A 57,237-nucleotide genomic window follows, 5' to 3' on the forward strand; every position below is an offset into this window, starting at 1 on the left:
CCCGTGAGCCGGATCGGACGATCCGCGTCCGCCGAGGACTCGTGACGACGCGATCGGTGTCGATCTCCGAGGACCGCCTGCGCGGCGTGGAGATCCGCGAGCCTTTGATGCTGCGGTGGGGCCGGGGCGCGAGAACGGCGGCGGTGACGACGGGCCTGGGCACCAAGGGCGCGAGCGACCTCCTGCTCCCCCCGGCACCGGCTCCCGAAGCCCACCGCGTCGCAGCGGAAGTGCTGAGGGCGGAGCGGTCGCCGACCGAAGCACCCCTGAGCCCACACCCCACCGCCGCACTGCGACGTCGGATGGTCCGCGCCCTCGTGCCACCGGTGATCCTGACCGGCGTCCTGGCCTGGTCGGCACCTTCGTGGACCTGGCAGGCGGCACTCGCGCTCACCGCCTTCTGCGCCTACCTGGGCTGGGACCGCTACCGCGCACTCGGACACGCACTGTCCGACGGATACCTGGTCACCCGCTCCGGTTCGCTGCTGCGGGAAACGGCCGCCCTGCACCAGAGCGGCGTCATCGGCTGGCGGATCAGACGCTCGTACTTCCAACGACGAGCGGGCCTGGCAACGATTTCCGCGACCACGGCAGCCGGAGACGGCGAGTACCACGTGGTGGACGTGGCGGAACGAGACGGCTTGACCTTCGCCGCCACAGCGGTCCCGGACCTCCTGCGCCCGTTCCTGATCGAGGACGACCAGAACGACCAGGCCACGCCCGAATAGCCGGACCCAAGACCACCCACCCAAGACACCCCCGGATGGCCCCACCCCGAACAGCCCGACGCCCGAACGCACAACTCACGGTGCCCGAACGCACATTTCGCAGTGCCTGAACGCACAACTCGCGGTGTTTCAGGGTGTCCGAGTGGAGGACTCGCGCGTTCGCGGACGTGATGACCACCGGCAGCATGGTGGGCGACCCACGACGGAACAGGCACGGGTGGGGTCCCCGTCCCCGTAGTCCCTCTCCGGCAGCCTGCCCAGCGGCGAGCGACCGCTTGAAAGCAAGAAGACCCAAGACCAGCGAACAGCGATACATCCCACCCGGCAAAAACCGACCGACCCGATGAGGCAGGCAACCCTTCGGGCCGGTCGGTCTCCCCGGAAACCGGGAAGCTCAGTGACGCTGACGAGAACGCCGACGGGACAGGGCAGTCACACCCACCCCCGCCAACCCGACCTGAAGAGCCAACTCGATCCAGTCGACCCCGTCGGTATCGGCCACTCCGAACGCCCCCGCGAGCAACGTGCCCGCCAAAGCCGCCCCGATACCGACCAGGATCGTCATGAGGGTCGAGATGTTCTGCCTGCCGGGGACGACCAACCGCCCCAGGCCACCCACGACCAAACCGATGATCAGGGCCGAGATGAGGCTGGTGATCTCCACGGTGCGTCCTTCCCTCGCGCTGTCCGTCCTCCTCAGCATCGCCGCCCGCGCCCGCCGCCGAATCAGGTTTCCCCCTGAGCACTCCCCTGATCCGGACCCTGAACACCGAGCAGGGCCGCACCCTGCCCGGACAGCACGCGTCCCGGCACGTCCGGATCGCAGCCGACCTTGGCCAACCGGGCGCGGATGGCCGACGCCGAGCGTTCGAGGCGCTTCGCGATCTCCCGCACCAGCCCGCCCGCGGCGGCGCCCGGATCGGCGGCGAGCCACGCGGCACGCAGCTCCTCGTCCCGCTCCGCGGTCCAGGGCTGGTTGGCGTTGGCCGGGCGGCGGGTTGTCGGCGGCGCGCCCAGCCTCGTCAACGCCTCCAGGACCTGGGCCAGGACCTTGCCGACCGGGCCGCCGCCGGACGCGGGCAGGCGCAGCACGCCCTCGGCCACGCGCGCGCCCGCCCGGTCGACCCCGGTCAGCTCGACCACCACGTCGGGATCGGCGGTCGCCAGCAGGCGGTACGTCGTCGGCCCGATGTCCAGTGTGCTTTCGTACTTCGCTGTCGTCATGGTGACGACGCTACGGTGGGGGTCCGACAGTTCCGGCCGGGAGCGGGCGGGGTGCTCCGGGAGTCACTCGAAGGTGTGGCAGAGCGGGCAGGTGGGCACGGTCGGGGCGCCGCCGGTCAGGTACGGACGCAGGTGCTCGGCGATCGAGCGGGCGAGTTGGGGCGGCACGGCGTTGCCGATCTGGCGGGCGATCTCGACCTTGGTGCCGCACCAGCGGAACTCGTCGGGGAAGGACTGGAGGCGGGCGGCCTCCAGGTGGGTGATCGGCCGGTCGACGCGGTGGCCGTGTTCGCCGGGTTCCCACTGCGGGTGCAGGTAGCGGCCCTTCTCCGGCTTGTAGAACTCGGTGCGCACGGTCAGCGACGGCTGGTCCCAGCGCAGGCGGCCCATCACGTCGGTGGTGCCGGTCTTCTTCTCCCGCCAGCAGCGCGGCATCAGCTCCACCGGCAGGTCGAACCGACCGCCGCCGGGCGGGATGTGCCGGTAGCGCCGCAGCGACAGCGGCGTGGGGTTGCGGCCGATGTGCAGGTCGGCGCTCTTGTACACGCCGGGGACACGGGTGCCGAGGAAGTCGGTCCCGGTGGCGGGCAGCGCGGTCGTGGCCGGGCGTTCGGGCAGGCCGTCGAGCACGGCGCGGACGGGGTGCCAGCGGTCGTGGGTGGGCGTGGGCAGCGGGATCGGGCCGATGCGGGAACCGATGACGATCGCGCGGCGGCGGCGCTGGGGCACGCCGAAGTCGGCGGCGTGCAGGATGCCGGCGCTGAGGTGGTAGCCGTCGATCTCGTCCTTGAGCAGGGCGAACTCGGACGAGGTGAGGAAGCGGTCCACGTTCTCGATCACGAACACCGACGGGTTCGCCCTGCGGACGAAGCGGAGGTACTCGCGCCACAGGGAGTTGCGGGGGTCGTCGATGTTGCGGGAGCCCAGGTTGGAGAAGCCCTGGCACGGAGGGCCGCCGACGATCACGTCCGCTTGTGGGATGTCCTTGTCGCGGATGGTGGCGATGTCGGTGTGGCGGATGTGGTCTTCGCCGAAGTTGGCCGCGTAGGTCGCCGCGGCGTGGTGGTTCCACTCGACGGCCAGGACCGGGGTGTAGCCGGCCTTGGCGAAACCGGAGGTCATGCCGCCGCAACCGGCGAACAGGTCGATCATCGACAGCACACTCGGCATGCTAGCCGTGGGACGTGTCGCTTGACGTCGAGGTCGGGTTTCCTGCTTTCAAGCGGTCGCTCGCCGCTGGGCAGGCCGCCAGAGAGGTTCCGTCGTGGGTCGTCTGCCATGCTGCCGGTGCTGCGCACAGGGTTCCGTGCGCGCGGGTAGCGGGGCTGGTCCCGAACGCGCGAGTCGTCCACTCGGACACCGCGAGTTGTGCGTTCAGACACCCTGAAATACGCACTCAGACACCGCGAGTTGTGCGTTCAGGCACTCTCGGCGGGTGGGCCTGGGGTGTGTCGGGTGGTCGGCGGTTTGCGGCGTTCACCGACCGCGGCCAGGACGCGGATGGCGGCTTCGGCCGGGTCCTCGTGTTCCCACACCCGCACGGCCAGCCAACCGGCCTCCTCCAGGACCCGGTCGGTGTTCAGGTCGCGGGACTGGTTGGTTTCGATCTTCTTGCGCCAGAACTCGCCGTTGCGCTTGGGCCACGTCCCGTGGGTCGGGCAGCCGTGCCAGAAGCAGCCGTCGACGAACACCGCGACCTTCGCCGGGCCGAAGACCACGTCGGCCTCGCGGCGTACGGCCTTCACAGGGCGGCGGTGGACGCGGTAGCGCAAGCCCAGCCGGTGCAGTTCGCGGCGCAGGGCCACCTCGATCCCGGTGTCGCGGGAGCGTTGCCTGCTCATCCTGGCGCGGACCTCGGCCGTGGTCTCCAGTTGCGGCACGTGTCCATGATCGCTCATGACGGGTACAGCACCTTCCTCAGCCTCCGGACCGCCCGGTCCAGGCCGGCCCGGTCGGGGACGGTCACGGCGCCGATGCGGTCGTGGGCGGTGATCTTCAAGTCCCCGAAGAAGAACGGGGGCATGGCGTGCACCAGCAACGCCTCCGCACGCCGCCGGCCGCCGCGCAGGTCGAGCACCAACCGCCCCACCCACGCGTCGACCTCGAACACCAGGTCCGCCAACGGGTGCACGCGGACGTCCAAGCCGTACCCGCGCAGGACCGCGAGCACGTACATGTCGGCGAGGAACGCCGTGTAGTCGGTGAGCACGCGTCGTCGCACGGCACGTGCGACCTCACGCGACCCGCCGGCCGCCAGTTCCCGCGCGGGCTCCCACAGCAGCGACCGTGCACGGTCGTCGACCCGGCAGAACTCGCGGAACCCCGGCCAGTCGGGTAATCGGCCCAGCACCTCGACGGCCCGGTGCGCGACGACGCCGGACGGCGCGCGCCAGGCGTCGACCTCGGGCACCGGGCACGGCGGGCCGGGGTCGGGTGCGCTACGGCACGCGGCCTCCGCCGCGTCGACGGCGATCCGGTGCACGACGTGCGCCACGTGGTCCATCAGGTACGGCATCACGATCTTGTCGTCGCCGTGCCGGCCGTTGAAGCGGTAGCGGGTCTCCTGCGTCACGTTGAACAGTCGGCGGACGTCGAGGGCGGTCACGGTCGTCATGCCGGGGAGGGTACGGACGGGGTCCGACGATTCTGGTCCGACAGGGCGGGGCAACGGATTCCCATCGAATGGGTAACCCGCGCGGACCGTTCTGCTCCAAGCGGGTGAACCTGGTACTCGAAGCGGTTTTCGGATGTTTTCATTCATCTTCGGGGACGTGCTTGCCGCAGGGCATTACCGGAAGTTTTGGAGACAGCAGTTGGACAGCTCCGGGAAAGATGGCCAATTACTGGACAGACTGGCCGACCAAGTGGTCGAACTCGCCGCACTTGCCGGTGAAGTCGCAGGTCAGCTACGTTGTGCCGCTGACGCGGTCGAGTCGGGTGTAACACCGCCGGACCCGCTCGCCGATAGGCTGGACGACTACCTCGAACGCCGCCGTTCGACGTTGTCGGCGGTCGCCTTCGAGACCGGCCGTGAAGTCCCGGCGGACTTTTCCGGTGCGCACGCGGAAATAAGCTCCGAGCGCAATCGGAGAACGGACCTCGAACGCGCCGCCCGTGATTCCGCGGTCGTCCGGCTGCGGGGCGAGGTCGCCGATCTGGACCGCATGATCGGCACCGCGACGCCCGCCGTGCGCGACCACCTGCGTGCCGCCCGCGACGCCGCCCTCGACCGCCTGACCGAGTTGGGCGTGCAGACGGAGGCGAAGGCGACCACAGGCCCACTGACGGACGACGGGACCCGAGCGCCGGCGGCGACGGGTCCGACGGACGCGGCAGCTCCCGGCACCGGAGCACCGGAAGCACTACCGGCCACGGCCGGAAACCTTGACGCGGAACCGGAGGCCGAGCCGACCGCGATCCGACCCGCGGAGCCGGAACCCGTCACCCACCACGAGAACGCGGACGACCTGGCCTTCCCCTGGGAGGTGGGCGACCCGCCCGCCGTCGTCCGACTCGTCCGCACCGGCGCGTTGGCCGAGGCGTACTGGCTCACCTCGTGCTCCGGCGAACCCGACCGGCGCACGGCCGCGCTGAAGTTCGCCACCGACGCCTTCTCCCACCAGGACGGCACGGCCGTGCTGACCACCCTCGGCCTCGCCCCCGACGACCTGGTCGACGACCACGACGCCGCGACCCTCGTCCTGGTCGCCCTGCTGCGGGCCGGGCTCGTCGCGGGCTGGGGGCACCAGACGTCGGGACGGCTGCGCCCGGCCGTCACGTTGCCCGCCGCCTGGGCCGAACTGCTCGACGCCGCGGTGGACGCCACCCGACGCGGCGTCCGCGTGGACCCCGTACTGGGCATGAAAGGCGTGGCCGTGGACGGCGACGCGGTCCGCGCCGAGATCGGCGCCAAGGCCCGCACGCTGCTGGCCGAACTCCCCCGCCGCAAGACGATCTACCAGCGCGCGTCCAAGGTGCTGCGCTGGTTCCTGCGCACCGACCAGCCGCTGCACGGCGCGCTCGTGGCCGTCACGGGCTGGGCGGCGGGCGAGGTCGACGCGGCCACGCTGTCCGCCGCGCTGGCGGCGGTGGCGGACCGGGACGCGTTGATCGACGCCGCCGACCTGGCCACCCGCGCGCCCAAGCAGCGGGACGCGATCATCGCCGACGCCCGCCGCATGCTCGTGCGCAACATCGACGAGGTGGTGGCGGTCGTCACCGAGGCCCTGCTGGTGGACGACCGGCTCGGGGTCGACGGCCGGACCTCCGAGGCCGAGGCGTCGCTGTCCAAGGCGTTCCAGGCCGTGGCGGACGTGCCCGTCCCCGACGGCGTGGCCGGTGCCGCCGTGGCCCTGTTGCGCCGCTGGCTCGACCGGCCCGCCGCGGTGCCCGCCGGGCCACCCGACGCGGACGTGCTCCTGCTCCTGCCCGACCTGCCGCGCACGACCGACGGCCGGCCCGACGCCGACGACCCGCGCACGCTGCCCCTGCTGGCCACGCTCGCCGGTCCGCTCGACCACGCCGCCGCCGGCACCGCCTACTTCGAACGCGGCGACCTGCGCCGGGCGGCCCGGCTGCTCGACCTGCTCGACGCCCGGGGCGAGCGGGTCGACCACCTGCGCACCGGACTGGAGCACTGGACCGAGGTGTGGACCGGTCGGCACGCGGCGGCCGTGCGCGCCGCCGCCGACCTGCTCGCCCGCGTCCGAACGCAGAACCTCCTGGAGGCCGACGAACGGCTGGTCAACAACCGCCTGCACGGCCTGGGCACCGTGTCCGACGGCCGTTTCGACGTCGCCCGCGCCGACCTCGCCGAGCTGACCGACGAGCTGCGCCGACGGGAGCACCGCCGCACCGAGGCCCTGCGCGCCGAGGTGCGCCGGGCCGAGCTGTCCGACGCCGACCGCACCCGGATCACCGGTCTGCTCGACGAGGGCGACTGCGTCACCGCCACGGAGTTCGTCGCGTTCGCGCGCGCCGGACGCCCGCTGCCCGACCACCTGCCCGAGGCGGTCGGCGATCTCCAGAACTTCGTGTCGCTACTGGGCAAGGGCGCCGAGGAGGGCCTGCCCCGACCCGAGTCGGCCAAGACCTGGGCCCGGCTCGCGGTCGGCGACAACGGCCTGCTCACGTCGGCCGAGACCGCGCTGGACGCGTGGGATTCGCTGTCGGTGGGCCGCAACTTCAGCGCCGACCGGTTCCAGGGCTCGGTGCGCACGGTCCTGCGCCTGCTCGGCCTGGTGTGCGAGGGCGGCACGAAGGAACGCGGTCCCCGCGGCGGCGTCCGCACGGTCCGCGTGCGGGCCCACCCCAACGACGGCTCGTACGTCGCCGAACTCGGGTCCGCCGCGACCGAGTACACCGTCGTCGTGCTCACCGAGGAGTCCCGGGGCCGGTCCGTCCTGGACGGTCTGGACGCGCTCACGTCCGGCCGCGCCAACGTCGTGCTCTGCCTGCACCCGCTGGACCTCGCGGCCCGCCGCGCGCTCGCCGCACGCGCCCGGCGGGGCACGCCGCACGCCATCGTGATCGACGCGTCCGTGGTCGGCTACGTGGCCGCGACCGCGCCGGGTTCGTGGCGCACCACGCAGCGGATCACGTTGCCGTGGGCGGCTTTCAACCCGTACCAGCCGTTCGTCGCCGGTCTCGTGCCGCCCGAGGTGTTCGTGGGCCGCGAGGAGGAGCTGTCGGAGGTCGTGGACCCCAACGGCGGTCTGTTCGTCTACGGCGGCCGGCAGCTGGGCAAGTCCGCGCTGCTGCACCGGGCGCGCAAGGACTTCGACGACGGCGAGGCGCACCACGCGATCTACCTGGACCTGAAGGGCCGGGGCGTGGGCGAGTCCGAACCGGCGGCGCGCATCTGGCGGGAGCTGACCATCGAGTTGAAGGCCCGGGGCGTGCTCGGCCAGCGGGTGTCCAACGACGCCGGCGCGTCGGTCGTGGTCGACCAGGTGCGGGCGTGGCTGCGGGTGAATCCGGCCCGGCGGATCCTGCTGCTGGCCGACGAGGCGGACGCGTTCCTCACCGCCGACTCGCGTGCCACGACGCAGTCCGGCGGCATCGCGTACTTCCCGAACGTGTTGCGGCTCAAGGACCTCATGGAGTCGACCGACCGCCGGTTCAAGGTCGTCTTCGCCGGTCTGCACCAGGTGCAGCGGTTCCGCGAGCTGCCCAACGTGCCCGTGGCGCACGGCGGCCCGGACATCCCGATCGGCCCGCTGCGCCCGGCCGACGCCCGCCGGCTGGTCGTCGAGCCCATGGCCGCGCTCGGCTACCAGTTCGAACGCCCCGAGCTGGTGTGGCGGCTGCTCGCCGCGACCAACTACCAGGCGAGCCTGGTGCAGATCTTCTGCGAGGAACTGGTCCGCACGCTCCAGTCCCGCGGCCTGGCCCCGACCACGCCGCCGACCTACGTCACCGAGGCGGACGTGGACGGGGTCGCCGCGAGCGACCTGGTGCGCGGTCGGATCGCCGAACGCCTGCGGATCACGATCAACCTGGAGGACCGGTACCGGGTGCTGGCCCTGGTGATCGCGTGCCGCAGCGTCGACGACGCGTTCGCCGTGGCCTACCCGGCGGACGAGCTGCTGCGCGGCGCGCGCGAGACGTGGCCCGCGGGCTTCGACCGGATGACGGTGTCCGAGGTCGGCGTGTACCTGGACGAGATGGTCGGCCTCGGCCTGCTGATCCGCTTGACGGACCCGGTGCGCTACGCGGTCCGCAGCCCGAACGTCGTCACCATGCTGGGCACGCGCGCGGAACTCGAACGCGAGCTGGCCGAGATGGACTTCGACATGCCCTACGAGTACAACCCCCGGGCCGCGCGCCGACTGCTGGAGGAGCACCAGGGCGCCGAGCTGCGCAGCCCGCTCACCGACGGCCGGTTGGCGGCGGTGACCACCGCGCACCACCTGGCCGTGATCACGGGCACGCGGGCGTTGGGCGTCGACCGCGTGCCGCAGGCCGTGCGCGACTACGCCGAGGTGCGCGGCAGCACGGTCACGAAGGTCGCGCCGGCGGGCGTGGTGGGGGCGTTGACGACGATCTCCCGGCGCACCGAGCCCAGCGTGCTGGTCACCGACGTGACCGGGATCGACCGGGTCGAGGCCGAGCAGGTGGTGCGCCGGCTGGTCAAGCAGGTCGCCGTGCAGAACCTCGCCGTGGTCGTGCTCGCGCCGCCGGAACTGGCGACCGGGCTGGCGGAGCTCGCGGGCGCCGAGCCCGAGCACCCGCGGCGGTGGACGGTCGACACGATCCGGAGCTGGCCCGAGTGCCCGTTCGACGTGCCGCGCGCCCGCCAGGCACTGATCGACGCGACCGGCGGCTGGCCGGAGCTGGTCGAGGACGTCGTGCTGCGGGTGCGGCGTGGCGCCGCGCAGGCGCAGGCGTTGGCGCAGTGGGTGAAGCGCACCGCGCAGCCCGAGCAGGCCCGACGGCTGCTCGCGGAACGTGGTGTCGACGCCGCGCTGGTGCGCCGGCTCGGCGACTGGCACCGGTACGTCGAGCCCGGCGACCGGTTGTTCCCGGCGGACATCGCGGTCGCCGTGGGCGTCGACCTGGACACGGTCAACGCGCTCGTCGACGACCTCGACCTGATCGGCCTGCTCGACACCGGTCCGGACGGGATCGCGCTGGACCGGGTGGTGCACCGGTGCCTGCTCGCGACGTGAACCCGGCGGAACTGCCCGGCACCCGCGCGCACCTGGACCGGGTCTCGGCGGACCTGGACGCGGGCTTCACGTGCCTGTGGCTGGTGCCGGACGCGCTGGTCGCGTCCGGCACCGCCGAGGACCTGCTGTCCCGGCTCGCGGCCCGCTCCGACAGCGCCCGGGTCGACCCGCCGGGCGCCCTGGAACGCCGCGTCGTCGCCGCGCCGCCGCCCGACGCCGGCGAGCCGCCGGACTGGGCGGTCGGGCACCCGGCGTTCGAGGACCCGGTCGTCACGCCCGAACCCGTGCTGGTGCCCGCGATCCGACTGGTCGACCGGGTCTCCCGGGTGGTCGACGACGAGGGCTTCCCGCTGGCCGTCGTGTGCGCGTGGGAGGAGGACGACCCGGACGCGGTGGGCGCGCTGCTGTCCCGCATGTCGGCGGCGGGCGGCCCGGCACGGGCACTGGTCGCGGCCCGGCCGCGTGACGTCCGGTCCACCGCGCCCGACCCGCTCACCACCCGCACGCACTGGTGGTGGGGCGTGGTCGGGCGGCTGGACACGGCCGTGGCCGTCGCCGCGCACCGGCCGCCCGGTCCGGGCCTGCGCGACCTCGTGGCGCACGAGGTGCTCGTCGAGGTGGCCGGTCCGGACCTCGACCTGGCCGCGGACCTCGCGGTGGCGTGGGACGGCGAGCCGGAGTCGTTGGCGGACGTGGTCAAGGCCGTGGACGGCCCGCCCGTGCCGGACCGGCGGCGCGACGGCGCCCGACGTCCGCCCGCCGACCTGCTCGACGCGTGGGAGTGCGGCCTGGTCGACCTGTGGGAGGGCCGGGTCCGGGTCAGTCCGCGCGCGGTGGGCGACCGGCGCGAAGCCGTGCTGCGGTCGTTGGTGTGGCGGGCCCAGCACCGCGCGCTGACGCCCGTGCTCGACGTGGGCCGGGCCGAGGTCGAGGCGGTGTTCCGCACGCGGGCGTCCACCGCCGTGCTCGCCGAGGTCTCGCCCGATCCCCAGGCGGCGCTGGAACTGGGGCCCATGCACTGGGCCGCGACGACCGGCCGCCGCGTCACGCTGCCCGCCGCCGAGCGCGAACTGCTGTGCCGGCTGCGGGCCGCGCGCAACGCGCTGGCCCACCTCACCCCGTTGTCCGGCGCCGACCTCGACCGACTCGACGGGGTGTGGACGCGCTAGGCCGGTCCAGGTCCGCGCGGTCGGCCGCCGACCGGCCCGCGGACCACCCGGCCTCGCTGCGGATCGGCGTGGACCTGCTGACCGTGCGGGTGAACAGCGTGCGGTAGAGCGTGTCCACGGCGGTCTTGCGCGCGGCGAGCACGGGCAGCAGCCGGTCGTCGTCGGTCGCCGTGGCCGCCCGCAGCCTTTCGCCGACGCGGTGCGCGTAGGACAGCAGGAACGCCTTGCGGAAGTCGCCGCTGCGTTCCTCGTCGCCCTTGCGCGCGCCGTCGCCCGCCGCGACCATCGCCCGGGTCGCCTGCACGAGCAGCGACGCGGACATCAGCTCCACGATCTCCAGGTCGAGTTCCTCGCCGACCAGCGCGACGAAACCGGGGTTGCGGTAGACGACCGCACGCGACCGGTTGGCCTCCGCGACGACGTGCACGATGTGCGCCTTGCCGTCGAAGTACCGCTTGTCCAGCCACAAACGCCGGGACACCGTCGTCGGCTCCTCGGTCGGCATGCGCTCCAGGGCGTGCCGCGTGACGAGTTCCTGCGCCTTGGCCGACAACGCCTCGGCCTCGTCCGGGTACGGCGTCGACTCGGCCTTGGCCAGCAGCCCGCGCACCCGGTTGAGCACGCGCGGATCGACGCCGCGGTGGTCGAGGCCGACCAGGGGCGAGCCGGGCTTGGGCACGATCACCGGCAGCACCGGCAGGGCGCGCAGCACGCGCAGGATCGCGACGGTCGCGGCCAGGGCGTCGTCGAGGGTCTCGATGTGCCGGGACGCCCACTGGTCGACGTGCGGGCGGTCCGCGTCCCACCACACGTCGGCGCCGATGTCGGCCACCTGCCCGCGCCACACCGGGTGCAGCGCCTGGCCGGCGACGTCCCGGGCGACGGCGTCGACGAGCAGCGACCGGGCGCGCTCGTCCTCGTCGCGGCGCACCACCTCGTGCACGTCGTAGGGCAGCCAGCCGTGGTCCCACAGGTCGTGCAGGGCATCGGCGAGAACCCCGTGCACGGCGTCCTCCACTTCGGTCGCGGGCAGGTCGCCGGCGCGGGGCGGGCGTGCCTTGCGCGTGGCGGCGGCGTGCCGCAGCGCCTGGCTCAGGGGGTCCACGGTGCCCGATTCTCCCCGTTCGGGTGCACGGCGCGCGGACCGGCGTCGGACGTGCCAGCCTCGCGCGGTGAGCCGGAAGATCCAGTACCGCACACGGCGGCCGATCGCGGTCGCCGACCGTCCACAGGGGACTCCGCTGAGCCCGGCGCAGCGGCTGTTCGTCGACCGGTGCCGGGAGCTGCCGCAGCTCGCCGACCCGCTCGACGTCGAACTGACCGTGGGTGCGGCCGTGGCGGACCTGGACGTCGACGAGGAGTTCTGGGCCGGGGTCGTGGCGCACGTGGCGTCGTGGCCGAGCCGGCGCAACGTGGCGCTGCTGCGGGCGTTGGCCGTGCTGCTGACCGGTCGGCCGCGGGACTGGGCGGTCGAGGCGGCGGGACCGGTCGGGTCGACGTTGCGCGTCACCGGCGCGTGGACGTGCGACCGGTCGTTGGACGCGGGCTACCTGGTCCTGTTGTGCCGTTACGCGTTCAGCGCGCGGGAGCACGCGATGGTGTTCCTGATCGACGAGGTCGAGGGCGGGTTGGTGCGCGGCGCGTTCGTGACGCGTCAGGTCGAGGTGGCGCGCGAGCGGTTGGCCCGGCAGGCGCCGCTGGACGCGATCGGCGCCGAGGCGGCGCACTGGCTGCTGGCCAAGTCCTACGACCGGCTCGACCGCCGGCCCGACCTGCGCGTGGGAGACGACGTCCGCAGTACCCGGCTGCCGGCGAAACGACGTATCGCACTGGCTTTCGGGTGAATCCGTAATCGATTGGCCACGGACCGCAACACGGCGGTTTGCTCTACGGCACCCTGGAGTGGTCAGGGAAACAGCCGAGGGGGGCGTAATGCCGTACGGAACGGAGGCGGATACCAACGAACAGCGGTGGGGGTGACCCCGGCTTGACCGCGGTTCGAAAACCGTCGGGAGCCGCTGGGGGGACTGTGCACCGGCAACGGCGCACGTCGGCGGCGGTTGTGCGTTCCGTCACAGCAATGGGTTGAATACCGGATAAAGAAATCAGGCGGGTCACCGATTCCCGGTGACCCGCCTGATTTCCTGTGGTGCGCCGCCAGGGACTCGAACCCCGAACCCGCTGAGTAACACGTACCTCCCGGTGTCGTTGGCGAATGCTTGCCGTTAGCTGTTGCTGCCTGCGCGAATCGCGCTTGCAAACGTCCGATGGTGACTGTCGTTCGGCGTTGGTTGCCGTTGATTCGGTCGGGTTTTGGTAGGCGTCGCCTGAGGCGACCGTGGGACCACGGAACGGGCAGTCGGCGGCTTGGTTGGTCATGTCACCGACCTGCCCGGCTTGAACCCAAACAGAGGGGCTTCGCGTCATCCCGTCGACCTGGCGCAGCCCTGCCGCGCGAGCTGGGGGCCTGCGACCTTCCGTGTCAACAGCCATGTCCGGTGCCAGGCTCGCAGGTCCCCGGCTCGCGTGGTAGCCCTCGTGGAGGTCGACGGGATGACGCGTGCCCCGGTCCCCGCTGGGACGCGAGCCGCACAGCGGTTCCCGTCATCCTGTTGGCCTGCCCGTCCGGCGAGGACATGCTCTTGGTTTTGCGGCGACTGGCGGTGCCGCTGCCGCCTCCGGACGCCGGGCGGGCGTGGGTGCCGAAGGCGGGCCCCGCGCTCGACCGGGCGGCCGGAGATCGAGCGGCGAGCGGCGCCGGTAGGCGCCGCCTTGAACCAGTAGAGAAAATCCTCACCGTGGCCCGGACCATCCGCATAGGCGAGCAACGCGGGCAAGCACGGTCACTCCGGCGATCCGGTCTCGTCTAGCACCCACTGCGCGTATGCGGGGTTGCTGGCAAACACGGGTACGGCCAGGACACATGGCACGTCGTACGGGTGCTCTCGGTTGACCCGCTCGACGACAGCCGGAACGAGATCGGCTCTCGTGTGCAGTGCTACGCGGGCCTCCGTGTCCTCTTGGATCTCCCCATCCCACCGATAGACAGACCGAACGGGGGTGATGTGCTGGCCGCAAGCGACCAACCGATCCTCGACAAGCGAGCGAGTGAACCGAACAAGCCATTCGGCATCCGACGCCGTGATGATCACCTCGCAGATGTCGACGCTCATGCCTTGACCTCCCCCTGCTCCCGAAGTTCGTTGATCAGTGCAGTCGCTTCGGACTCAGACCGGGCCATCGCTGCCCAGCCGGTGACGATCGGGCCGTCGTAGCTGAGGCCGACCCACCTGCCGGTCATGCGTTGCCCGTGCTGGTGCAGGGCGAAGTACATGGTTCCCTTGGAACGCACGCCGCCCTCTGCCGCCACATACCAACCCATGAGCGCTTCGTTGTCCCAGAGTCGCATTTCGCCGCGCCACAAGTACCCACCCTTCTCGAACTCTTGGGTACCTCGCGTGGTAGCAACGATCTCTAGTTGGTCGCCGCGCTGAGTCATGTGGGCTTGATGCGGATTGATCACTTCCTGACCGTCGTTCCACGTCTGCCATACAGCCCACCAGTCGCCCGCCAGGTTCAAGCGGCGACTGTCACCACCGGCAAGTTCGTCGATCGTGATCCCGAGGGCATCTGCCACAGCCTTCGCGACGACCAGGTTCGGCTGAGCCTCGTTCGCCTCGTACCGCCGAATCTGTCGCTTGTCCACGCCTACAGCCGTCGCAAGATCAGCCTGCGACATCCCTAGTTCGGTTCGACGTTGACGGATGACCTCGAACATCTCCATACCTCTCATCTCAGCGGACCTACACGTCCGATGCAACGGACGCCGACGCCCCCGAGGGACAAATCAGTCCTTGACGGGGGACATTCACGTCCCCCATAGTAGAGGACGTCAAGGTCCTCAAGATGAGGACAAAAAGCCCGGCAGGGGGCGGCAACCCCCAACCGGGCTTAAGGGCTCGACGGGCAGTAACCCGGGAACCATGCGCAGAGCTTCGCGGCACGTGCGCTACTTCAGCGTACCGCGCATGAGGGTGCCTGTCGGGTCCCCCGACCCGAAGGGCTCGACATGACATTCGCTGAGCTTGCCGACGAACGGCCCTACCTGCGGGAGGTGGAGCCTCCGCGTTCGTTCCGGTTTTCCGACTCCAACCCGTTGACCTCGGACACCTACGCCCGGTCGGCGTTCCGGGACCTGCCCGCGTTCGTGGGCACGGTGGTGGAGAACCGCCTGGACCTGAGCGCGGACGAGTGGGACGCGCTGGTGGAGGACGGGGAGGTCTACGACTTCGTGGGCCCGGATGAGGTGTTCTGGGTGCGGCGGACCGCGTCGGGTTGGTGGTCGCGGCGCTGGCCGCATCCGGGGTGCGAGGTCGTGGACCTCGACGACCCCAGTGGGGCGGCGTGGGTCTGATGGCGGTCGTCGAGGTCGTCTGCGCGGGGTGCTCCGGGTCGGGGACGAGTGCCCGGTCGGTCACCGGTTGGTGTGGCGGGTGCGCTGGTCGTGGCCGCTACGAGGTGTTGGACCAAGCAGGCACGCGTGCCGTGGAGCGGGAGGAGACGGCGGCGTGGCTGGCGCGTCACGGGGCGGGGGTGGCGGTCTGATGGGCGTGTCCGCACTGGTCCCGCGTCTGTCCACTACAGACGAACGGTTGCGGAACTTCTTGCGTGCCAACGGGTACCGGTCGTGGCGGCGTCGGGTCGAGGCCGTGCACGGCTGCGCCAAGCCGGTGCGGCTGGCGGGGTCGACGCGGGTGGAGGACACCACGACCGGCACGGTGTTGGACGGGTTCGAGGGGTCCTTGCTGGTGCCGTGCGGCAACCGGCGGGAGTCGGTGTGCGAACCCTGCTCGGCCCGCTACGCCGCCGACACCTTCCACCTGGTCCGGTCCGGGCTGACCGGCGGCAAGGGCGTGCCCGGGACGGTGTCGGGGCACGTGCGGGTGTTCGCCACCCTCACCGCCCCGTCGTTCGGCGCGGTGCACAACCGGCCGCGTACCCGGTCGGGCAGGGCGCGGCGGTGCGGGTGCGGCGGGTTCCACCACGAGGCGGACACCCGGCTCGGGACGCCGTTGGACCCGACGGCCTACGACTACGTGGGCGCGGTGCTGTGGCAGGCGCATTCCACCGAGCTGTGGCGGCGGTTCACCATCACGGCGGCCCGGCACCTGGCCTCCGCGCTGGGACTGCGGGTCGGCGAACTGCGGAACCACCTGCGGGTGTCCTATGCCAAGGTCGCCGAGTACCAGCGGCGGGGCCTGGTCCACTTCCACGCCGTCATCCGCGTGGACGGACCCCACGGCCCCGACTCCCCGGCCCCGGCGGCGGTGACCGACGACCTGTTGTGCGCGGTGGTGCGTTCCGCGGCTGCCTCGGTCACGGTCGACACCGAGCACACCGACGACATCCCCGCGCGCACCCTGACGTGGGGGACGCAGATCGACGCCGAGCCCATCGCCGTGCACCAGGCCGGCGACCCCGCCGAACTCGTGCACGACCGGCGGGTGGCCGGCTACATCGCCAAGTACGCCACCAAGGGCACCGGGGCCACCTCCGGCGTCGACTCCCGCATCCGACGTGAGGCGGCCATCGACGACTTGGAGGTGTCCGGGCACCACAAGGCGATGATGCGCACCGCGTGGCGGCTGGGCGGGCTGGCCGCGTTCGCCTCGCTCAACCTGCGGCGGTGGGCGCACATGCTCGGCTTCCGGGGCCACTTCCTGACCAAGTCACGCCATTACTCGACCACCTTCACCGCGCTGCGGGCCGCCCGCGCCGAACACCGCCTGGCCGAACACCTCGACCGGCTCGGCGTCACCGACGGCTCGACCGTGCTGGTGGTCGGGGACTGGTCCATGACCGGCGTGGGCTACCGATCGGATGCCGAACGCGACCTGGCCGAAGGCATCGCCACCCGCAAACTCGCCCGACGAACCGGGAAGGAGGATTGATGGGCCGACCATCGCTACCGGTCGGCACGCACGGGAGGATCAAGGTCACCGCCAAGTCCAATGGCGGCTACGTGGCGCGTACGAAGTTCCGAGACTTCGACGGCGTGACGCGGCCGGTCGAGCGCACCGGGCAGACACGGACCTCTGCGACGAACGCCCTGATGGAGGCGCTTCGGGACCGGACCTCGGCTGCGGGTGGGCTGGTCACCGCCGACACCAAGTTCCGGGACGTGGCGGACCTCTGGCTGGAAGATGTCCGGTCCTCTGTGGACGCTGGCGAGATGTCGCCCAACTCGTTGGACCTGTACGAGCGCCAGTTGCGCAACTACGTCCGTCCGGCGCTGGGCGAGCTGTCGATCCGGGAGGTCAACACCCCGCGCGTTGACGCGCTGCTGCGTGGTGTGCGGAAGCGGCGGGGCGCCTCGACCACCAAGACGGTTCGTAGCGTCGTCTCCGGGATCATGGGCCTGGCCGCCCGACACGGTGCCACGTCGGTCAACCCCACCCGCGAGACCAAGCGCATCACGGCCGACCGCAAGCGGTCCGTGCGCGCCCTGACGCGCGAGGAGAGACAGCGCTGGCTGGCACAGTTGGAGTCCGACCGCCAAGCGGTCAGGAAGGACCTGCCGGACCTCACCCGGTGGATGATGGCGACCGGTGTCCGGATCGGCGAGGCACTGGCCGTGTCCTGGGACGAAACCGACCTCGACGCGGGCACGGTCGACATCGACTGGACCATCGTGCGGGTGCGCGGTGTCGGCCTGCGTCGGATGCCGCCGAAGACGGAGAGTGGCGAACGCACCTTGCGGCTACCCCCGTTCGCGGTGGCGATGCTGCGGCGGCGTAGGCGGCTGGCAGCGCTCGACCGGGAAATCGGGCCGGGTACGGCGGTGCCGGTGTTTCCCGACGCTCTTGGCGGCTGGCGTGACCCAAACAACACTCGCCGTGATCTGCGCAGCGCTCGGGGGACGGAAGGCTTTGCCTGGGTCACCTCGCACGTGTTCCGGAAGACGTGCGCGACGATTCTCGATGAGGCGAAGCTCACTCCCCGGGAGATCGCTGACCAGCTCGGCCACTCGCGGCCGTCGATGACGCAGGACGTCTACCTCGGGCGGAAGGTCGTGAACCCGGCGACTGCGGAAGCGCTCGAACGGGAGCTGGGTACGTAGTCAACCGGCATAAAGGTAGGGTTTCGGTCGGCGCCGCTCATTAACGCAAAAACCCCCAGGCCATTGACCTGGGGGGTTTGTGCGCCGCCAGGGACTCGAACCCCGAACCCGCTGATTAAGAGTCAGCTGCTCTGCCAGTTGAGCTAGCGGCGCGCGGACTGTCTTGCGCTGTCCGACGTGAAGAACATTAGCACAGCGGTCGACACGGTTCCCAATCGCCTGGTCAGCGGGGGTGACCCTGGCCCGCCCAGGGGGAACTTCGCGTGGGTAACGATCCGGCATCCAGGGCAACACCGTCAACCTTTCAGGCGTCACCTTGTCAGGGGACACCGAGAACCCCTGTAGGCAGGCACGCTCGGTGTACCGGGCGACTATGGGGAGGCAGGACATGTCGGGTCGGCGGGGGATGCGCGGTGCGTGGGGTGCCGTGGCGTTGGGACTGGTCACGGCCCTGGTCACGGCCTGTTCGTCGGGGGCGGCGGACAACGCGGGCAGCGAGCCGACGGTGGCCGGCGAGACGGCCGCCTCGCCGGAGTCCAAGCCGGTGTCGTTGAGCGTCGGCCCGGCCGACGCGGCGGTGGACGTGCAGCCCGGCATCCCGGTCGTCGCGACCGCGACCGACGGCAAGATCACGCAGGTCACGCTGACCAACGCCGACGGCAAGGCGGTCGCGGGGGCGGTCGGCCCCGACGGTCTCCAGTGGACGAACACCGAGCCGCTCGGCTACGGCAAGGCCTACACGCTCGCCGTGACCGGACAGGGCACGGACGGTAAGCAGATCACCCGGACGTCGTCCTTCACCACAGTGACGCCGCGCACGCAGACGTTCCTGTCGATGAACCCGATGGACGGCACGACCGTCGGCATCGGACAGCCGCTGGCGTTCTACTTCGACGAGCCGATCACCGACCGCGCCGCCGCCGAGGCGATGATCTCGATCAGCACCGAGCCCAAGGTCGACGGCGCGTTCTACTGGTTCGACGAGAAGGAAGTGCACTGGCGCCCGCAGAACTTCTGGGCGGCCGGCACGAAGATCACCGTCGACGCGAAGGTCTACGGCAAGCACCTGGGCAACGGCGTGTACGGCCAGGAAGACCGGCACGTCACCACGACCATCGGCGACGCCGTGGTCCACGAGGCCGACGGCCAGACCCACCAGGTCACCACGAAGATCAACGGCCAGGTCGCGCGCACGATGCCCACGTCGATGGGCAACGCCGCCAACACCACGCCGACGGGCACGTACGTGCTCATGGAGAAGCACGACCACATGGTCATGGACTCCCGCACCTACGGCCTGGCGCTGGACGCCGGTGGCTACGTCACCCCGGTCGACTGGGCGACCCGCATGTCCAACAGCGGCATCTTCTTCCACAGCGCACCGTGGTCCATCGGGGACCAGGGCAACCGCAACGTGAGCCACGGCTGCCTGAACCTGTCCCCGGAGAACGCGAAGTGGGTCTTCGACCTCTCCAAGCCCGGCGACGTGGTGATCGTGACCAACTCCGGCGGCCCGGCCCTGGAGGCGTGGGACGGCTTCGGCGACTGGCAGATCCCGTGGGACGTGTGGTCGAAGGGCAACCGCTAGAGATCCGTGACGCGGCCCGCCGCCACTTCAAGGCGGCGGGTCGTGCGCACGGCTTCCAGCATGCGGCGGTCGTGCGTCACGAGCAGCAGAGTGCCGTTGTAGGAGTCCAAAGCGGACTCCAACTGCTCGATCGCGGGCAGGTCCAGGTGGTTCGTCGGTTCGTCCAGGACGAGCAGGTTCACGCCCCGGGCCTGGAGCAGGGCCAACGCGGCACGGGTGCGCTCGCCCGGTGACAGGGACGCGGCCGGGCGCAGGACGTGGTCGGCCTTGAGGCCGAACTTCGCCAGCAGGGTGCGGACGTCGGCCGGCGCCAGGTCGGGCACGGCCGCGCAGAACGCGTCGACCAACGCCTCCCCGCCCAGGAACAGGCCGCGGGCCTGGTCGATCTCGCCGACCACCACGCCCGGCCCCAGCGACGCCGTGCCCGCCGCCGGCTCCACGCGCCCCAGCAGCGCGGCCAGCAGGGTGGACTTGCCCGAACCGTTCGCGCCGGTGATCGCGACCCGGTCCGCCCAGTCGACCTGGAGGTCGACCGGTCCGAGCGTGAACGTGCCGCGCTCCACCACCACCGACCGCAGGACCGCCACCACCGCGCCGGACCGGGGCGCGGCGGCGATCTCCATCCGCAGCTCCCACTCCTTGCGCGGCTCGTCGACGACCTCCAGGCGTTCGATCAGCCGCTCGGTCTGCCGGGCTTTGGCCGCCTGCTTCTCGGTGGACTCGGTGCGGAACTTGCGACCCACCTTGTCGTTGTCGGGCGCCTTGCGGCGGGCGTTCTTCACGCCCTTCTCCATCCACGCGCGTTGCGTACGGGCGCGGTCCTCCAACGACGACCTGGTCGACGCGTACTCCTCGTACTCCTCGCGGGCGTGCCGACGGGCCACCTCGCGCTCCTCCAGGTACGACTCGTACCCGCCGCCGTACGTGCGCACCTGGTTCTGCGCCAGGTCGAGTTCGACGACGCGGGTCACGGTGCGGGCCAGGAACTCGCGGTCGTGCGACACCACGACCGCGCCCGCGCGCAACCCGGCCACGAACCGCTCCAGCCGGGCCAGGCCGTCGAGGTCCAGGTCGTTGGTCGGCTCGTCGAGCAGGAACACGTCGTACCGGCTCAGCAGCAACGACGCCAGGCCCGCGCGGGCCGCCTGGCCGCCGGACAGCGACGTCATCGCCTGGTCGAGGTTCACCGTCAGGCCCAGGTCCGCGGCGACCTCGTCGGCCCGCTCGGTCAGGTCCGCGCCGCCCAGCGCGAGCCAGCGCTCCAACGCCTCCGAGTAGCCCTCGTCCCGCCCCTCCGCCAACAACGCGGTCGTGCGGTCCAGTTCCGCCTGCGCCGCCGCCACGCCCGTGCGCCGGGCCAGGAAGTCGCGCACGCTCTCGCCCGGTCGGCGCTCGGGTTCCTGCGGCAGGTGGCCGACGGTCGCGGTGGTCGGCGAGAGCCGGATCACACCGGATTCGGCGGGCAGCAGGCCCGCGAGCGTGCGCAGCAGCGTGGACTTCCCGGCGCCGTTCACGCCGACCAGCCCGACCACGTCGCCGGGCGCGACGACGAGGTCCAGGTCGCTGAACAGGACGCGATCGCCGTGGCCCGCGGCGAGACCCTTGGCGACGAGTGTGGCGCTCAACAGAACTCCTGTGCCAGAAAAGGAAAAACGCCCCCCGACCGGCCGGTCAGGGGGCGCTTTCCTCGGGGTGAGTGACGGGACTTGAACCCGCGACACCTGGGATCACAACCCAGTGCTCTACCGACTGAGCTACACCCACCAAGGTCGGTCGACCCGACGGGTGAAGCATACCCTGCCCTACCGCCCGGTCCGAAATCGACCCTGTTTTGCCTCGTCGGCCGCGAGCAGTTCGGCGGCGACGGCCTGGGCCTGCTCGGAGGACGGGCCGGGCTGCGCCACGAACGCCGTCCGCCGGTAGTAGGCCAGCTCCCGGATGGACTCCCGGATGTCGGCCAGCGCCCGGTGCGCCAGGCCCTTGCCCGGCTGCGCGTAGTAGATCCGCGGGTACCAGCGCCGGCACAGCTCCTTGATCGACGACACGTCGACCATCCGGTAGTGCAGGTGCGCGTCCAGCTCCGGCATGTCCCGCGCGATGAACCCGCGGTCGGTGGCGATCGAGTTGCCCGCGAGCGGCGCGGTGCGCGGTTCGGGGACCCATTCCCGGACGTACGCGAGCACCTGCGCCTCGGCTTCGGCCAGCGTCACGGTCGAGCGCCGGACCTCGTCGGTGAGCCCGGACTTGGCGTGCATCTGGACGACGACCTCGGGCATGGAGGCGAGGGCCTCGTCGTCGGCGTGGATCACCACGTCGACGCCCTCGCCGAGGATGTTCAACTCCGCGTCGGTCACCAACGCCGCGATCTCGATCAGGGCGTCCTTGCCCAGTTCCAGCCCGGTCATCTCGCAGTCGATCCACACCAAGCGATCCATCACCCGCGCGAGCCTAGTCGTCGGGTGGTCGGATGCCGTCGCCGCTTCGGGTGGCGATTTCACCGGATCACCGTCACGCCTTCGCCAGATCACCGACCACCGGGGCCTGCGCGGACCGGCGTACCACCCGCATCGACAGGAAGGCGGCGACGATGCTCAGCACCCCGGCCACGTACCAAGCGGGCGTGTAGGCGCCGAAGTGGTCACGCGTGAGACCCGCCGCCGTGGCCGCGAACGCCGCGCCGAGCTGGTGTGCCGCGAACACCCAGCCGAACACCACCGGCGCCGACAGGCCGAACACCTGGCGGCACAGCGCCACGGTGGGCGGCACGGTCGCGACCCAGTCCAGCCCGTAGAACACGATGAACACCAGCATGCTCGGGTGCACGGAGTCGTGGAACAGCTGCGGCAGCAGGAGCAGGGACACGCCGCGCAACGCGTAGTACACGGCCAGCAGCACCCGCGAGTCGACGCGGTCGGTCAGCCACCCCGACAACACCGTGCCCACGATGTCGAACACGCCCACCAGCGCGAGCAGCCCGGCGGCCGTCGTCGTCGGCATGCCGTGGTCGTGCGCGGCCGGGATGAAGTGCGTGCCGACCAGGCCGTTGGTCGTGACACCGCAGATCGCGAACCCGGCGGCCAGGTACCAGAACGGCCCGGTGCGGGCGGCCGAGGTCAACGCGGTCACGGCCCGCCGCGCGGCACCGGTCGACACCGGCCGCGGCACGACCTCGTCGCCGCCGTAGGGCGGCACGCCCAGGTCGGCCGGGTGCTCGCGGAGGAACAGCAGCACCAGCGGCACGACGGCCAGCGCGCTCGCCGACACCAGCAGGGCCGCCGACCGCCAGCCCGAGTCCTCGGCCAGCGACGTCATCACCGGCAGGAACACCAACTGCCCGGTCGCGCCGCCCGCCGTGAGCACGCCGGTCACCAGACCCCGGTGCCGCACGAACCAGCGGCCGGTGATCGTGGCCACGAACGCCAGCGCCATCGACCCGGTGCCCAGGCCGACCAGCACGCCCCACAGCAGCACGAGCTGCCAGCTCGCGGTCATGAACACGGTGAGCCCGCTGCCCACCGACACCAGGGTCAACGCGACCGACACCACCCGCCGCACGCCGAACCGCTCCATCAGCGCCGCCGCGAACGGCGCGGTGAGGCCGAACAGCAGCAGGTTCACCGACACCGCGAGCCCGATCGTGCCCGTCGACCACCCGAACTCCGCGCGCAGCGGATCGATCAACGCACCCGGCGTGGCGCGGAAGCCCGCGGCGCCGATCAGCGCCACGAAGGCGACGGCCGCGACCGCCCAAGCCCAGTTCTGCCTGTTCTTCGTCACGGCGTCAGCGTGCGGCACGGCGGCGTTCGGCGTAAGTGGCCGGACGGCCATCCTGTGCAAAAATCCGGCCATGCATGAGGTGGCCGTCATCGCCCTTGACCACGTCGTCGCCTTCGACCTGGGTACCGTTCCGCAGATCCTCAACGCCGCCCGGGTGAGCGACGAAGAACGGCTCTACCGGGTCAGGGTGTGCACGCGCGGTGGACGACCGGTGCGCAGCTCGTCGGGCATCACGGTCACCCCCGACCACGACCTCGGCCTGGTCGGCCACGCCGACACCGTCGTGGTCGCGGGCATGCACGCCAACGCGCCGCTGCTGGAGGACGGCGTGCTCGCCGACGACGTGCGCGAGGCCCTGGTGTCCGCCCACGCCCGCGGCGCCCGCGTGATGTCCATCTGCACGGGCGCGTTCGCCCTCGCCGCGGCCGGTCTGCTCGACGGGCTGCGCGCGACCACGCACTGGATGTACACCGACGCGTTCCGCCGCCTGTTCCCGCGCGTCGACCTGGACCCGGACGTGCTGTTCGTGGACGAGGGCCGGGTGCTCACCTCGGCGGGCGTCGGCGCGGGCGTCGACCTGTGCCTGCACCTGGTGCGCCGGGACCACGGCAGCGAGGCCGCGAACCGGGCCGCGCGGCGGTGCGTCGTGCCGCCGTGGCGGCCGGGCGGGCAGTCGCAGTTCATCGAACGGCCGGTGCCGCACGAGACCGACACGTCCACCGCCGTAGCCCGGGAGTGGGCGTTGGCGCACCTGGACGAGCCTGTGGACCTGCGCGAGTTGGCGTCGCGGGCGCGGATGAGCGTGCGTACGTTCACTCGGCGTTTTCGTGAGGAGACCGGGGTGAGTCCGGGGCAGTGGCTGGCCCGGCAGCGGGTCGAACGGGCCCGCCACCTGCTGGAGACGACGGATCTGGCGGTGGACCAGGTGGCTCGGCATGCCGGGTTCGGTACGGGGGCGGCGTTGCGGCAGCGGATGACCGCGAGCCTGGGCGTGTCGCCCAGCACCTACCGGACGACTTTCCGCTCTGTGGGGTAGCCGTCGCGACCCCGAACGCGCGAGTTATGCGTTCAGACACTGCGAAATGTGCACTCGGGTACCGGTTGTCGCCCGCCTATCGATTCGATCATGAACCGTGTTCACCGTCGGCGGACGTGCGCAACTACAGTCGTCGGCGTGTGGGTGCTGCACGGGGTGTGCACCGCCGGGGGGCGGTTGGGGTTCTGGGCCGAGGATTCGCGACTGCCCGCGCGGACGGGTGCGCGGCTGCCCGCACGGCCGGTGCCCCACCCTTTCGCGGTCACCGCGGCGGATCTGATCGCCGCCCGCACACGAGCCGACGACCCGGACCCGACGACTGCCGAACCCGGCGGTCCGCATCCGGACGAGGTGGTCCTGCGACTGCCGTCCGTCGGGACCGGCCCTGCGGCGTCACCGGAACTCGTCCGGGAACCTGTGGGCGGCGGCACGTCCGGCCGGGGAGCGCTCCGGTGGCGGGAGTGGGTCGTCCCCGTCGTCCCGGTCGACGGCTTTCCGCTGCCCGGCTGCCGGCTCGGCGCGTCCGGGCGGTACCTCCTCGAGATCCTGGACTTCGGGGCCGATCTCGTCCGAAGAGGACGGGTGGTGCCCGTCGTCGACCGGACCGAAGCCGCCACCCGCTGGCGTGCGGTGCTGTCCGGAGTGGACGCGGCGCGGGCCGCCGCTCTGCGGGCGGGGATGCCGCCGTCGTTCCGCGCCGGCGGCGGCGCGGACCTGTTCCGGGTCGCGCTCGACGCCATCGTCGACCGGGAAGCGCGGAAAGCGTTGGGGGAACTAAAGAATTCCTCCTCCCACGTCGTGGACGCGTGGGTCGCGGCGGCCGGTGCCGGTGACGGGCGGTTCGCCGCCGAGCGCGGCGCGGTCGTCGAACTCCGGGAGCGGCTGCGACGGTGGGGCGCGGACGGGTTCGCGGAAAAGCCGGTCCGGCTGTGCTTCCGGCTTGTGGCGCCGCTTCAAGGGGCCGCGCACGAGGAGGGCTGGCGGCTGGAGTTCCTGCTCCAGGCCGTGGCCGAGCCCAGCGTGCTGGTGCCCGCCCGGGACGTCTGGCAGCGCGGCGACGCCGTCCTGCGACGCTGGGTCCCCCGGCCCGAGGAGGTCCTGCTCGCCGATCTCGGCCGGGCCGTCCGGCTGTACCCCGGACTCGACCGGGCGCTCGCGGCCAAGCGGCCGGCGCGGCTGAAACTCGACGTCGACGGCGCGTACGACTTCCTCTCCCGGGCCGCTCTGCTCGCCCAGGCCGGGTTCGGCGTCCTGGTCCCCTCCTGGTGGCGGCAGCCCCGGCGGCTGGGGTTGACGCTCACGGCCGCGCCGCGCGGTGCCGCCGGGATCGTGGCGACCGAGAGCGAACTCGGGCACCGGGCGATCGTCGACTTCCGGTGGGACCTCTCGCTCGGCGACGAAAAGCTCACCCAGGCCGAACTGATGTCGTTGGCCAAGGCCAAGGCGCCGCTCGTGCGCGTGCGCGGGCAGTGGGTGCACGTCGACCGCAAGCGGCTCGCCGCCGGGATGGCGTTCCTCGAACGGGGGGCCGGCGGCGAGATGCCCGCCGCCCAGGTGCTGTTCCAGCACGACCGCGAGGCCGCGCTCCCCCTGCCGCTCAACGGCGTGGTCGGCCGGGGCTGGCTGGCCGACCTGCTCGCACCCGACGCCGAGCACCGGCTCGAACCCGTGCCCACGCCGCCCGGCCTCACCGCGACGCTGCGCCCCTACCAGCGGCGCGGCCTGGCGTGGCTGGTGTTCCTCGACCGGCTCGGGCTCGGCGCCTGCCTCGCCGACGACATGGGGCTGGGCAAGACCGTCCAGCTCCTGGCCCTCGAGGCGGTCAACCGGCAGGACGGCAAGAGGCCGCCCACCCTGCTCGTGTGCCCGATGTCCGTGGTCGGCAACTGGCGGCGCGAGGCCGAGAAGTTCGTCCCCCACCTGGACGTCCACGTGCACCACGGCGCCGACCGGGACCCCGTGCGACTGCTCGGGGAGCACGACCTCGTCATCACCACCTACGCCACGGTCACCCGGGACGCCGCCGAACTCGCCGCGATCACCTGGGACCGGGTGGTGGTCGACGAGGCCCAGAACGTCAAGAACAGCGCCACCCGCCAGGCCAGGGCGATCCGGGCCCTGCCCGCCCGCCACCGGATCGCGCTCACCGGCACGCCCGTGGAGAACCGGCTCGCCGAGCTGTGGTCCGTGCTCGACTTCGTCAACCCCGGCATGCTCGGGCCCCTGACGACGTTCCGCGCCCGCTACGGCGTCCCCATCGAACGCCACCGCGACGCCGAGGCCGCGGTGCGGCTGCGCCGGGCCACCGGGCCGCTCGTGCTGCGGCGCCTCAAAAGCGACCCCCGGGTCATCGGCGACCTGCCCGAGAAGATCGAGACCACGCAGTCGTGCACGCTCACCGCCGAGCAGGCTTCGCTCTACCAGGCGGTGGTCGAGGACATGTTCGCGCGCATCTCCGAGATCCAGGGCGTCAAGCGCAAGGGCCTGGTGCTGGCCACGATGACGCGCCTCAAGCAGGCGTGCAACCACCCGGCCCACCTGCTCGGCGACGGCTCGCCGGTGCCCGGCCGGTCCGGGAAGGTCGACCGGCTGGAGGAGATCCTCGACGAGGCGTTCGCGGACGGCGACAAGGTGCTGTGCTTCACCCAGTTCACCGCGTTCGGCTCGCTGCTGGTGCCGCACCTGGCCGCCCGCTTCGACGTCGACGTCCCGTTCCTGCACGGCGGCACGTCGCGGCGCGACCGGGACGCGATGGTGCGGCGGTTCCAGTCCGAGGACGGGCCGGGTGTGCTGCTGCTGTCGCTCAAGGCGGGTGGCACGGGCGTCAACCTGACCGCCGCCAACCACGTCGTCCACCTCGACCGGTGGTGGAACCCGGCCGTCGAGGACCAGGCGACCGACCGGGCGTTCCGGATCGGGCAGGACCGGCACGTGCAGGTCCACAAGTTCGTGTGCGTGGGCACGTTGGAGGAGCGCGTGGACCGGATGATCGAGGACAAGCGCGGCCTGTCGCGGCTGGCCGTCGGCGCCGGCGAGGACTGGCTCACGGAACTGTCCACCGAACGGCTGCGCGAGGTGTTCGCCCTGACCCCGGAGGCCGTCGGTGGCTGAATCCCCGGACGCGGGCATCTGGTCGCGGCGGTTCCTGGCCGCGCTGGCGGCGTTCGGCATGGGCGACCGGCTCAAGCGCGGTCGCCCGCTGGTGCGCGGCGGCCAGGTGATGAACCTGTCGATCTCCACGAGCGTGGTGGTCGCGCTGGTCACCGGTGCCGGTCCGACGCCGGACCGGGCGCGGGTCGGCGTGCGGCGGTTCGCGGACGAGGACTGGCGGCGGGTCGAGCACGCGTTCGCCGACCGGGCCGTGTTCACCGCTCGGCTGCTCGCCGGCGACCTGCCCGCCGAGGCCGACGAGGTGTTCGAGGGGCTCGGGCTGTCGCTGTTCCCGCGCGGTGCCCGTGAGCTGTCGATGGACTGCACGTGCGACGACTGGCACATGCCGTGCGCGCACGTGGCCGCCGCGTGCCTGACGCTGGCCGACTCGTTCGACGCCGACCCGTTCGGCGTGCTGGCCTGGCGCGGCCGGTCCCGGGAGGCCCTGCTCGACCGGCTGCGGGAGCTGCGCGCCCCGATCCCACCCGTCGAGAAGGTCCCCGAACCCGTGGCGGACACGGACCTGGTCGACTTCTGGGTGCGTCCGGACACCGCGCCGGTCCCGGCCGCCGAGGACCTCGGCGACGTCCGGCCGGACGCCCTGCTCGACCAGTTGGGCCCGCTGGCGGTACGCGGGCGGTCGGTCACCGCGGCCCTGCGCCCGCTCTACGAGGCGTTCACCCGGCGGTAGCGGACCGCCGTCAACCGGCTGCCGTCTTGACTGGTGCCGGCACGGGGTGTTTCGTCGGTCCTTCGAACCGCTGTGCTCGGCGAACGAGAGAGTTGGCGACGCGATGACGGCGTCCACGGCACTGCGCGCGCTGCGCGAGGCGCTCGTGCTGGAACACCTGGAGTCGGAGAACGAGCGCGAGTTCGACACCGCGTTGGGCGTCTTCGACCACCCGCGCTGCGAGATCGTCGCGACCGGCGAGGTCTTCGACGGCACCGACGAGGTCGCCGGCTACTACGCGCGGTTGGGCCTGGTCTGCGCCGACCGGCGAAGCACGCTGATCGAACTGCACCACGCGGACGACGCGGTGATCGTCGAGGTCGAACTGGCGGGCACGCACCTGCCGTCGCTGCGCGCGTTCCGGGCGCGGATGACCGCGTTCTTCGTCTTCGACGGCGCCCGGCTGGTCGGCAAGCGGGTCTACGGCGGTGCCCAGGGCACCGAACCCGCCCTCACGTGAAACGGGCCGCCATCCCCGCGAGCGGTGATGGCGGCCCGTCGGCCCCGGATCATGCCGATCCGGTTACAAGTCAGACCGGTCGGACCGCCTGTGCCTGCGGGCCCTTCTGGCCCTGGCCGATCTCGAACTCCACCCGCTGGTTCTCTTCCAGGGTGCGGTAGCCGTTGGTCTGGATCTCCGAGTAGTGCACGAACACGTCGGCGCCACCGTTGTCCGGGGAGATGAAGCCGAAGCCCTTCTCCGCGTTGAACCACTTGACGGTGCCCTGAACTGCCATCTTGCTACTTCTCCTCTAACAGGTGCCGGATCGCGCTTGCGACCACCGGGTCAGCTAGGGCGGCTTACCACCTGGAGGAGGTTCGACGCCCGCAACTTCCATTCCGCGAGCGTGGTGGATCACGAACACAGAAAGGTACGACCGAAGACAGTGAACCACGTCGGACGCCCGGCAGTCGAGCGCCCTTCCGAGGCGAGTCCGACTGCTACCGTGGACGGCACCTCGATCACAGGGAGGTACGGCCATGTCGGAGCCGGTGCCGGAGGCCATCGCCGCCGCGGTCGCCTCGCGCGGGGTGTCCCGGCTGTACGAGCTGGTCCGGGCGCGGTTCTCCGGCGATGCCGCGGCCACCGCCGCGCTGACCGCCGCCGAACCGGCCGACGTGGGTTCGCCGCAGGTCAGGACGTTGAGCGTGCTGTTGACGCAGGCGGAACGGGCCGACCCGGAGTTCGGTCGCGAGCTGCGCCGGGAGTTCGAGCGCGCGACGTCCGGGACGACCTGGACCGTGCGGAACCGGGTGTCCGGGGTGGCCACGAACTCGGTGCAGGCGGGCCACGTCGAGGGCGGGATCAACTTCCACTAGCCCCCGGTGGAGTGAAGATGGACGGGTGTACCCGCTTCACCTGCCCCAGTCGCGACTGCTGTTCTTCTTCGCCGGGCTCGTCCTCGCGTTCGTGTTCATCCGGATCAGCGTCCGGCTGATCCGCGCGGGTGTCCGGTGGTGGCCCGGCAACTTCACCCCCGGCGGGACGCACATTCACCACGTCGTGTTCGGGACCGTGCTGCTGGTGCTCGGCGCGGTCACCGGCATCGCGGCGCCCGACGACCTGCACGAGCTGCGGGTGTCCGCCGCCGCGCTGCTCGGGGTCGGCACGGCGCTGGTGCTCGACGAGTTCGCCCTGCTGCTGCACCTGCGCGACGTGTACTGGTCCAAGGACGGCCGGTTGTCGGTGGACGCGGTGTTCCTGGCGATCGGGCTCACCGGCCTGCTGTTGCTGGGCGCCCGGCCGCTGGGCTACGACGAGCTGTACGGCGAGGGCGTGGGTGTGCGGATCGCGGTGGTGCTGGTCAACCTGGGGTTCGCGATCGTCGCGCTGCTCAAGGGCAAGGTGTGGACCGGCCTGCTCGGCCTGCTGGTGCCCGTGCTGCCGGAGATCGGCGCGTTGCGCCTGGCCCGGCCGGGGTCGCCGTGGGCGCGGTGGCGGTACGCGGAGGGCTCGCGCAAGCTGCGGCTGGCCTACCGGCGCGAGGCCCGCGTCCGCCAACCCCTCATCCGGGTGAAGATCCGCGTGCAGGAGTTCATCTCCGGGCGGCACGACGACTGACGCGGGACGTCCTTCAGTTGACGAGGATGCCCATCTGCTCGCAGATCGGGGCGACCTCGCCGGCGCACAGCTCGGCGGGCTTGACCACGTTCTCGGTCACGACGAGCTGGCGCACGTTGTCCCGGGTGATCAGGTCGGCGCCCAGCAGCACCGACTTCACGTCCCGCCGGGCGACCAGGTCGCGGGTGTTGCCGGTGGCCAGGTCGTCCGCGCCGGTGACGTCGCCCTTGGCCAGGGTGATCGCCAGGCGGGCGGCGGCGTTGGCCTCGTCGCGGATCGGCTTGTAGATCGTCACGCACTGCTCGCCCAGCAGCAGCGCCCGCAGGCCGGGCAGCGTGGCGTCCTGGCCGGTCACGGCCACCTTCTTGGCCAGGCCGCGCTCGCGGAGCACGTCGATCACGCCGCCCGCGAGGTCGTCGTTGGCCGCGACCACGCCGTCGACCTTGCCGTTGTTGGCGTCGAGGATCTGCTCGAACGACGTGCTCCCGAGCCCGGCGTCCCACTTCTCGATGGCCTGGCTCCGCACGAGCTTGAGCGTGCCGTCGTCGTAGAGCGGGCCGAGGCGGCGGCGCTGGCCGTCGGCGATCAGCGTGGCGCTGTTGTCGGTCGGCGAGCCCTGGATCTCGATGATCTGCGCGTTGCGCTTGGTGCCCAGGCAGCCGAGCAGTCCCTCGGCCTGGAGTTCGCCGATGTTGAGGTTGTCGAACGAGACGTAGTAGTCGGCTTGGCCGCCGAGGCTGATCCGGTCGTAGTTGATCACGGTGATGCCCGCGGACTTGGCCTTGCGCTCGATGTTCGCGCCGCCCTCGGTGGTCAGCGGCGTGATCATCAGGACCTTGACCTTCTTCTCGATCATGCGGTCGGCGATGGCCGAGAACTTGGCCTCGTCACCCTCCGCGTTCTCGATCACCGGTTCGATGCCGGCGAACTCGAAGGCCTGCTCCAGCATCGGGCGGTCCTGGGACTCCCACCGCGCGGTCGGCGAGTTGTCCGGCAGGATCACGCCGACCAACGGCGTCGCCGGGGCCGACTGCTCCGCGCCCGAGCCGCACGCGGTGGCGAGCAGGACGAGCAGGCAACCGACCACCGCTGTGCGCATGCGTCCCATTCGCCATCCCCTTGCGCGGCAACGCGCCGCCGACCGCCGAATTTCGGAAACGGAATTCCATCCCCACGCAGGTGCCTGCGTCAAGGCGTAGTGACGCGATGGTGCCGAGTGGTTCACACCAATCCACCGCCAAGCCTTCCATCGACATCGAAGACGCAGGTAGAAGCGTTACCCTATTGTGGAAAATCACTCTGGGCCAGTGATCCACCACGGATGGTACTTCCGACTAAAGGGTCTGCCCGATCTTGGGAATATGTGCCACGGTGGCCGCGACCGAGCAGGTCGGAGGGCAGAGGAGACAGGCGTGAGAACAGGCAGGACCGTGCCGGCCGCCCTGGCGGTGGCCGCGGCACTGGTGGTCGCGACGGGGCAGCCCGCCCTGGCCGTGGAGCGGACCGACTACACCGTCCTGGTCGAGGACGGCGCGAGTCGGGACGCCGCCGTGGCCGCCATCGCCGCCGCGGGCGGCGAGGTCACCCGCGAGAACAAGGCCGTGGGACTACTCACCGTGACGGCCCCCAAGACCGGATTCGCCCAACGGGTGAGTGCGTCCGACGCCGTACTCGGCGCGGCGGCAGTCCGCCCGCTCGGCAGCGCCGCACCCGGCCGGGGCAAGAGCAACCGGGACATGCGCGTCGTCGAACGCGAGAACGAGGCCACCGCCGGCGTCCCCGGCACGGCCGCGAAGAAGAAGCCCTCCCCCACCCCGGCCGCCGGCCTCGACCCGCTCGACGACAAGCTCTGGGGCCTCAAGCTCGTCCGCTCCGACCTCGCCCGCGACCGCCAGCCCGGCGACAAGCGCGTCTCGGTCGGCATCCTGGACACCGGCATCGACGGCTCCCACCCGGACATCGCGCCCAACTTCGACAAGGCCCGGTCCCGCAACTTCACCGTCGACCTGCCCACCGACGAGGCGGGCAACGAGGTCGACGGCCCCTGCGAGTTCCGCGGCTGCGTCGACCCGGCCGACTGGGACGACGACGGCCACGGCACCCACGTCGCGGGCACGATCGGCGCGGCGGCCAACGGGTTCGGCGTCTCGGGCGTCGCGCCCGGCGTCACGCTGGTCAACATCCGCGGCGGCCAGGACTCGGGCTACTTCTTCCTCCAGCCCGTCGTCGACGCGCTCACCTACGGCGCCGACATCGGCCTCGACGTGATCAACATGTCGTTCTACGTCGACCCCTGGTACTACAACTGCGCCGCCAACCCGGCCGACAGCCCCGAGGCGCAGCTCACCCAGCGCACCGCCATCGCGGCCGTGACGCGGGCGATCAACTACGCGCACCGCAAGGGCGTCACGCTCGTCGCGGCCGGCGGCAACAACCACGAGGACCTCGGCAACCCGCGTCCCGACGCGACCAGCCCGAACTTCCCGACCGGCGCCGCCTACCCGCGCACGATCGACAACAAGTCGTGCGTGCACCTGCCCACCGAGTCCGACCACGTCCTCGCGATCTCCTCGCTCGGACCGTCCGGTCTCAAGGCCGACTACTCCAACTACGGCACCGAGCAGACCGACCTGTCCGCGCCCGGCGGCTACTTCCGCGACTACTTCGGCACGGACCGGTACCGCACCAACGAGAACTCGATCCGCTCGACCTACCCGCGCAACGTCGCCCTCGCGGCGGGCGCGATCGATGCCGCCGGGAACGTCACCCCGGCCGGCGAGGCGGCGGGCGTGGCGAAGTACTGCCAGGGCGCCACGTGCGGCTACTACCAGTACCTCCAGGGCACGTCGATGGCCGCGCCGCACGCGTCCGGCGTCGCCGCCCTGGTCGTCAGCCAGTACGGCCGCAAGGACCGCGCACACCCGGGCACGCTCACGCTCGACCCGGACAAGGTGGCGAAGGTCCTGGTCAAGACCGCGACGCAGCGGCCTTGCCCGACGCCACGCACGGTGTCGTACGAGAACGTCGGCCGCTCGCCGGAGTTCACCGCGACCTGTGTCGGCGACACCCGGTTCAACGGCTTCTACGGTCACGGCATCGTCGACGCGTTCGGCGCCGTGACGCGCGGCGGCGACTTCCTGTAGTGGTGGTGGGTGACGGCCGGCGGGGCGCGACCCGCCGGCCGTCACCTCAGCCCAGGGCCTGCCAGTCGAGCACGGGCGCGGCCAGGTCGCGGATCGCGGCGAGCAGCCCGAGCCGGGCCGCGCGCACCGCCGGGTCCTCGGCCATCACGAGCACCTCCTCGAAGAAGGCGTCGATCGGCGCGGCCAGCGACGAGGTCGCCGCGACGAACGCGGCCAGACCCACCACACCCTTCGGCACGGCCGCGAACGCCGCGTGCAATGCCACCTCGGCGGGCTCGGTCAGCGCGGTCGGGTCGTAGGACGCGGCCGTCCCCTCGGGCACGATCCGCCGCACCCGGCCGAACGCGGCGGCCGACACCTCGAACGCCGGGTCGTCGACCAGCGCCGTCAGGTCCACCAGCACCTCGTCCGCCAAGGCCGGCGCGTCCGCGTGCACCAGCACGGCCCGCACGAGCTTGTGGTCGTGGCCCGCGTCCAGCAGTTGCTGCTCGTACCGTCGCACGGCGAACTCGCGGGCCGTCTCCACCGCGTCGGCCACGTCCAGGTTCGCGGCGGCCAGCGTCAACGCCCGGGTCAGCGTGATCTCCCGCAGGGCCGGGAACGCCCGCAGCACGCTCACCGCGCCCAACGCCGCCCGCCGCAGCCCGAACGGGTCCGAGCTGCCGGTCGGGTTCGCGCCGATGCCGAACAGCCCGGCCAGCAGGTCGAACCGGTCCGCCAGCGACAGCAGCGCGCCGACCTCCGACGACGGCAGGTCGTCGCCCGCCGACCGGGGCAGTTCCATGTCGTACAGGGCCTGCGCGACGGCCTCGGTCTCGCCCGCGCGCACCGCGTACTCGCGGGCCATGAACCCGGCCAGGCTGGACAGCTCGACCACCATCTGCGAGCCGAGGTCGAACTTGGCCAGTCCCCCGGCCCGCGAGAGCGTCGGGTCGGCCACGCCCACGACGTCGGCCAGGCGTGCGGCCAGCGCGGCGATCCGGTCGGCCCGGTCGGCCATCGACCCCAGCTTGTCGGCGAACGTGAGCTTCTCCAGGTTCGCCTTCATCGCCTCCAGCGGCGTGCGCAGGTCGGCCCGCCAGAAGAACGCGGCGTCCTCGTACCGGGCGCGCAGCACGGCCTCGTTGCCCGTGCGGACCAGGTCCTCGTCCACGTTCCCGTTGGCCACCGCCACGAAGTACGGCAGCAGCGTGCCGTCCGCGGCGCGCACGGGCAGGTAGCGCTGGTGCTTGCGCATCACCGTGGTGAGGATCTGCGCGGGCAGGTCCAGGTAGGACGGGTCGAACGAGCCGAGGATCGGCGTCGGCCACTCGACCAGGTTCACGACCTCGTCCAGCACGCCGGTCAGGTCGACGACGCCGCCGACGGACGCGGCCAGTTCCGTCGCCCGGTCCACGATCGCCCGCCGGCGGGCGTCCGCCGAGACCGTGACGCCGTGGCCCGCGAGGAACTCCGGGTAGCCGTCGGCACCCGCCACGGCCACCACCGGCTCGTCGGCCGTGCGGTGCACTCGCGTGACCGACCCGGACGCCAACGCCGACACCGCGACCGGCACCGGCGTCGTGCCCAGCAGCGCGAGCAGCCACCGGACCGGCCGGCTGAACGACAGCGCGGGGTCGTTCCAGCGCATGTTCTTCTCGGCCCGCAGACCGGTCACGACCTCGGCCAGCAGACCGCTGAGCACCGCCACGGCGCCGCGTCCGACCACGGTCTTCGTCACGGCCACGTGCTCGACGCCGTTCTCGACCACGCGCCCGAGGTCGGCCGCGTCCACGCCCTGGCCGCGCGCGAAGCCCTGCGCGGCCTTCGTCGGCGTGCCCGAGTCGTCGAACGCCGCCGAGACGCGCGGACCGCGCGCGGTGCGCTCGGTGTCGGTCTCGCGCGGCGCGACGTCCGCGACCAGCACGACGATCCGGCGTGGCGTGGCGTGCACCTCGACGTCGCCGTGCGCGAGCCGGGTGGCGGCGAGCTTGTCCGCCACGGCGGCGCGCACGGCGTCCGCGGTGCGGATCACCTCGGCGGGCGGCAGTTCCTCGGTGCCGATCTCGAACAGCAGCGTGGCGGGCGCGTCGACGGTCGCGAACTCCGCCGGCGGTTCGGGCGCGGCCGGCACCTCGGCGATGCCCAGCGGGTGGCCGAGTTCCGCGCGCCGGTCCGCCCACAGCTTGGCGACCTCGCGGGCCAGGCCGCGCATGCGGCCGAACGCGCGGGCGCGTTCGGTGGTGCTGATCGCCCCGCGCGCGTCGAGCACGTTGAACGCGTGCGAGCACTTGAGCACGTAGTTGTGCGCGGGCACGGGCAGTCGCGCGTCGAGCATCCGCCGGGCCTCGGCCGCGTACTCCTCGAACAGCCGCCGGTTGGCCTCCACGTCGGCGTCGTCGAGGTAGTAGCGGCTCATCTCGTACTCGGACTGGCCGAACGCCTCGCCGTAGGAGATGCCGGGCGCGTACGCGATGTCCTTGAAGTGCGAGACGCCCTGGAGCGCCATCATGATCCGCTCGATGCCGTAGGTGATCTCCACCGACACCGGGTCCAGCGACAGGCCGCCCGCCTGCTGGAAGTACGTGAACTGGGTGATCTCCAGGCCGTCGAGCCACACCTCCCAGCCCAGGCCCCACGCGCCGAGCGCGGGCGAGGCCCAGTTGTCCTCGACGAACCGCACGTCGTGCGCGCGCACGTCGATGCCCAGCGCGGCGAGGCTGCCCAGGTACAGCTCCTGCGGATCGCCCGGATCGGGCTTGAGGACCACCTGGAACTGGGTATGCGTCTGGAGCCGGTTCGGGTTCTCGCCGTACCGGGCGTCGTCGGGCCGCACGCTCGGCTCCACGTAGGAGACCCGCCATGGCTCGGGACCGAGCACGCGCAGGACCGTGGCGGGGTTGAGCGTGCCCGCGCCGACCTCGGTGTTGTAGGGCTGGACGACGACGCACCCGCGTTCGGTCCAGTACCGGGTCAACGCCAGCAGGGCGTCCTGCATCGTGAGCACGGGACGACAGTGTACGAAGCGCGTGACGACGCGCTCACCATCGGGCTACACGCCTGGTCGGACCCGGTGGCCAGGCGGTATCACGTCTTCTTCGACAACGGTTGTGCGACGCTGTGCGCAACCCTGGTCGAGCCCGGGACGTCAACCAGGGCGTAACCCCGGGACGAGGGAGGAGACCGAGTGGACGACCGGCCGCCGTGGCAGCAGAGCGGGCCCCCGGGGGACCGCGGCCGACCGGTTCCCCCGCGCGGCCCCGTGCCCGGTCGGGGTGAACCGCCGCGCCGCCGACAGCCGCGCACACCCCAACCCGATCCCCACCAGAACGACCCACGTCGCGAGCCGCCGCGCCGGGAGACTCCCGCCGACCGGCGCCGCGACCTCGCGGGCGGACGTCCGCGCCCCGACGCGCCGCGTCGGGAACCCCAGCGCCGACCTCGCCCGGAAGAGCCCGCGCCGCGCCGGCCACGTGCCGACGAACCCCGTCGCGCCGACTCGCCGCAGCGTGGTTTCCGCTCGGAGGAGCCGCAGCGGCGCCCTCGTACCGACGACCAGCGCCGCTCACGCGCGTCCGCCGACGAACCCCGCCGTTCCCGTCCCGCCGCCGACGAACCCCGCAGGTCGCGCGGCGAGGCCCCGGCGGCCGGTGCCCGTCGCCCGGCCGGGCAGCGGTCGACGACCCGTTCCTCGACTTCGACGCGGCGCAAGGCGCCGACGTCGACGCCCAAGCCCGGTTCGCTGGTCGGGCGGTCGATCGCGGTCGCCTGCTCGCTGGCCGTGCTGATCGGCACCGGCTACGGCTGGAAGAACCTCAACGCGCTGACCGAGAACCTGTCGACCCGCGACGTGATCAGCGCCGAGGGCGGCGGCGAGCGGCCGGCCGACGGCTCGGTCGACATCCTCATGGTCGGCATGGACAGCCGCACGGACGCCAAGGGCAACCCGCTGCCGCAGAACGTCCTCGACGAACTGCACGCGGGCGACGAGTCCGCGGGCGGGCTCAACACGGACACGTTGATCCTCATGCACGTGCCCAACGACGGCGGCAAGGCCGTCGCCGTGTCGTTCCCGCGCGACTCGTACGTGAAGATCGCGGGCGGCTACGGCCGGCATAAGATCAACTCGGCGTACGGCTACGCGAAGAACGACGCGCTGGAGAAGCTCCAGGACGAGGTCGCCGACCCCGCCGCGCGCGAGGTCCAGTCCAACCAGGCCGGCGCCAAGAACCTGATCAAGACCATCGAGGACCTGACCGGCGTCACGATCGACCACTACGCCGAGATCAACCTGGTCGGCTTCTACGACATCACCAAGGCCGTCGGCGGCGTCGACGTGTGCCTCAACCAGGCCACGCAGGACGATTTCTCCGGCGCCGACTTCAAGGCCGGCCCGCAGAAGATCCAGGGCCGCGAGGCGCTCGCGTTCGTCCGCCAGCGGCACGGCCTGCTGCGCGGCGACCTCGACCGGATCGTGCGCCAGCAGGTCTTCATGGCGGGTCTGGCCAAACAGGTGCTGTCCGCCGGCACGCTGTCGGATCCCGGCAAGCTCAGCGACCTGATCGGCGCGCTGACCAAGTCCATCGTGCTGGACAAGGACTGGGACGTGCTCCAGTTCGCCACCCGCATGAAGGACCTGACCGGCGGCAACCTCAAGTTCGAGACCATCCCGACCGGCGACCCCGAGCTGGAGACGCCCGAGGACGGCCAGGCGATCGAGATCGACGAGGGCGACGTGCGCCGGTTCGTGAAGGGCCTGAACGCCGACCCGAACGCGCCCGCGCCCACCGGGCAGACCGTCGACCCCGCCACCGTGACCGTCGAGGTGCGCAACGCGTCGGGCACGCCGGGCCTGGCCGCCCGCGTGCTCGAGGTGCTCGTGGCGAAGAAGTTCGTCGACGGCGGCGCCGACAACGCGGACGAGGGCATGAGCCGGTCCGTCGTCCGGTACGGCAAGGGCGGCGAGGCGGGCGCGGCGGCCGTGGCCGAGGAACTGGGCGGCCTGGCGACCGAGGAGGACCCGGCCATCCCGGCCGGTCGCGCACGGGTGTTCGTGGGCAGCGACTACGCCGGACCGGGCAGCCAGAACCTGCGCGGCACGCCGCTGGTCGGCCTCGACGGCGCGCACCGGCGGCAGGAGACCGGACAGCCGCCGATCACGGCGGGCGGCGTCGTCTGCGTGAACTAGGTCCTTGGGGGAACGGATGCGGTTGTTCCGGAAGGTGCGCTGGAAACGCGTGCTGCTGGTGGCGGGCCTGGTCGCGTTGATCGGGACCGTGCCCTACGCGTGGGTGCTGATCTCCAGCGCGCCGTACCGGTTCAAGGCCGAGGACGTGCCGGAGACGCCCGTCGCGCTGGTGCTCGGCGCCGGACTGCGCGACGGGCGCCCGACGCCGTTCCTGGCCGGGCGGCTGGACGTGGCCGCCGACCTGTTCCGCCGGGGCAAGGTCAAGGTGCTGCTGGTCAGCGGCGACAACAGCACCGTCGACTACGACGAGCCCGGCGCGATGCGGCGGTACCTGGTCGAGCACGGCGTGCCGGAGCGGTTCATCGTGGCCGACTACGCGGGCCTGGACACGTGGGACTCGTGCACTCGCGCCAAGCGGATCTTCGGCGTGGACCGGCTGACGGTCGTCTCGCAGGTCACGCACCTGCCCCGGGCCGTGACGCTGTGCCGCCGGGCCGGGGTCGACGCGTACGGCGTCGGGCACGAGACGTGGGACGACTACCGGGGCACGACCGTGCAGCAGTACGTCCGGGAGTCCGTCGCCGCGTACAAGGCGCTCTGGGAGGGCGTGGTGGTCCGTCGCGACCCGAAGTTCCTCGGACCGCAGGAGCCCGGGGTGATCCAGGCGCTCGATGCCTGAAGACCCACCGTGAGTGTGCCTCGGTTCACCCGATCGGGCGTTAATCGGGTCAAGTCGCGTAAGCGAGGGGCAAGTCGGACTTTCCATCTCCGTGGGATCTGTCGAGGTCCCCGGGGACTGGGAGGACTTGACGGTGCAGATCGACACTGCGGAGTACCAGCGCGTGCTCGGTGATGAACTCCGCGGTCTCCGCAAGCAGCGCGGCTGGACGCGCAAGGAACTCAACCGCCGGTTGCAGAGCGACATCTCGCTCCAGACGCTCGCGACCTACGAGCTGGGCACCCGGCAGTGCTCGGTCGTGCGGCTGGCCGAGATCTGCCTGGCGCTCGGCGTGCCCGCGCACCAGGTGCTGGCCCGCGTGCACGAGCGCGTGTTCGGCGACGCGCCCACCGGCCACCTGGCGGTGGACCTGACCGCCGTGATCGCGGACGACCGGCCGCAACTGCTGCCGCTGCGGCGGTGGGCGCAGGGCAGGCTCACGCAGCTCCCGCCGCACCGGACCGCCGAGGTCCACCTCGACCAGCCGGCGCTGGAGTACATGGCGCAGCTGTGCGGGATGGAGACCGCCGACCTGATCAAGACCCTGCGGGACCTGGACGGCCGGCCGCACCGGTAGCATCGCGGCATCCCTGTCGCTACGGATGCGGGAAGACGCTTGCCGAACACTCCTGGTACGGACCCTGGTCGCCTGCCGCTGCGCACCGCCGCCGCCGTGCGTCTGGGCAACATCAGCTCGAAGCTGTCGCAGAAGATGGGCCTGGGCGCCGGCGGCATGATCGGTGGCCGCGTCGCGCTCAAACTCGACCCACAGGCGTTGGCGCACCTGACGTCCGGGCGTGAGGTCGCGCTCGTGACCGGCACCAACGGCAAGACCACCAGCACGATGATGCTCAGCCGCGCGGTGTCGTTCCTGGGCGAGGTCGCGACCAACCACGGCGGCGCGAACATGCCCGACGGGCACGTGACCGCGTTGTCCAAGCAGCCCGACGCGCCGTACGCGGTGCTGGAGGTCGACGAGGGGTACTTCCCCGAGGTCGTACGCGCGGCGGCGCCGGCCGTGGCCGTGCTGCTGAACCTGTCGCGCGACCAGCTCGACCGCGTCGGTGAGGTGCGCACGATCGAGAAGTCGCTGCGGACCGCGTTGTCGACCGTGCGCGGCGTGGTCGTGGCCAACTGCGACGACATCATGGTGACCTCGGCGGCCCGCGACTGCGCGAACGTGGTGTGGGTGGCGACCGGCACGGGCTGGCACAACGACGCGGCGTCGTGCCCGCGCTGTGGCGACCCGATCCAGTGGCGCGGCGAGCACTGGAACTGCACGCACTGCGACCTGGCCCGGCCGCGGCCGAACTGGATCACCGGCGACGGTTTCCTGATCGGACCCCACGGCGAGAAGGTCCAGCTCGCGCTGCGCCTGCCCGGCAAGTTCAACCAGGCCAACGCGGTCATGGCCACGGCCGCCGCGGCGGCCCTGGGCGTGCCGGTCGAGGAGGCCGTGCAGCGCCTGCGCGGCGTGTCCAACGTGGCCGGCCGGTACCGGACGATCCAGCGCAGCGGCCACCGGGCGAGGCTGCTGCTGTCGAAGAACCCGGCCGGCTGGAGCGAGACGCTGACCGTGGTGCGCGAGGCCGACCACCCGGCCGTGCTCGTGATCAACGCGCACGAGGCCGACGGCCGCGACCTGTCGTGGCTGTGGGACGTGCCGTTCGAGAAGCTGCGCGGACGTCAGGTGATCGCGTCCGGCGAGCGGGCGACGGACCTGGCCGTGCGGCTGACGTACGCGGAGGTCGAGCACACGATCGTCCCGGACCCGCTCAAGGCCATCGACGCCCTGCCCACCGGGCCGGTCGAGGTGATCGCCAACTACACCGCTTTCCGCGATCTGAACGCGAGGTCAGCCGATGAGTGAGTCCACGGTCCGGGTCGCCCTCGTGCTGCCGGACCTGCTGGGCACGTACGGCGACTTCGGCAACGCCGTCGTGCTCGAGCGGAGGATGGCGTGGCGCGGCATCCCCGCCGAGATCGTCACGGTCAACTTCGGACAGCCCGTGCCGTCGTCGTGCGACATCTACGTCGTCGGCGGCGGCGAGGACACCGCGCAGACCCTGGCCGTGCGGCACCTGCGCGAACACCCCGGCCTCCAGCAGGCGGCGGCACGCGGTGCCGTGGTGCTCGGCATCTGCGCCGGCATCCAGATCTTCGGCGAGTCGTTCACCAGGGCGGACAACGTCACCCATCCCGGCCTGGGACTGCTGGACTCGACGTCGCACGCGGGCGGCAGCAGGGCCATCGGCGAAGTCGTCGCGACCCCGGCGGACGGCCTGTTCGAGGGCTTCCTGACCGGCTTCGAGAACCACCAGGGCAGAACCACCCTCGGCCCGTCCGCAAGGCCGTTGGCCCACGTGAAGGTCGGCACCGGCAACGACGGCAAGGTGGAAGGCGCCGTACAGGGCAGGATCGTGTGCACGTACCTGCACGGCCCGGTACTCCCCCGCAACCCGGCACTGGCGGACCTGCTGATCGAGTGGGCCACCGGAACCAAGCCAAGCCCCTTGGACCTGCCCGCCGTGACCCGACTGCGCACCGAACGCGCCAAGGCCGCCGGAGTAGGCGCCGGCGCATAAGCGCACAAGTCAGGGGTCGGAAACTTTCACAGACAGACACCCGGTCCCGTAGTCGGGCACGACCACACAACTCCCGACTACGGGCCACACAGCACCGCAGCCACCCACCGCCAAGCCGCAGAACGCAGCGCACCCACCACAACGGCAGCAGCCGGAGGCGGAAGCCCCTGGGTGCCCTTTCCGGCGGTCTGCCCGAGCGGCGAGCCGACACACCCGTCTTTCGGCGCCCCAACCCGCCGCACCACCACACACCGCCCGCACGCACAACTCGCGGTGTCCGAGCACATAACTCGCGCGAGCACGACCCCACCTCCGCGCGAACACACGTCTCGCACTGCCCGAGTGCGTACTTCAGGGTGCCTGAGCGCGTATTTCAGGGTGTCTGAGTGGAGGACTCGCGCGGTGGCCGGGGCAGAGCGAGGGGCAGGACGCGAAGCGCGCCCCTGAGGGGTGAACATTCGACACGAAAGGACGTCGCAGCGCGCATTCCCGGGCGAAAGCAGACAGATTCTGCTTTTCGCCACGAAGTATCGGGAGGCGTTCCACCATGCCCGCGATGGCCATCACCGCGAACTACCACCGTTCCGGAGACGACTGGGCCGTGTCGGTGAACCACGGGACGACCACGCTGGAAGCCGTGGCCCCGGGTCTGATCGCCGCCCGCGTGCAGGCCGACCAACTCGTCGACGAGATCGCGAACGGCCGCAAGGACCGCGCCGTCGTCCACCTCCTCGACGGCGACGCACTGGCCTTCTCGGTCGCGTACCTGCACCTGCGGCACGGTCTCGCGCTGCCCGGTTGAGCAACCGCGGTTGAGCCGGTCGGTGCACTACCGACCGGTATGTAACCGAGCACCCGTCATGACCCGCGCAGAGCGGTCCCGCCCCTTCCGGACGGGCCTAGGATGTCCCGCCAAAGAAGACGGGAGCAGACATGGCCACACCGGTGTACGACGGGGCGGCACGGTCGCCGCAGCGAGGCAGACCCAGGGACGCGAGCCGGGACGACGCGCTGCGCCAAGCGGCGTTGGAAGTCATGGCGGACGTCGGGTACCGGGCGTTGACGATGGACGCCGTGGCGGCACGGGCACGTGCCGGCAAGGCGACGATCTACCGGCGTTGGGAATCCAAGCTCGATCTGGTCATCGACACCTGCACGCAGCTCGCGCAACGCAACCTCACCGAGCCGGACACGGGGTCGCTCGGGGGCGACCTGCGGGAGTTCCTGAGCACGTTCGCGGGGTTCCTGTCCGGTCCGATCGGCAAGGCCGCGCAGGCGCTGGTCGGCGAACTGCCGCACGAGCCCGAGCTGGCGACGGCGTTCCGGGACACGTTCCTCATCGCGCAGCGCGACGTGCTGCGCGGCATCCTCGACCGCGCCGCCGAGCGCGGCGAGCTGAAACCCGACGCGCCGCGCGGCACGGTGGTCGAACTCGCCGGCGCGGCGCTGATCTACCGGCTGATGCTGACCGGCGAGGCGTTGGACGGCGCCTTCGTCGACCGCATGGTCGACCAGGTGCTGCTGCCCCTCGTCGGCAAGGGGCAGTAGCACCGGCCGGTCAGCGGAAGAGCTTGCGCACCAGGGCGAAGCCGACGACGGCACCCACGACGATCAGCGTGTACTTGATCTTCGGTTCGGCCAGTTTCGCGCGCAGGCCCGCCTTGCCGGACTCCACGAGGCGCTGGGGGTCGGCACGGGTGCCCAACTCGTCCAACGTCGCGGCCAGCGCGTCGCGTGCCTGCTCTATCTCACGCTGGATGGTGTCGGGATCGCGAGCCACATCTCCTCCTAGCAGCGGTCTGCCCACAACCGTAGTTGACCTGTCCGATCGACGTCGGCCGACATGGCGGACACCGGTTTCCGCACCGGTGCCGGGCACCCGGTCCCCGCCGCGGGTGTCCCTCCGGAACTGTCCGCGCACGACTGCCGATAAGCTCGCGGCCGAGGGGTCGTAGCCCAATTGGCAGAGGCACACGGTTTAGGTCCGTGCCAGTGAGAGTTCGAGTCTCTCCGGCCCCACTCCGGTCGACGAAGCGGGTGTCCGGGCGGTCCGCCGCCCGGACACCCGCGGCTCACTCGAGATAGCGCAGGACTTCCAGCATCGACTGCGGGTCCACGGACGCCGGGTCGGGTTCCACGCACGCGGCCAAGCGCTCGCGCAGGGCCGCCGCGTCCACGCCGGTGCCGATGAGGACCAGTTCGGTGCGCCCCGGCGGCGCGGGCGCGAACCTCAGGAACGCGCCGACGGTGTGCACGCTCAACCGCCGCCGGTGGCCGGGCACCTCGAACGCCACGTACCCCTTGATCCGGTACAGCCCGGCGGGCCGGTCGTCGAGGAACGCCATGAGCCGGGTCGGGTTCATCCCGCCGGCGGTGAACTCCACGCTCTCGTACGCGTGGTGCGCGTGCTCGCCCTCATCCGCCAGGTCGTCGAACGAGAGCTGGCCGTGCGTCACGCGCGGGCGCCGGTCGAACAGCAGGGCCGGGTCGATCCGCCCGTGGTCGACGGCGACCGCGGGCACCCCCGGCTTGAGCGCGGAGATCCGGGCCAGCGCCGGCCCGACGTCGGGCACGCGGTCGACCTTGTTGAGCACCACCAGATCGGCGACCGGCACGTGCCGGCGCAGGTCGTCGGGGAACTCGGCCGCGTCGACCAGCAGCACGAGGCCGCCGTAGCGCAGGCGCGGGTTCTCCGACGCGAGCACCATGCGCACCATGGCGGCGGGTTCGGCCAGGCCGCTGGCCTCGATCACGATCACGTCCACCCGCGAGTCGAGCCGGGCGAGCATGTCGTCCAGCCCGCTCACGTCGACCGCGCAGCACAGGCACCCGTTGCTCAGCGACGCCAGGGAGTCGACCTGCCCGGCCACGCTCATCGCGTCGATGCCGATGCTGCCGAAGTCGTTGACCACCACGCCGATCCGCGTGCCGCGACTCGCGGTGAGCAGGTGGTTGAGCAGCGTGGTCTTGCCCGCGCCCAGGAATCCGGCTACGACGACGACCGGCACGCGTTCCACGGCCGCCGATGCTAGCGGTTTACCCGGTACCGCCCGCGGAAACCCTGGTCCATGCGGGAATTCCGGTTTTCCACACCCCGTCGTGGGGTCGTCATCATGGTCCGCCGCGGTCGTCCGTTCGTAGTTTCGTGACCATGGACGTCACCTGGGTCATCGACCTGATGGACGGTTTCGGCGCACCGGGCGCCGGCCTCGCCATCGCCTTGGAAAACCTCTTCCCACCGCTGCCGAGCGAGCTGTTCCTGCCGTTGGCCGGGTTCACCGCGAGCAAGGGCGGCATGAGCCTGCTCGCCGCGATCGTGTGGACCACGGTCGGTTCGGTCGCCGGTGCGCTGGCGCTCTACTGGCTCGGCGCGCTGCTGGGCCGCGACCGGATGCGGGCGATCGCGCGGAAGATGCCGTTGGTGAGCGTGGACGACGTGGACCGGACCGAGGAGTGGTTCCTCAAGCACGGCAAGGCGACCGTGTTCTTCGGCCGGATGGTGCCGCTCTTCCGCAGTCTCATCTCGATCCCGGCGGGTGTGGAACGCATGTCGCTGCCGGTCTTCCTGGCGTTGACCGCGGCGGGCAGCGCGATCTGGAACACCGCGCTGATCCTGGCCGGCTACCTGCTCGGCGAGCAGTGGAACCTGGTCGAGAAGTACATGGACGTGGTGTCGAAGGCCGTGCTCGGCCTCGTGCTGCTGGCCATCGTGCTGTTCGTGGTGACCCGCCTGCGGAAGAAGTCTCAGGCGCGCAGGTAGCGCAGGACGGCGAGGACGCGTCGGCTGTAGCCGTCCTCGGCGGTCAGCCCGAGCTTGTCGAAGATCGACGCGATGTGCTTCTCGACGGCGCTGCGCGACACGTGCAGGCGTGCGGCGATCGAGTAGTTCGTGTGCCCCTCGGCCATGTGCGCCAACACTTCCCGCTCACGGGGGCTGAGCACGTCCAACGGGTGCGAGGTGCGGGCCAGCAGGCGGCGCACCACCTCCGGGTCGAACGCGACGCCGCCCGTGCCGACGCGGCGCAACGCGTCGAGGAACTCCTCGACCTGCACGACCCGGTCCTTGAGCAGGTAGCCGACGCCGTCGGTGTGGTCGGTGAGCAGGTCGACGGCGTACCGGCGTTCCACGTACTGCGACAGGACCAGCACACCGGTGTCCGGGAACCGCCGGCGGATCTCCAACGCGGCCTTCACGCCCTCGTCGGAGTTCGTCGGCGGCATCCGCACGTCGGTCACGACCACGTCGGGCCGCAACGCCGCCACGGCGTCGAGCAGCGCGTCCGCGTCGCCCACTGCGGCGACGACCTCGTGGTCCTCCTCGGCCAGCAGCCGCACCAGGCCCTCGCGCAGCAACGTCGAGTCCTCGGCCAGGATCACGCGCACGGGATCGCCGCCACGACCGCCGTGGGACCGCCCTCGGGGCTGGTCACGCCGAACGTCCCGTCGAGCGCGAGCACCCGCCGCGACAGGCCGGACAGCCCGCCGCCGGCCGGGTCCGCCCCGCCGATCCCGTCGTCCTCGACCAGTACGCGCACCACGTCGTCCTCCCGCGTGACGTCCACCTTGATCATGGTCGCACCGGAGTGCTTGACCGCGTTCGTGACCGCCTCGCTGACGAGGAAGTACACCGCCGTCTCCACGGGGGTGATCGTCGCCGTGGGCGGGCAGGACAGCTCCACCGGGATCGCGGACCGGTCGGCGACCGTGGCCAGCGCCTCGGCCAGGCCCAACGCGTCCAACGCGGCCGGGAACACCCGCCAGGCCACGGCACGCAGGTCGTCGAGCACCTCACGGGCCTCTTCGTGCGCCTGCGCGACGAGTTCGTCGGCCCGCTCGGGGTGGCGTCGCGCCCGGCCGAGCAGCATGCCCAGGGCCACGAGCCGCTGCTGGACGCCGTCGTGCAGGTCGCGTTCGATGCGACGGCGTTCGGCGTCGACGGCGGCCACGATGCCCGCGCGGCTCGCGGCCAGCTCGCCGACGCGTTCGCGCAACACCTCGGCCTCGCCGCGGCCGAGCAGCCGGCGGGCCGCGGCGGCGTCGAGCCGGGCCACACCCGCGATGCCCTGCGACTCGATGTAGAGCAGGACCAGGCCGACGAAGCCGGTCCAGACCAGCTCCAGCGGGTCGACCTCGCCGCTCAGCAGCCGGTAGGCCACGACCGGCACGTAGTAGAGCCCGTAGCACAGCCAGACCACGACGAACCCGCCGAGCAGGCCGACCGCCGCGTGGACGAGCAGGTAGCGGGCCGCCCGGCCGGGACCGGGTTCGCCGCTCTCGACGCCGAGGAACCTCGCCAGTCGACGACGTTCCAACACGACCATGCGGGTGGCCGCACGGGGCGACGCCGCGGCGACCAGGCCGGGCAGCGCCGTACCGAAACCGAGCAGCAGTCCGACGACCGTCCTGACCCACCTGCCCACGGCACCGACCCTAGACGAATCCCGTGCCGGTCGAAGGGTGCCTGCGCCGACCCGACCGACGGACGAGGCTCGTACGCCGGGAGCGCCGCCCGTACCCGTCGAACGCCGGACCGCAGTGGTGCGGCCGTCCACCGGGCGCTCCCGGTGGACCGGCCGCGAACACTTCCAGTCGAACCCGTTCGTGCTATTGGCTTGACCCCGGGGCAGGCCCAGGATCTCTAGCCGTGGCAAAAATCGCCGTTATTGGTGCAGGTCAGGCCGGGTTGGTCCTCTCAGCGGCACTGCTGCGGGCCGGCTGGCAGGTGTCCCTGTACTCCGACCGGACCGCCGAGGACCACCTGGCCGACCGGGGCCGCCCGACCGCATGCCTCTTCGGGGACCAGGTGGAGTACGAAGCCGAACTGGGGCTGCCGACCTGGTCGCAGGCGTCCCCCTTCACCCGCATCCACCTCGATCTCTACACACCCGCCGGACCGGTCGCGTTCTCCGTCGACGCACCGCTGGACAAGCCGGCGCTGGCCGTGGACCAGCGGCTGAAGTTCTCGTCCGGGCTGGCGGAACTGGCCGCGCGCGGCGCCGAGGTCGTGATCGGCGCGGTCTCCCTGGAGGACCTCGACGACCTGGCCGCGAGCCACGACCTCGTCGTGGTCACGGTGGGGCACAAGGCTTTCCAGGGCCTGTTCCCGCGTGACGACGCCCGGTCGACGCACACCGAACCGCAGCGCAAGCTGTTCATGGTCAACGTGGCCGGCTACGACCTGGACGCGCACCCCGTGCACCGCCAGGGCGTGTTCTCGTTCCTGCCCGGCACGGTCGAGGTGTTCTGGATCCCCTTCTGGGACAAGGACGTCGGCGAGTCGCGGTCGATCGTGGTCGAGATCACGCCGGGCGGCAAGGCGGACCGGTTCGACGACGTGACGACCGCCGACGAGGGTCTGGCGGTGTTCAAGGAGGTCGTGGCCGAACTGCTGCCCGGCGAACTGCCGTTCGTCGCGCCGACGCGGGCGACGAGCCCGGTGACGTTCATCAAGGGCGCGATCGTGCCGGTCGTCCGCCACCCGGTGGCCGAACTGCCGTCGGGTCGGCACGTGCTCGGACTCGGCGACGCCGTGGTGCTCAACGACCCGTTGTCGGGCCAGGGCGCCAACAACGCGACCCGCATGGCGAAGTTCTTCGCCGAACGCCTCACGGCCCACGACGGCGCGATCACCGCGCCGTGGCTGCGGGAGCAGTTCGACGCGTTCTGGGAGAAGGGCCGCTACGCCACCGAGTTCACCAACGGCCTGCTGGCGCCGTTGCGCGACCACCAGAAGAACGTGCTGCTGGCCGCGTCGCACGACGAGGAGATCGGTGCGCGGCTGTGGAGCGGGTTCAACGACCCGTCGTCGCTGTTCCCGTGGTTCTTCGACGAGACCGAGGCGCACCGGTACCTCGCGGAGCGGCAGGTCGGCCGCGGCACGTTGCTGCGCTACAAGCTGGGCGTCGCGGCGAGGGTGATCGGCGGCCGGCTCAGCCGACGGTCGTGACGGCCGGTTCCCGCACTCGGGTCTGTCGACGATCGCGATCAGGCACCGCGGTCGTCGGCGGGCCCGGCCGGCCGTCGAATCCCGCGCACCCCGGTCCCGGTCGGCCGGTCAGGCCCGGCTCGTGGTGGTGACCAGGCCGGTCCGACCCCGCACCCCGAGCACCACCCGTGATCCGTGCCCACCCGCTCGACTCGCCACGGCGACCGGTTCAGCCGACCGGCGCGGTCAAAGCGGCTCTGATCTCCCGTACCGCCGCCCGCCCCGCGCGGGTGGCGCCCACGGTGCTCGCGGACGGCCCGTAGCCGACGAGGTGGACCCGGGGATCGGCGACGACCCGGGTCCCGTCGAGCCGGATGCCGCCGCCGGGCTCGCGCAGCCGCAACGGTGCCAGGTGGTCGAGCGCGGCGCGGAACCCGGTGGCCCACAGGATCGCGTCGACGCGTTCCTCGGTGCCGTCGGCCCACACCACGCCGGACTCGGTGATCCGCTCGAACATCGGCCGGCGCGCGAGCACCCCGGACGCCAGCGCCGTGCGCACCGCCGGGGTGAGCGACAGCCCGGTCACGTGGACCACGCTGCGCGGCGGCAGACCCGCCTTGACGCGTTCCTCCACCAGTGCCACGGCCGCACGGCCGATCTCGGGCGTGAACGGTTCTTCGCGGAACACCGGCTCGCGCCGGGTGACCCACAGCGGTTCCGCGACCGTCGCGATCTCCAGCAGCTGCTGCACCGCCGACGTGCCACCGCCGACCACGACGACCTTCCGGCCCGCGAACTCCGCCGGCCCGGCGTACTCGGACGCGTGGAGCTGCCGGCCCCGGAACGACTCCGCGCCGGGGTAGTGCGGCACGAACGGACGGGTCCACGTGCCGGTGGCGTTGACCAGGAACCGGGTCGGCACGACGCCCTGGTCCGTCACCACCTCAAGCCCCTCGCCCGCGTCCCGCACCTCGGACACGCGCACCGGTCGGCGCACGCGCAGGGAGTCGCGGCGTTCGAACCCGGCGAAGTACGCGGGCAGCACGTCCCGCGCCGGCGCGTCCGGGTCGGGCGTCGCGAACGGCATGCCGGGCAGGTCGTGGATGCCGTGCACGGTGGCCATGCGCAACGACGGCCAGCGGTGCCGCCACGCGCCGCCCGGACCGTCCTCGGCGTCGAGCACCACGTACTCCAGCCCCGAGCGGTGCAGGAAGTAGGCGGTGGACAACCCCGCCTGACCCGCGCCGACGACCACGACGTCCATACCGGGCAGAACGTCCGCGCCCGCCGCCGGCCTTCCCGGATGTGAGCGACCGGACGTCCGGGGAAGGTCGGACGACCGCACGGCGTTGAGCCGGACATGACCCGACTCGGCGAGATCCCGCTGTCCGTGCTCGACCTGGCCCCGATCACGGCGGGCACCGACGCCCGGACCGCGCTGCGCAACACCCGTGAGCTGGCACAGCACGCCGAGGCGTTGGGCTACACCCGGTTCTGGCTCGCCGAGCACCACACCATGCCGGGCATCGCGAGCAGCTCGCCCGCGATCCTGATCGGCCACGTCGCCGACGCGACCGAGAAGATCCGGGTCGGTTCGGGCGGCGTGATGCTGCCCAACCACCCGCCGCTGGTGGTGGCCGAGCAGTTCGGCACGCTCTCCGCGCTGCACCCCGACCGCATCGACCTGGGCATCGGCCGCGCGCCCGGCACCGACCAGCGCACCGCGCAGGCGTTGCGCCGCACGTCCGGTCCGCTGTCGGCGGACGACTTCCCCCGCCAACTCCAGGAGCTGCGCGGCTACTTCGCGGGCACCGAGCAGCTCGACGCCGTGCCCGCCGCCGGGTACGGGCCGCCGGTGTGGCTGCTCGGGTCGAGCACGTACAGCGCGCAGGTCGCGGGACTGCTCGGCCTGCCGTTCGCGTTCGCGCACCACTTCAGCTCGGAGCAGACGCTGCCGGCACTGACCGCGTACCGGGAGCGGTTCCAGCCGTCGGAGGTGCTGGAACGGCCGTACGCGCTGGTGTGCGCGGCGGTGATCGCGGCCGACACCGACGAGCAAGCGCTGCGGATCGCGCAGCCGTCGGCGCTGGCGTTCCTGCGCCTGCGTTCGGGGCGGCCCGGCCGGCTGCCGACCGTCGAGGAGGCGGCCGAGTACCCGTACACCGACCTGGAGCGGCTGTTCGTCGAGGACCGGCTCGGCAGTCAGATCATCGGCGGGCCCGAGACCGTGCGCGCGGGCGTCCGGGAGCTGTTGGACCGCACCGATGCGGACGAGTTGATGGTCACGACGATGGTGCCCGAGCAAAGCGACCGGCTGCGCTCTTACGAGCTTCTCGCCCACATGGCGGGCGAACGTTCACAGTTGTCCACCAATGGTTCATCCGAACGAGTGAAGAGCGGTGTAGAGGTGTAGCGCCGGGCCGTGAGCGCGCGATGATCGGTAGTGAGCGCGCACGCCCCCCGACGCGCTCCCCTCTTCCGGGCGGCGAGCCGCCCGATCCGGGACGGCCGCCGCCGCGACCCGCGTGGGCGGCGCCCGCTGTGGCGCCGCCCACGCGGGAGGCGCTCCGTCATCACGGCTTGGCCACAGGCCGGCACCAGGTGCGCGTCAAGGACGCCCTTCCGCCCCCGGCGTCTCCCCCGCACCGTCATGGTGGTCCACAGGAGTACGTCGAGCCCACCGCCGGGGCGGGAAGGGGAGGTTCGTGAAGTTCGCCGGACTGGCCGTCGGCGGTTGCCTGGTCCTGATCCTGGCGGGGTGTGCGAACCGTCCGGAGAACCCGGCCGACGACGGGCGGACGACGGTGTCGGCACCCGCCGAGGCCGGAGCGCCCGACACGACGTTCGCCGCGTTCGGCGGCCAGCGCGTGTGGGCCAATGGCCTGTCGGTGACGGTGTCGCAGCCCCGGTCGCTGGAACCGAGCGACGCCTCGTTCCCGACCACGCCGCGCCTGGCCGTGTTCACCGTGACGCTGGCCAACGGCACCGACGCCGCCTACCGCACCAGCCAGCTCGCCGTGCACGCCGTGGTCAACGGCGTCCCCGTGGCCGAGGTGCGCGACACGCTCCAGGGCCTCAACGGGATCGCCTCCGCGGTAGCCGAGGTCGCACCGGGCGGCGACGCCACGTTGACCCTGGCCTACGCCGTGCCCGAGGACGCCGTGCGGTTGCAGCTCGTGGTCGAGCCCAACGGCACCGGCAAGGAGCCGAGCGCGACGTTCGAGGGTCCGGCCTGACCTGTAGCGTCTCGACCATGACCAATCGCCTCGCACCCGGCGACCCGGCACCGGCGTTCACGCTGCCCAACAGCGAGGGAAAACCCGTGTCCCTGGCGGACTACCGGGGCCGTTCCGTCGTCGTGTACTTCTACCCCGCCGCCGCCACGCCCGGCTGCACCAAGCAGGCGTGCGACTTCCGCGACAACCTCGCGGTCCTGGCCGAGGCCGGGTACGACGTCCTGGGCGTCTCGCCGGACAAGCCGGAGAAGCTCGCGAAGTTCGTGGCCGCCGAGGGGCTGACGTTCCCGCTGCTGTCGGACGTCGACAAGACCGTGCTGACCGAGTGGGGCGCGTTCGGCGAGAAGCAGAACTACGGGCGCACCGTGCAGGGCGTGATCCGCTCGACGTTCCTCGTGGGTCCCGAGGGCGAGATCGTCAAGGCGCTGTACAACGTCCGCGCGACCGGCCACGTGGCCAAGCTGATCCGCGAACTCCCGGCCTGAGACCACGACGGCCGCGTCGGGGTCCCGACGCGGCCGTTCCCGTCACAGACTCCGCAGGTGCGGCACGAGCAGCCGCAGCGCCCGACCGCGGTGGGACAGGGCGTCCTTCTCCCCCGGCTCCAGCTCGGCCGCCGACACGTCGTGGCCCTCGGGGCGGAAGATCGGGTCGTACCCGAAGCCGTTCACGCCGCGCGGCGCGCGCAGGATCGTGCCGGGCCACTCGCCCCGCACGACGACCTCGACGCCCTCGGCGACCAGCGCCGCCGTGCACACGAACGCGGCGCCGCGCCGGTCGTCCGGCACATCGCGCAACTGGCCCAGCACCAGGTCCAGGTTGGCCCGGTCGTCGCCGTGCCGACCGGACCAGCGCGCGGACAGCACGCCCGGCATGCCGTTGAGCGCGTCGACCGCGATGCCCGAGTCGTCGGCCACCGACGGCAGCCCGGTCGCGGCGAACGCGTCCCGCGCCTTGGCCAGCGCGTTGCCCTCGAACGTCGGATCGGTCTCGGGTGCCTCGGGGAACTCCGGCACGTCCGCGAGGCCGAGCACCTCGACGCCGGTCAACTCCTCGGCCAGCACGATGCGGCGCAGTTCGCCCAGCTTCTTGGCGTTGCGGGAGGCGAGCAGGAGCTTCACCGGCGCTTCCCCTTCGGCTCGGGCAGCACACCGGGGTACGGCGCGGCCAGCGCCTCGGCCTGGAGGCGGTTGAGTTCCGCGCAGCCCGCGAGTGCCACGTCGAGCATGCGGTCCAGGGTCGAGCGGGCGAACGTGGCGCCCTCGCCCGTGCCCTGGATCTCGATCAGGGTACCCGCGTCGGTGGCCACCACGTTCATGTCGACCTCGGCCCGCGAGTCCTCCTCGTAGGGCAGGTCGAGTCGCACCCGGCCGTCGACCACGCCGACCGACACCGCCGACACCGCGCACGACAACGGCTGCGGGTCGGCCAGCCGGCCGGCCGCGCCCAGCCACGTGACCGCGTCGGCCAGCGCCACGTACGCGCCGGTGATCGCGGCGGTCCGCGTGCCGCCGTCGGCCTGGATCACGTCGCAGTCGATCACGATCGTGTTCTCGCCCAGCGCGGCCAGGTCGATGCACGCGCGCAGCGATCGCCCGATCAGGCGGCTGATCTCGTGGGTGCGCCCGCCGACCCGGCCCTTGACGGACTCGCGATCACCACGCGTGTGGGTGGCGGAAGGCAGCATGGCGTACTCGGCCGTCACCCAGCCGAGGCCCGATCCGGACCTCCACCGGGGGACACCCTCGGTCACGCTCGCCGCGCACAGCACCCGGGTGTTGCCGAACTCGATCAACACGGACCCCGCCGGCCACTGCTGGTAACCCCGCGTGATCCTGATGTCGCGCAGTACGTCGTCGTTCCTGCCATCGGTCCTCAGCACGGCACTACCCTAAGGCGCTGAACCCGTGGACATCCCACCGGCGTAGGGAGAGGCATGGCACTCGCGGACGACCTGGTGAAGATCTCCGGAATCCCGGCCCACCCGCTCCTGGTCCACGCGGTCGTGGTGCTCCTGCCCCTGGCCTGCCTGGCCGCCGCGGCCATCGCCGTCCGACCGGTGTGGCGCCGGCGGTACGCGTGGCCGGTACTCGGGTTGACGCTGGTCGGGGTCGCCGCCGTGCCGGTCGCGCAGGAGACCGGGGAGCAACTGTACGAAGGGCGGTTCGACCGGCTGGGCAACCCGCTGATCGACCACCACGCCTCCCTGGGCAACGACCTGCTGCCGTTCGCGCTCGGGTTCGGCGTGGCCGTGGTCGCGCTGCTGATCGCCGGTCGGCTGGCCGACCGCGAGCACGCGGCGGCGGAGGACGGCGGCGGGAAGGACGACGGCGGTACGACGACGGTGACCCGCACGTGGCGGCGGATCGCGGTGGTGATCGCGGTCGTGGTGGTCGCGTCCGGCGCGGCGGCGGTCGTGCAGACCGTGCGCATCGGGGACAGCGGGTCCCGTGCGGTGTGGGAGGGCGTCGGCGGCTGAGGTGCCGGGATCCGCGAGGTGCGGCGGCCTGGTGCGGACGCCGAAGGGCTCGACGACTCGGAGACCGGGCCGCGCAGGCTAGGGCAGGTGCAGCGAAGCGTCGACTGGCGAGTGCAGTGCGCGCGAGACCGTGCACAGCTTCTCCACGGCCCGGTGCACGGCGGCGGCCAGCGCCTGCCGCTGCTCGTCGTCCAACACCGACACGTCGTAGTCCAAGGTCACCGGAACCGACGTCAGGTCACCGGAACCGCCCGGCCGCACGTCGTCCGCGCGGGCCGAGATGCCGCCGTCGACCCGCCGGGTGACCAGCGACTCGGCCGTGATCACCGCGCACCCGGCCGCGGCGGCGAGCAGGAGTTCGACCGGGGAGAACGCGTCCGCGGCGTCCCTGCGGCCGATCCTGACCCGCGCGCCGCGGCCGTTCGTGGCCTCGAACTCGTGCTCACCGACGCGTTGGACCTCGACGTTCGCCACGCCGCCGACGTTAGTCGATCCGGTCGGCGGTCTCCTTGGCCAGCCGACGCACGTACGCGATGTCCCCGCAGTCGTCGTCGAGCCGCTCCTGGCGCACCTCGACGAACCGGCGGCCCAACTCGGCCCGCCGGTCGTCGGCCACCTCGGAGCGGGCGTCGTTGAGGATGGTCCGCTCCTCCTCGTCCACGTGGTGGTTCAGCGCCTCCACCAACTCCTCGAGTTTGTCCTCCCACTCCTCGGAAGCCGTGTCCCCGACCTCCAGCAGGGCGAGCAGCGCCTGATGCCCCTCGGCGTGCTCCTCGGCACCGTGGTCGACCTCGTCGTCGTCGACCTTCTTGTAGCGCTTGAGCGCCGGGTACACCTCGGACTCCTCGGCCTCGGCGTGCGCGACCAGCAGCGCGGACAACTCCCCCAGCAGCGTCGTGCGGTCCGCGGAGCGGTCCCGCAGACCGCGGAACAGCTCCTCGAACCTGCGGTGGTCGGCCAGGATGAGATCTACGACGTCAGTGGACATGCGGCCGGACTACCCCCGGCCCGGCTCAGCCAATCCGGTAGCTCTTGCCCCGCGCGGCGGGCTCGACGGGACCGTCGAACTCCTCACGCGCCTCGGCCAGGACCACCCGGGCGTCGGTCCACGGCGCCACGTGGGTGAGCAGCAGTCGTCCCACGCCCGCCGCCGCCGCGAGCCGGCCCGCCTGCCGTCCGGACATGTGCAGGTCCGCGGGTCTGTCCTCGGCGTGCTCCCACGTCGCCTCGGACAGCAACACGTCCACACCGTCGGCCAACTCGTGCAACGCCTCGCACGGACCGGTGTCGCCGGTATAGGCCAGCGAGGCCTCCGGCGTGGTGATCCGGAACCCGTAGGCCTCGCACGGGTGGGCCACGCGTCTGGACGTGACCTCGAACGGGCCGATGCGGACCGTGCCGCCGTCGGACACCGCGTGGAACCGGTAGATGTCGGTCAGGTCGGTCCGGGCCAGTTCCTCGGCGCTTTCCGCGTACGCCCGCGCGAACCGGTCGGGCGACTCGCCCGGCCCGTACACCGGCAGCGGCCTGGTCGTCGGGTCGTACGGCGGATCGGGGTGGTAGCGGCGCAACACCGTCAAGCCGGAGAAGTCGCCGCAGTGGTCGGGGTGCAGGTGGGAGAACAGCACCGCGCCCAGGGCGAACGGATCGCGGTGGGCCTGCAACGCGGCGAGCACACCGCTGCCGAAGTCGACGGCCAGGGAAAAGCCGTCGGCTTCAACCAGGTACCCGGAAGACGGGGCATCAGGCCCCGGCAGGCTGCCCGAGCAGCCGAGGATGGTCAACAGCACCCGTGGAGCGTGCCGGCTCACGTGTAGGCGTGAAAGGACTGTGTTTCCAAGCCGGGGAGGAAGCGCCTGGCCAGGCGCGCGAACTGTTCGGCCGGTCCGGTGGCGGTGAACCGCTGATCGGGGGCGCCCTCGCGGAACAGGTCGCGCTCGGTGAGCACCCGGACCACGTCCTTGACCGTTTCCTCCGCACTCGACACCAGGGTGACCGAGTCGCCCATCACGATCTGGAGCACGCCCGTGAGCAGCGGGTAGTGGGTGCAGCCGAGGACGAGCGTGTCCACCTCCGCGCGCTGCAACGGCTCCAGGTAGGCCTGCGCCAGACCGAGCACCTGGCGACCGGACGTGACGCCGCGTTCCACGAAGTCCACGAAGCGCGGACAGGCCGCGGCCGTCACCGTGATGTCCTTCGCGACCTCGAACGCGTCCTGGTAGGCGCCGGACGTGATCGTGCCCTTCGTGCCGATCACGCCGACCCGGCCGGAGCGGGTGGTCGCGATGGCCCGGCGCACGGCCGGGAGGATCACCTCGACCACCGGGATGTCGTAGCGCTCGCGGGCGTCGCGCAGGCAGGCTGACGACGCGGTGTTGCACGCGATCACCAGCATCTTGACGCCGTCCTCGACGAGGCGGTCGCCGATCTCCAACGCGTGCTTGCGGGCCTGGGCGATGGGCAGCGGGCCGTACGGACCGTTCGCGGTGTCGCCGACGTAGCGCAGGCGTTCGGCGGGCAACTGGTCCATGATCGCGCGGGCGACCGTGAGACCGCCCACCCCGGAGTCGAAGATCCCGATCGGCGCGTCGGCGTTCACGGGGTGTTCCCGAAGACGTTCACGGCGGCGTTCCCAGGGGTGTCGACGGGGGCGTTCACGGGGCGACCTCAGCCCGCGAATCGCGGGCCACTCCCCACGCGGCGAGCACGCCGCCGAGTGCGCCGAACAGG

Annotated in this window: 54 protein-coding genes and 3 tRNA genes (2 of these 57 running past the window's edge); 29 read left to right on the forward strand and 28 right to left on the reverse strand. The window is 71.9% G+C overall.

The window, feature by feature from the left end; translation table 11 throughout:
- Nucleotides 1-728 carry the final stretch of a PH domain-containing protein gene (locus F4559_RS26795; RefSeq protein WP_184673282.1) on the forward strand. 793 nt of this gene lie to the left of the window's left edge, so only the last 728 of its 1,521 coding nucleotides appear in the window; its start codon lies beyond the left edge, outside the window; its stop codon occupies nt 726-728.
- Nucleotides 729-1,122: 394 nt separating this feature from the next.
- On the opposite strand, the gene F4559_RS26800 is transcribed toward F4559_RS26795, so the two are convergent.
- From F4559_RS26800 to F4559_RS26820, 5 genes are all read right to left on the reverse strand, one after another.
- On the reverse strand, nt 1,123-1,392 hold the full coding sequence (locus F4559_RS26800; protein ID WP_184673284.1) for a GlsB/YeaQ/YmgE family stress response membrane protein: 270 nt from the start codon (nt 1,390-1,392) through the stop codon (nt 1,123-1,125).
- A 62-nt stretch (nt 1,393-1,454) separates the two neighbouring features.
- Nucleotides 1,455-1,952, reverse strand: coding sequence for a hypothetical protein (locus F4559_RS26805; RefSeq protein WP_184673286.1), 498 nt, complete (start codon nt 1,950-1,952; stop codon nt 1,455-1,457).
- 63 nt (nt 1,953-2,015) lie between these two features.
- Nucleotides 2,016-3,122 carry a DNA cytosine methyltransferase gene (locus tag F4559_RS26810; RefSeq protein ID WP_184673288.1) on the reverse strand — a complete coding sequence of 369 codons (1,107 nt, stop codon included), beginning with the start codon at nt 3,120-3,122 and terminating at the stop codon, nt 2,016-2,018.
- Nucleotides 3,123-3,370: 248 nt separating this feature from the next.
- Complete coding sequence (locus F4559_RS26815; RefSeq protein ID WP_184673290.1) at nt 3,371-3,850, reverse strand: very short patch repair endonuclease; 480 nt, start codon at nt 3,848-3,850, stop codon at nt 3,371-3,373.
- Nucleotides 3,847-4,566, reverse strand: coding sequence for a hypothetical protein (locus F4559_RS26820; RefSeq protein WP_184673292.1), 720 nt, complete (start codon nt 4,564-4,566; stop codon nt 3,847-3,849). The genes F4559_RS26815 and F4559_RS26820 overlap by 4 nt, the downstream gene beginning before the upstream one ends.
- 250 nt (nt 4,567-4,816) lie before the next feature.
- Between F4559_RS26820 and F4559_RS26825 the strand changes: the two genes are divergently transcribed.
- Nucleotides 4,817-9,622 (forward strand): hypothetical protein, encoded by a 4,806-nt coding sequence (locus F4559_RS26825; protein WP_184673294.1) that lies wholly within the window; start codon nt 4,817-4,819, stop codon nt 9,620-9,622.
- Nucleotides 9,604-10,791, forward strand: a complete 1,188-nt coding sequence (locus F4559_RS26830) for a hypothetical protein (RefSeq protein ID WP_184673296.1) — start codon at nt 9,604-9,606, stop codon at nt 10,789-10,791. The genes F4559_RS26825 and F4559_RS26830 overlap by 19 nt, the downstream gene beginning before the upstream one ends.
- On the opposite strand, the gene F4559_RS26835 is transcribed toward F4559_RS26830, so the two are convergent.
- A complete protein-coding gene (locus tag F4559_RS26835; RefSeq protein ID WP_184673298.1) occupies nt 10,736-11,896 on the reverse strand; it encodes a DUF2786 domain-containing protein in 1,161 nt (386 codons plus the stop codon). The genes F4559_RS26830 and F4559_RS26835 overlap by 56 nt on opposite strands.
- Before the next feature lie 67 nt (nt 11,897-11,963).
- Between F4559_RS26835 and F4559_RS26840 the strand changes: the two genes are divergently transcribed.
- The gene (locus F4559_RS26840) at nt 11,964-12,635 is read left to right on the forward strand and encodes a hypothetical protein (protein WP_221447387.1); all 672 of its coding nucleotides are present in this window, start codon (nt 11,964-11,966) and stop codon (nt 12,633-12,635) included.
- Between the two features lie 999 nt (nt 12,636-13,634).
- On the opposite strand, the gene cutA is transcribed toward F4559_RS26840, so the two are convergent.
- A complete protein-coding gene (gene cutA, locus F4559_RS26845) occupies nt 13,635-13,964 on the reverse strand; it encodes a divalent-cation tolerance protein CutA (protein WP_184673301.1) in 330 nt (109 codons plus the stop codon).
- Nucleotides 13,961-14,575, reverse strand: a complete 615-nt coding sequence (locus tag F4559_RS26850; protein WP_221447388.1) for a helix-turn-helix transcriptional regulator — start codon at nt 14,573-14,575, stop codon at nt 13,961-13,963. The genes cutA and F4559_RS26850 overlap by 4 nt, the downstream gene beginning before the upstream one ends.
- Nucleotides 14,576-14,860: 285 nt before the next feature.
- On the opposite strand from F4559_RS26850, the gene F4559_RS26855 reads away from it, so the two are divergent.
- The 3 genes from F4559_RS26855 to F4559_RS26865 all read left to right on the forward strand — a co-directional run bounded on the left by F4559_RS26855 (nt 14,861) and on the right by F4559_RS26865 (nt 17,911).
- A complete protein-coding gene (locus tag F4559_RS26855) occupies nt 14,861-15,205 on the forward strand; it encodes a hypothetical protein (RefSeq protein ID WP_184673303.1) in 345 nt (114 codons plus the stop codon).
- A gap of 190 nt (nt 15,206-15,395) precedes the next feature.
- Nucleotides 15,396-16,742, forward strand: coding sequence for a replication initiator (locus tag F4559_RS26860; RefSeq protein ID WP_184673305.1), 1,347 nt, complete (start codon nt 15,396-15,398; stop codon nt 16,740-16,742).
- The gene (locus F4559_RS26865; RefSeq protein ID WP_184673307.1) at nt 16,742-17,911 is read left to right on the forward strand and encodes a tyrosine-type recombinase/integrase; all 1,170 of its coding nucleotides are present in this window, start codon (nt 16,742-16,744) and stop codon (nt 17,909-17,911) included. The genes F4559_RS26860 and F4559_RS26865 overlap by 1 nt, the downstream gene beginning before the upstream one ends.
- A gap of 80 nt (nt 17,912-17,991) precedes the next feature.
- Here the strand turns inward: F4559_RS26865 and F4559_RS26870 are convergent.
- Nucleotides 17,992-18,064 (reverse strand) — tRNA-Lys (locus F4559_RS26870).
- 235 nt (nt 18,065-18,299) lie between these two features.
- Here F4559_RS26870 and F4559_RS26875 point away from each other — a divergent pair.
- Nucleotides 18,300-19,499, forward strand: a complete 1,200-nt coding sequence (locus F4559_RS26875) for a L,D-transpeptidase (RefSeq protein WP_184673309.1) — start codon at nt 18,300-18,302, stop codon at nt 19,497-19,499.
- On the opposite strand, the gene F4559_RS26880 is transcribed toward F4559_RS26875, so the two are convergent.
- The 4 genes from F4559_RS26880 to F4559_RS26895 form a co-directional block, all read right to left on the reverse strand.
- Complete coding sequence (locus F4559_RS26880) at nt 19,496-21,124, reverse strand: ABC-F family ATP-binding cassette domain-containing protein (protein WP_184673311.1); 1,629 nt, start codon at nt 21,122-21,124, stop codon at nt 19,496-19,498. The genes F4559_RS26875 and F4559_RS26880 overlap by 4 nt on opposite strands.
- A gap of 66 nt (nt 21,125-21,190) precedes the next feature.
- Nucleotides 21,191-21,263: transfer RNA gene (locus F4559_RS26885), tRNA-His, on the reverse strand.
- Nucleotides 21,264-21,301: 38 nt separating this feature from the next.
- Nucleotides 21,302-21,937: an oligoribonuclease gene (gene orn, locus F4559_RS26890; protein WP_184673313.1), complete on the reverse strand. Its 636-nt coding sequence runs from the start codon at nt 21,935-21,937 to the stop codon at nt 21,302-21,304.
- Nucleotides 21,938-22,007: 70 nt separating this feature from the next.
- A complete protein-coding gene (locus F4559_RS26895; protein ID WP_184673315.1) occupies nt 22,008-23,327 on the reverse strand; it encodes an MFS transporter in 1,320 nt (439 codons plus the stop codon).
- A gap of 19 nt (nt 23,328-23,346) precedes the next feature.
- On the opposite strand from F4559_RS26895, the gene F4559_RS26900 reads away from it, so the two are divergent.
- The 4 genes from F4559_RS26900 to F4559_RS26915 all read left to right on the forward strand — a co-directional run bounded on the left by F4559_RS26900 (nt 23,347) and on the right by F4559_RS26915 (nt 28,652).
- Complete coding sequence (locus F4559_RS26900; protein ID WP_184673317.1) at nt 23,347-24,312, forward strand: GlxA family transcriptional regulator; 966 nt, start codon at nt 23,347-23,349, stop codon at nt 24,310-24,312.
- Between the two features lie 138 nt (nt 24,313-24,450).
- Entirely contained in the window at nt 24,451-27,423 is a 2,973-nt protein-coding gene (locus F4559_RS26905) for a DEAD/DEAH box helicase (RefSeq protein WP_184673319.1), read from the forward strand.
- Entirely contained in the window at nt 27,416-28,153 is a 738-nt protein-coding gene (locus tag F4559_RS26910; RefSeq protein WP_184673321.1) for an SWIM zinc finger family protein, read from the forward strand. Before F4559_RS26905 ends, F4559_RS26910 begins: the two co-directional genes overlap by 8 nt.
- Nucleotides 28,154-28,256: 103 nt before the next feature.
- Nucleotides 28,257-28,652, forward strand: coding sequence for a nuclear transport factor 2 family protein (locus tag F4559_RS26915; protein ID WP_184673322.1), 396 nt, complete (start codon nt 28,257-28,259; stop codon nt 28,650-28,652).
- A gap of 70 nt (nt 28,653-28,722) precedes the next feature.
- Here the strand turns inward: F4559_RS26915 and cspE are convergent, their stop codons facing one another.
- Complete coding sequence (cspE, locus tag F4559_RS26920; RefSeq protein ID WP_033427733.1) at nt 28,723-28,929, reverse strand: transcription antiterminator/RNA stability regulator CspE; 207 nt, start codon at nt 28,927-28,929, stop codon at nt 28,723-28,725.
- Nucleotides 28,930-29,173: 244 nt separating this feature from the next.
- Here cspE and F4559_RS26925 point away from each other — a divergent pair, with 244 nt between their 5' ends.
- Together F4559_RS26925 and F4559_RS26930 are read left to right on the forward strand one after the other, a co-directional pair.
- Nucleotides 29,174-29,512: a hypothetical protein gene (locus tag F4559_RS26925; protein WP_184673324.1), complete on the forward strand. Its 339-nt coding sequence runs from the start codon at nt 29,174-29,176 to the stop codon at nt 29,510-29,512.
- 25 nt (nt 29,513-29,537) lie between these two features.
- Nucleotides 29,538-30,254, forward strand: a complete 717-nt coding sequence (locus F4559_RS26930; protein WP_184673326.1) for a hypothetical protein — start codon at nt 29,538-29,540, stop codon at nt 30,252-30,254.
- 13 nt (nt 30,255-30,267) lie between these two features.
- On the opposite strand, the gene F4559_RS26935 is transcribed toward F4559_RS26930, so the two are convergent.
- Nucleotides 30,268-31,362 carry a sugar ABC transporter substrate-binding protein gene (locus F4559_RS26935; RefSeq protein ID WP_184673327.1) on the reverse strand — a complete coding sequence of 365 codons (1,095 nt, stop codon included), beginning with the start codon at nt 31,360-31,362 and terminating at the stop codon, nt 30,268-30,270.
- A 304-nt stretch (nt 31,363-31,666) separates the two neighbouring features.
- Between F4559_RS26935 and F4559_RS26940 the strand changes: the two genes are divergently transcribed.
- Complete coding sequence (locus F4559_RS26940) at nt 31,667-33,397, forward strand: S8 family serine peptidase (protein WP_312865841.1); 1,731 nt, start codon at nt 31,667-31,669, stop codon at nt 33,395-33,397.
- A 46-nt stretch (nt 33,398-33,443) separates the two neighbouring features.
- Here the strand turns inward: F4559_RS26940 and F4559_RS26945 are convergent, their stop codons facing one another.
- Nucleotides 33,444-36,374 (reverse strand): glycine--tRNA ligase, encoded by a 2,931-nt coding sequence (locus F4559_RS26945; RefSeq protein ID WP_184676257.1) that lies wholly within the window; start codon nt 36,372-36,374, stop codon nt 33,444-33,446.
- A gap of 189 nt (nt 36,375-36,563) precedes the next feature.
- Here F4559_RS26945 and F4559_RS36570 point away from each other — a divergent pair, with 189 nt between their 5' ends.
- The 7 genes from F4559_RS36570 (at nt 36,564) to F4559_RS26980 (ending at nt 43,415) form a co-directional block, all read left to right on the forward strand.
- Nucleotides 36,564-38,564, forward strand: coding sequence for an LCP family protein (locus F4559_RS36570; RefSeq protein ID WP_312865842.1), 2,001 nt, complete (start codon nt 36,564-36,566; stop codon nt 38,562-38,564).
- Between the two features lie 16 nt (nt 38,565-38,580).
- Nucleotides 38,581-39,243: a SanA/YdcF family protein gene (locus F4559_RS26955; RefSeq protein ID WP_184673331.1), complete on the forward strand. Its 663-nt coding sequence runs from the start codon at nt 38,581-38,583 to the stop codon at nt 39,241-39,243.
- Nucleotides 39,244-39,376: 133 nt separating this feature from the next.
- Nucleotides 39,377-39,859 (forward strand): helix-turn-helix domain-containing protein, encoded by a 483-nt coding sequence (locus F4559_RS26960; protein WP_184673333.1) that lies wholly within the window; start codon nt 39,377-39,379, stop codon nt 39,857-39,859.
- Between the two features lie 39 nt (nt 39,860-39,898).
- Nucleotides 39,899-41,152 (forward strand): Mur ligase family protein, encoded by a 1,254-nt coding sequence (locus tag F4559_RS26965; RefSeq protein ID WP_184673335.1) that lies wholly within the window; start codon nt 39,899-39,901, stop codon nt 41,150-41,152.
- Nucleotides 41,145-41,867 (forward strand): type 1 glutamine amidotransferase, encoded by a 723-nt coding sequence (locus F4559_RS26970; protein ID WP_184673337.1) that lies wholly within the window; start codon nt 41,145-41,147, stop codon nt 41,865-41,867. Before F4559_RS26965 ends, F4559_RS26970 begins: the two co-directional genes overlap by 8 nt.
- Before the next feature lie 556 nt (nt 41,868-42,423).
- On the forward strand, nt 42,424-42,669 hold the full coding sequence (locus tag F4559_RS26975; protein WP_246445340.1) for a hypothetical protein: 246 nt from the start codon (nt 42,424-42,426) through the stop codon (nt 42,667-42,669).
- 131 nt (nt 42,670-42,800) lie between these two features.
- Complete coding sequence (locus F4559_RS26980; protein ID WP_184673341.1) at nt 42,801-43,415, forward strand: TetR/AcrR family transcriptional regulator; 615 nt, start codon at nt 42,801-42,803, stop codon at nt 43,413-43,415.
- Nucleotides 43,416-43,425: 10 nt separating this feature from the next.
- On the opposite strand, the gene F4559_RS26985 is transcribed toward F4559_RS26980, so the two are convergent.
- A complete protein-coding gene (locus F4559_RS26985) occupies nt 43,426-43,647 on the reverse strand; it encodes a DUF3618 domain-containing protein (protein ID WP_184673343.1) in 222 nt (73 codons plus the stop codon).
- 165 nt (nt 43,648-43,812) lie between these two features.
- Between F4559_RS26985 and F4559_RS26990 the strand changes: the two genes are divergently transcribed.
- Nucleotides 43,813-43,886, forward strand: a tRNA-Leu gene (locus F4559_RS26990).
- 53 nt (nt 43,887-43,939) lie between these two features.
- On the opposite strand, the gene F4559_RS26995 is transcribed toward F4559_RS26990, so the two are convergent.
- Complete coding sequence (locus F4559_RS26995) at nt 43,940-44,884, reverse strand: CobW family GTP-binding protein (protein WP_184673345.1); 945 nt, start codon at nt 44,882-44,884, stop codon at nt 43,940-43,942.
- Between the two features lie 134 nt (nt 44,885-45,018).
- Here F4559_RS26995 and F4559_RS27000 point away from each other — a divergent pair, with 134 nt between their 5' ends.
- Nucleotides 45,019-45,627, forward strand: a complete 609-nt coding sequence (locus tag F4559_RS27000) for a DedA family protein (protein ID WP_184673347.1) — start codon at nt 45,019-45,021, stop codon at nt 45,625-45,627.
- Here F4559_RS27000 and F4559_RS27005 read toward each other — a convergent pair.
- Together F4559_RS27005 and F4559_RS27010 are read right to left on the reverse strand one after the other, a co-directional pair.
- Nucleotides 45,612-46,250, reverse strand: coding sequence for a response regulator transcription factor (locus F4559_RS27005; protein WP_184673349.1), 639 nt, complete (start codon nt 46,248-46,250; stop codon nt 45,612-45,614). The two genes, F4559_RS27000 and F4559_RS27005, sit on opposite strands and share 16 nt — an antisense overlap.
- On the reverse strand, nt 46,241-47,287 hold the full coding sequence (locus F4559_RS27010) for a sensor histidine kinase (protein ID WP_184673352.1): 1,047 nt from the start codon (nt 47,285-47,287) through the stop codon (nt 46,241-46,243). The genes F4559_RS27005 and F4559_RS27010 overlap by 10 nt, the downstream gene beginning before the upstream one ends.
- Nucleotides 47,288-47,550: 263 nt before the next feature.
- Between F4559_RS27010 and F4559_RS27015 the strand changes: the two genes are divergently transcribed.
- Entirely contained in the window at nt 47,551-48,813 is a 1,263-nt protein-coding gene (locus F4559_RS27015) for a styrene monooxygenase/indole monooxygenase family protein (protein ID WP_184673354.1), read from the forward strand.
- Between the two features lie 208 nt (nt 48,814-49,021).
- On the opposite strand, the gene F4559_RS27020 is transcribed toward F4559_RS27015, so the two are convergent.
- Nucleotides 49,022-50,056, reverse strand: coding sequence for an FAD-dependent oxidoreductase (locus F4559_RS27020; RefSeq protein ID WP_184673355.1), 1,035 nt, complete (start codon nt 50,054-50,056; stop codon nt 49,022-49,024).
- 96 nt (nt 50,057-50,152) lie between these two features.
- Between F4559_RS27020 and F4559_RS27025 the strand changes: the two genes are divergently transcribed.
- The 3 genes from F4559_RS27025 (at nt 50,153) to bcp (ending at nt 52,513) form a co-directional block, all read left to right on the forward strand.
- Nucleotides 50,153-51,205 carry an LLM class flavin-dependent oxidoreductase gene (locus F4559_RS27025; protein ID WP_184673357.1) on the forward strand — a complete coding sequence of 351 codons (1,053 nt, stop codon included), beginning with the start codon at nt 50,153-50,155 and terminating at the stop codon, nt 51,203-51,205.
- A 292-nt stretch (nt 51,206-51,497) separates the two neighbouring features.
- A complete protein-coding gene (locus tag F4559_RS27030; RefSeq protein ID WP_184673359.1) occupies nt 51,498-52,028 on the forward strand; it encodes a hypothetical protein in 531 nt (176 codons plus the stop codon).
- Nucleotides 52,029-52,045: 17 nt separating this feature from the next.
- Nucleotides 52,046-52,513: a thioredoxin-dependent thiol peroxidase gene (gene bcp / locus F4559_RS27035; protein ID WP_184673361.1), complete on the forward strand. Its 468-nt coding sequence runs from the start codon at nt 52,046-52,048 to the stop codon at nt 52,511-52,513.
- Between the two features lie 42 nt (nt 52,514-52,555).
- Here bcp and F4559_RS27040 read toward each other — a convergent pair whose 3' ends face one another.
- A complete protein-coding gene (locus F4559_RS27040) occupies nt 52,556-53,149 on the reverse strand; it encodes a non-canonical purine NTP pyrophosphatase (RefSeq protein WP_184673363.1) in 594 nt (197 codons plus the stop codon).
- Nucleotides 53,146-53,910, reverse strand: a complete 765-nt coding sequence (rph, locus tag F4559_RS27045) for a ribonuclease PH (protein ID WP_184673365.1) — start codon at nt 53,908-53,910, stop codon at nt 53,146-53,148. Before rph ends, F4559_RS27040 begins: the two co-directional genes overlap by 4 nt.
- 54 nt (nt 53,911-53,964) lie before the next feature.
- Between rph and F4559_RS27050 the strand changes: the two genes are divergently transcribed.
- Nucleotides 53,965-54,507 (forward strand): DUF2231 domain-containing protein, encoded by a 543-nt coding sequence (locus F4559_RS27050; RefSeq protein ID WP_184673368.1) that lies wholly within the window; start codon nt 53,965-53,967, stop codon nt 54,505-54,507.
- A 78-nt stretch (nt 54,508-54,585) separates the two neighbouring features.
- On the opposite strand, the gene F4559_RS27055 is transcribed toward F4559_RS27050, so the two are convergent.
- The 5 genes in view from F4559_RS27055 to F4559_RS27075 are tightly spaced (at most 55 nt apart) and all read right to left on the reverse strand, a layout consistent with a single transcriptional unit that may run on beyond the window.
- On the reverse strand, nt 54,586-54,981 hold the full coding sequence (locus tag F4559_RS27055; RefSeq protein ID WP_184673370.1) for an OsmC family protein: 396 nt from the start codon (nt 54,979-54,981) through the stop codon (nt 54,586-54,588).
- A gap of 10 nt (nt 54,982-54,991) precedes the next feature.
- Nucleotides 54,992-55,495, reverse strand: coding sequence for a hemerythrin domain-containing protein (locus tag F4559_RS27060; protein WP_184673372.1), 504 nt, complete (start codon nt 55,493-55,495; stop codon nt 54,992-54,994).
- Nucleotides 55,496-55,520: 25 nt separating this feature from the next.
- Nucleotides 55,521-56,297: an MBL fold metallo-hydrolase gene (locus F4559_RS27065; protein WP_184673374.1), complete on the reverse strand. Its 777-nt coding sequence runs from the start codon at nt 56,295-56,297 to the stop codon at nt 55,521-55,523.
- Nucleotides 56,298-56,314: 17 nt separating this feature from the next.
- The gene (murI, locus tag F4559_RS27070; protein WP_184673376.1) at nt 56,315-57,106 is read right to left on the reverse strand and encodes a glutamate racemase; all 792 of its coding nucleotides are present in this window, start codon (nt 57,104-57,106) and stop codon (nt 56,315-56,317) included.
- A gap of 55 nt (nt 57,107-57,161) precedes the next feature.
- On the reverse strand, nt 57,162-57,237 hold the final stretch of the coding sequence (locus F4559_RS27075) for a rhomboid family intramembrane serine protease (RefSeq protein ID WP_312865843.1). Its footprint extends 512 nt past the window's final position; 76 of the gene's 588 nt are visible here — the last part of the coding sequence; the start codon falls outside the window, past its right edge; its stop codon occupies nt 57,162-57,164.

This window comes from Saccharothrix violaceirubra (assembly GCF_014203755.1).
In the GTDB taxonomy this organism is placed as follows: Bacteria; Actinomycetota; Actinomycetes; order Mycobacteriales; family Pseudonocardiaceae; genus Actinosynnema; species Actinosynnema violaceirubrum.

Bases quoted from the DNA above. Each gene is read 5' to 3' on its own strand.
- F4559_RS26945 (WP_184676257.1), bottom strand. From the start codon at position 36,374: ATGCAGGACGCCCTGCTGGCGTTGACCCGGTACTGGACCGAACGCGGG.
- F4559_RS27050 (WP_184673368.1), top strand. From the start codon at position 53,965: ATGGCACTCGCGGACGACCTGGTGAAGATCTCCGGAATCCCGGCCCAC.
- F4559_RS27020 (WP_184673355.1), bottom strand. From the start codon at position 50,056: ATGGACGTCGTGGTCGTCGGCGCGGGTCAGGCGGGGTTGTCCACCGCC.
- F4559_RS26815 (WP_184673290.1), bottom strand. From the start codon at position 3,850: ATGAGCGATCATGGACACGTGCCGCAACTGGAGACCACGGCCGAGGTC.
- cspE (WP_033427733.1), bottom strand. From the start codon at position 28,929: ATGGCAGTTCAGGGCACCGTCAAGTGGTTCAACGCGGAGAAGGGCTTC.
- F4559_RS27000 (WP_184673347.1), top strand. From the start codon at position 45,019: ATGGACGTCACCTGGGTCATCGACCTGATGGACGGTTTCGGCGCACCG.
- F4559_RS26935 (WP_184673327.1), bottom strand. From the start codon at position 31,362: ATGGGACGCATGCGCACAGCGGTGGTCGGTTGCCTGCTCGTCCTGCTC.
- F4559_RS26980 (WP_184673341.1), top strand. From the start codon at position 42,801: ATGGCCACACCGGTGTACGACGGGGCGGCACGGTCGCCGCAGCGAGGC.
- F4559_RS26955 (WP_184673331.1), top strand. From the start codon at position 38,581: ATGCGGTTGTTCCGGAAGGTGCGCTGGAAACGCGTGCTGCTGGTGGCG.
- F4559_RS26900 (WP_184673317.1), top strand. From the start codon at position 23,347: ATGCATGAGGTGGCCGTCATCGCCCTTGACCACGTCGTCGCCTTCGAC.
- F4559_RS26865 (WP_184673307.1), top strand. From the start codon at position 16,742: ATGGGCCGACCATCGCTACCGGTCGGCACGCACGGGAGGATCAAGGTC.
- F4559_RS27025 (WP_184673357.1), top strand. From the start codon at position 50,153: ATGACCCGACTCGGCGAGATCCCGCTGTCCGTGCTCGACCTGGCCCCG.
- F4559_RS26805 (WP_184673286.1), bottom strand. From the start codon at position 1,952: ATGACGACAGCGAAGTACGAAAGCACACTGGACATCGGGCCGACGACG.
- F4559_RS26810 (WP_184673288.1), bottom strand. From the start codon at position 3,122: ATGCCGAGTGTGCTGTCGATGATCGACCTGTTCGCCGGTTGCGGCGGC.
- F4559_RS26925 (WP_184673324.1), top strand. From the start codon at position 29,174: ATGTCGGAGCCGGTGCCGGAGGCCATCGCCGCCGCGGTCGCCTCGCGC.
- F4559_RS26875 (WP_184673309.1), top strand. From the start codon at position 18,300: ATGTCGGGTCGGCGGGGGATGCGCGGTGCGTGGGGTGCCGTGGCGTTG.
- F4559_RS26850 (WP_221447388.1), bottom strand. From the start codon at position 14,575: ATGGAGATGTTCGAGGTCATCCGTCAACGTCGAACCGAACTAGGGATG.
- F4559_RS26820 (WP_184673292.1), bottom strand. From the start codon at position 4,566: ATGACGACCGTGACCGCCCTCGACGTCCGCCGACTGTTCAACGTGACG.
- F4559_RS26975 (WP_246445340.1), top strand. From the start codon at position 42,424: ATGGCCATCACCGCGAACTACCACCGTTCCGGAGACGACTGGGCCGTG.
- cutA (WP_184673301.1), bottom strand. From the start codon at position 13,964: ATGAGCGTCGACATCTGCGAGGTGATCATCACGGCGTCGGATGCCGAA.
- F4559_RS27060 (WP_184673372.1), bottom strand. From the start codon at position 55,495: ATGTCCACTGACGTCGTAGATCTCATCCTGGCCGACCACCGCAGGTTC.
- F4559_RS26915 (WP_184673322.1), top strand. From the start codon at position 28,257: ATGACGGCGTCCACGGCACTGCGCGCGCTGCGCGAGGCGCTCGTGCTG.
- F4559_RS26895 (WP_184673315.1), bottom strand. From the start codon at position 23,327: ATGGCCGTCCGGCCACTTACGCCGAACGCCGCCGTGCCGCACGCTGAC.
- bcp (WP_184673361.1), top strand. From the start codon at position 52,046: ATGACCAATCGCCTCGCACCCGGCGACCCGGCACCGGCGTTCACGCTG.
- F4559_RS26860 (WP_184673305.1), top strand. From the start codon at position 15,396: ATGGGCGTGTCCGCACTGGTCCCGCGTCTGTCCACTACAGACGAACGG.
- F4559_RS26855 (WP_184673303.1), top strand. From the start codon at position 14,861: ATGACATTCGCTGAGCTTGCCGACGAACGGCCCTACCTGCGGGAGGTG.
- F4559_RS26970 (WP_184673337.1), top strand. From the start codon at position 41,145: ATGAGTGAGTCCACGGTCCGGGTCGCCCTCGTGCTGCCGGACCTGCTG.